The following is a 54,757-nucleotide window of genomic DNA, read 5'->3' as shown; positions in this document are numbered from 1 at the left end:
CACGGTTGCTGGTCGTACCCGGGGGTCGTGGATGGTTCCTGAGCCATGCGTTCCGTCCGTCCCGACTGCGGTCTGGCAAGGGGCCAGCATCTCACGGCGCGGGGGCGGGACTTGCCCGGGCTGCCGCGGGGGCCGACGGGGTCCGGGCGGGGCCGGACGGGTCCGGGACGGGGGCGGCGGGGGCGGGCGGGGTCAGGCGGCGTCGTCGAGGGCGCGGTCGATCAGGTGGGCGAGTGTGATGTCGAGGCTGGTCAGGCCGTCCGCGCTGTGGGTGGTGAGCAGGAAGGTGAGGGTGCGCCAGCGGATGTCGATGTCGGGGTGGTGGTCGAGTGCCTCGGCCTGTTCGGCGACGGCGCCGACGACCCTGATCGCGGTGGGGAAGCTCGCGGTCTCGGCGGTGCGGGTGATGGCCTCGCCGGTGCGGGTCCACTGCGGGAGGTCGGCGAGGGCGTTGGCGATCTGCTCCTCGCTGAGGCGGGTGCGGCTCATGGCGGTCTCCGTCCGGGCTGCGGCCGCGGGGGCGGCCGTGACTCACCGCCGAGCCTACGTCGCCCGGGAAAGGCCCAGCCAGACGGGCCGCGACGGGGGCGGGGAGGGTCGGCGGGGGAGGTCGGCGGGAGGGCCGGGGAGGTTCAGAAGAAGAGCAGTTTGGTGACGGCGGCGAGGCCGACCAGCACGATCAGGGTGCGCAGCGCGATCGGCGGCAGGCGGCGGCCGACCTTGGCGCCGAACGCGCCGCCGAGGGTGGCGCCGACGGCGACCAGCAGGGCGGCGGTCCAGTCGATGCTGGAGGCGAAGAGGAAGAAGACCGCGGCGACGCCGTTGACGAGCATGGCGAGGACGTTCTTGATGCCGTTGACGGTCTGGAGGTCGTCGGGGAGCAGCATGCCCATCAGGGCGAGCAGCAGGACGCCCTGGGCGGCGCCGAAGTAGCCGCCGTAGACGCCGGTGAGGCCGATGCAGAACAGCAGCGGCCAGCCGCCGTCGGCGGTGGCGGCGGTGCCGGCGGCGGCGCGGCGGGCGGCCATCGCGCGGGCCACCCGGGGTTGCAGGACGACCAGGACCAGGGCGGTGAGGATGAGGACCGGGACGACGGCCTCGAAGGCGCTGCCGGGGAGGGTGACCAGCAGGGCGGCGCCGGTGAGTCCGCCGAGCAGCGAGGCGGTGCCGAAGCGGAGCAGGCGGTGGCGCTGGCCGGCGAGTTCGGCGCGGTAGCCGATCGCGCCGGCCAGTGAACCGGGCACCAGGCCGAGGGAGTTGGAGACGTTGGCGGTGACGGGGGGCAGGCCGACGGCGAGCAGGACGGGGAAGGTGATCAGGGTGCCGGAGCCGACGATGGTGTTGATGGTCCCGGCGGCGACACCGGCCAGCAGGACGGCGGTCATCTCCCACAGCGTCATCGGCTTCCCCCTCGTTGGCTGCTGTCGCGCCGGTCGATCATGCCGGAGCGGCGCGCGGCTTGGCCAGGGCGGTCCGCCATCCGGAACGCGCCCGGAACGCGCCCGGGCCCCGTCCGACGCGGACGTCGGACGGGGCCCGGGCGGGGTGCGGTGCCGGTTACTCGTCGATCTTGGGGTACTCGCGGGTGGGCTCGACCCGGGGGCGGGCGGTCTTGTTCTCGGTGTCCACCGGGCGCGGGCCGGTGGCCGGGTCGACCGGGACGCGGGTGGCGGACGGCGGGACGGCCGCCGCCGCGGGGGCGCCGCCGCCGCCGGTGACGCCCTGGAAGGCGCCGCCGAGGCCCTTGAGCGCGTCGCCGACCTCGCTGGGGATGATCCAGAGCTTGTTGGCGTCGCCCTTGGCGAGCTCGGGCAGGGTCTGGAGGTACTGGTAGGCGAGCAGCTTCTGGTCGGCGTCGCCCTCGTGGATGGCCTCGAAGACGGTGCGGATCGCGGCGGCCTCACCGTCGGCCTTGAGGACGGCGGCCTGCGCCTCGCCCTCGGCCTGGAGCACGGCGGCCTGCTTCTCGCCCTCGGCGCGCAGGATCTGGGCCTGCCGGGCGCCTTCGGCGGTGAGGATCGCGGCGCGCTTGTCGCGGTCGGCGCGCATCTGCTTCTCCATCGAGTCCTGGATGGAGGTCGGCGGCTCGATCGCCTTCAGCTCGACCCGGTTGACCCGGATGCCCCAGCGGCCGGTGGCCTCGTCCAGCACGCCGCGCAGGCCGGCGTTGATGACCTCGCGGGAGGTCAGGGTGGACTCCAGGTCCATCGAGCCGATGATGTTGCGCAGGGTGGTGACGGTGAGCTGCTCGATGGCCTGGATGTAGCTGGCCACCTCGTAGGTCGCGGCCCGCGGGTCGGTCACCTGGTAGTAGATGACGGTGTCGATGTTGACGACCAGGTTGTCCGAGGTGATGACGGGCTGCGGCGGGAACGGGACGACCTGCTCGCGCAGGTCGATCCGGTTGCGGATGGTGTCGATGAACGGGACGACGATGTTCAGGCCGGCGCTGAGGGTACGGGTGTAGCGGCCGAAGCGCTCCACGATCGCCGCGCTGGCCTGCGGGATCACCTGGATCGTCTTGATCAGGGCGATGAAGGCCACCACGACCAGGACGATCAGGACGATGAGGACGGGTTCCAAGCGCTTCTCCCCTAGACGACCAGGGCGGTGGCGCCCTGGATTTCGACGACGTCGACCTGCTGCCCCGGCTCGAACACCGAGCCCGGGTGGAGCGCGCGGGCCGACCAGATCTCGCCGTTGAGCTTGATCCGTCCGCCCTCTCCCCCGTCGACTGTTTCCTGTACCACTGCGGTGGCGCCGGTCAGCGCCTCCACGCCCGTGCGGTAGCCCGGGCCCTTCTTGAGCTGGCGGTACGCGATCGGGCGGACGAACACCAGCAGCGCGGCCGAGACCGCGACGAACACCAGGAACTGCGGGACCACACCGCCGCCCAGTCCGGCCGTCAGCGCGGCGGCGCCGGCGCCGACCGCGAACATCGCCAACTCGGGCATCGCGGTGACCACCAGCGGAATGCCCAGGCCGACGGCGAGCAGCAGCCACCAGATCCAGCTGTCCACGGGCTCCATCCTAGGGAAGTCGGGTCTCTCCCCGCGTAGCTTCCCGCAGGTGGGGCAGCGGAAACCGGCCGTGTGTACGACCGGTCCCCGTCGATCGGTTCGCGTCCACCGGTCTCCGTCCCCGGTCGCCGCCCGCCGGTCGCCGCCGCGCGTCCCGGCGGCGCGGTTCAGCCGAGCGGCAGGCCCTGCGCGGTCCACCGGTCGCCGCGCTGCTCCAGGGTCAGCGGCAGGCCGAAGCAGTGCGAGAGGTTGCGGGCGGTGAGGGTGGTCCCGATCGGTCCGGCCGTCATCACCTTGCCCTGACGGATCATCAGCACGTGGGTCATGCCGGGGACGATCTCCTCGACGTGGTGGGTGACCATCACCATGGACGGCGCGTACTCGTCCCCGGCGAGCGCGGCGAGGCGGCGGATCAGGTCCTCCCGGCCGCCGAGGTCGAGGCCGGCGGCGGGCTCGTCGAGCAGCAGCAGCTCGGGGTCGGTCATCAGGGCGCGGGCGATCAGGGTGCGCTTGCGCTCGCCCTCGGAGAGGCTGCCGAACTTGCGGCCGACGAAACCGGCCATGCCGAGCCGGTCGAGCAGCAGGAGGGCGCGCTGCTCGTCGGAGTCCTCGTAGGTCTCCTTGCCGTGCACGGTCTGCCCGTACGCGGCGGTCAGCACCGTCTCCAGCACGGTCTGGCCGACCGGCAGCTTCTCGTACATCGCGGCGCTGGCCAGGCCGATCCGGGCCCGCTGCTCGAACACGTCGACCTGGTCGAGCTTCTCGCCGAGCACCACGGCCTCGCCGGAGCTGGGGAACAGGTAGGCGCCGGCGATCTGGAGCAGCGTGGTCTTGCCCGCGCCGTTCGGGCCGAGCACCACCCAGCGCTCGCCCTCCCGGACCGACCAGGACACGTGATCGACGAGCGCGCGCCCCTCCCGGACCACGGAAACGTCCACCAGCTCCAGCACGTCGCTCATGCCTACGCCTTCCCCAAATGCAAGAATCCGGCCGTCCGTGGGACCTGGGCGTGAGGTCCTCGGGGTGCGGTCCACCTGTGTCAGGCCAAACCTACGCCACCCGCCCGGCGCGCTTGTCCGTAGGCTGGTCCGATGCTCGTCACTCCTGCCGACAATCCGTACCAAGAGCCCCGTTCGGGGCGGCTCACCGCCTGGGGCAACGCGCTGCTGGCCGGCGCCTCCTCCCCCGACGACGCGGTCGCCGCCGTCCAGGGCGCGGACGACGCCCACCGGGTGACCGGCCTGCCCGGCGAGGCCCCGGACTCGCTGCACGGCCTGACCTGGGCGCTGGGGCGGCTGCGCTCGCTGGGCGCGCGGGGCCTGCGGCTGGCCCTCCCGGTGGCCGGGCACCCGCTCGGGCTGACCGGCCCGCCCGCGTTCAACGCGCTGGCGCTGGGCGCCGGCGAGGCCGTCCTGGCGGTCGGCGTCCCGTACGGGCTGGTGCCGGAGGTCGAGGTGTACGGGCCGGCCGGCGACCAGGGCGTGCGGGTGCTGTGGCAGTGCCTGCCGGTCGAGGACGCGCCGCCCGCCGACGTGCCCTCGCTGGACGAGGCCGAGCGCGAACTGGCCGACGGGCTGCGGGAGGCGACCGCCGCGCTGACCCGGCTGGACGTGGCGGGGGCCGGGCCGGAGACGCTGCGCGCCCTGGAGTCCTTCCGCCGGCAGGGCCACCGCGAGCTGCTGGCGCCCGGCTACCCGCCGCGCGCGGTGCGGGTGCTGCAGTCGGCCCGGCAGGTGTCCGCGCTGCTGCACATCGCGGCGGGCGGGCACGGGGCGGCGGTCTCCGCCTCCGAGATGGCCGCCCGGCGGGAGACCCTCGCCCCGCTGGACCGCACCGCCCGGCGGGCCCAGGTCGCGGCGCACAACGCGGCGGTGGACGAGCGGCACTGAACTCCTCGACCCCGCCTGCGGACGTCAGCCCTGGTTGCGGACGGCCCACAGGGCGGCCTGGGTGCGGTCGGCGACGTCCAGCTTCATCAGGATGTTCGACACGTGCGTCTTGACCGTCTTCTCCGACAGGTGCAGGGCGCGGGCGATCTCCCGGTTGGAGCGGCCGTCGGCGATGTGCGAGAGCACCTCGCGCTCCCGGTCGGTGAGGGTCCCGCCGCGGCCCTGCGGCGCGGCCGGGACGTCCTCGGCGAGCAGCGCGGCGGCCAGTTCGGGCTGGAGCAGGACGTGTCCGGCGTGCACCGAGCGGATCGCCCCGGCCAGCGCCTCCGGGTCGACGTCCTTGTACACGTAGCCCGCGGCGCCCGCGCGCAGCGCCGGGACCACGGTGCGGTGCTCGGTGAAGCTGGTGACGATCAGCACCCGGGCCGCGCTGCCGCGCTCGCGCAGCAGGCGCAGCGCCTCGATGCCGTCGACCTTGGGCATCTTGAGGTCCATCAGGACCACGTCGGGGGCGAGTTCGGCGGCCCGCTCGACGGCCTCGGCGCCGTCGGCGGCCTCGCCGACCACCTCGATGTCGTCCTGCACCTCCAGGAAGGTGCGCAGGCCGCGCCGGACCACCTGGTGGTCGTCCACCAGCAGCACGCGGATCGGTGACGCGGTGTCAGGCACCGGGGACCTCCAGTTCGACCAGGGTGCCCCGGCCCGGGGCGGACTCCAGGGACAGCCGGCCGCCGACCGCGGCGGCCCGGTCGCGCATCGACACCAGCCCGAGGTGCCGGCCGGCCCGGCGCACCGACTCGGGGTCGAAGCCGCGGCCGTCGTCGCGGACGGTCAGCTTGACGCCGCGGTTCGGGGTGCCGGTGAGGGTGACCGTGACGGTGCCGGCCCGGGCGTGCCGCAGCGCGTTGTGCAGCGCCTCCTGGGCGACCCGCAGGACGGCCGCCTCCTGGGCGGCGGGCAGTGCGCGGACGCCGGTGGCGGTGAAGGCGACGGCGGCGCTGTGGGCCCGGTCCAGCACCTGGACCTGCGAGGCGAGGGTGGCCACCAGGCCGTCCTCCTCCAGCGCGGCGGGGCGCAGTTCGACGACCACGGCGCGCAGTTCGTCGGCGGCCTCGGCGGCGAGCCGGGCCACCTCGGCCAGGTGATCGCGGGCCCGGGCCGGGTCCCGGTCGACCAGCTTGGCGGCGGCGCGGGCGGTCAGCCGCAGCGAGAACAGCTTCTGCGAGACGGCGTCGTGCAGGTCGTGGGCGATCCGGGCCCGCTCGCCGGACAGGGTCAGTTCGCGGCTGCGCTCGTAGAGCCGGGCGTTGCCGAGGGCGAGCGCGGCGTGCGCGACCAGGATGCGCAGCAGTTCCTCGTCGTGGTCGGTGAAGCCGCCGGGCTTGTTGGCCAGGAACAGGGCGCCGGCGATCTCGCCCTCGTCCATGATCGGCATCCCGAGGAAGTCGGTCATGTCCGGGTGGGCGTCCGGCCAGCCGCCGAACGCGGGCGCGGTGCGGACGTCCTCCAGCCGGGTGGGTTCGCGGTCGTGCAGCATCGAGGCCAGCACGCCGTGCTGGCGCGGCAGCGGGCCGATCGCCCGCCACTGCTCGTCGCTCACCCCGTCCACCACGAACTGGGCGAACCCGCCGTGGTCGTCCGGCAGCCCGAGCGCCGCGTACTCGGCCCCGAGCAGGGTGCGCGCGGAGGCGGTGATCCGCCGCAGCACCTCCCGGACCTCCAGCGGCCGGGACATCGCCAGCACCGCCGTGCTGACCGCCTCGATCGCCTGCAACGACGGGTCGCACCGGGGACTGTCCATGCCGCCCACGCTACCGCCGGGCCCGCTCCGGCCGCCTCGGGCGCGGGGCCTAGGCCGGAGGGCCCCCCTCCGGGTGCGGCGGAACGGCGAAGGGCCCCCGGAGGGGCCCTTCGCGCGCGGTGCCGGAGCGGTGCCGGCGGGGTCAGCCGTTCTGCATGACCTCGGGTTCGTGGCGCTTCTGGAAGCGCTGGATGGCGAAGCCCAGGCCCGCCGCGATCAGGACCAGGACGAACCAGTTGAGGAACATGATGCCCGCCGAGTGGTCCCAGAGGGAGTCCAGCGGGGCGGTCTCCGGGGGCTTGGCCACGACCACCGGGGAGATGTGGGCGAGGTCGAGCGTGTTGCCGCTGGCGGCGACGCCCCAGCGGGCGGGCATCAGCCAGCCGAGCTGCTCCAGGCCGGGCTTGTCGAAGAGCTGGAAGATCGCGCCGGTGAAGACCATCTGGACGATGGCGAACATGACCAGCAGGGGCATGGTCTTCTCGGCGGTCTTGACCAGCGAGGAGATCGCCAGGCCGACCATCATGGAGGTGAAGCTGAGCAGGATCACGCCGACGGACATCTCGACCGCGGGCAGGTGCTTGAGGATCAGGCCCTCGGCGGGGAGGGTGCGGACCTTGAACGCGATCGCGGAGATGATGCCGCCCTGGAGGAAGCTGATCGCGCCGAGCACGATGAACTTCGAGGCCAGGTAGGCGGAGCGGGACAGGCCGGTGGCGCGCTCCCGCTCGTAGATCGCGCGTTCCTTGATGAGTTCGCGGACCGAGTTCGCCGAGCCGGACAGGCAGGCGGAGAACGCGACGACCATCAGGATCAGCCGGGCGACGTCGTTGCGGCCGTTGCCGCACGGGGCGAGGCCGCACTTGTCGGGGATGACGGCGGAGACCGCGCCGAGGACCAGCGGCAGCAGCAGGGACAGTGCGATGAAGCCCTTGTCGGAGGCGATCACCGCCAGGTAGCGGCGGATCAGCGTCCACAGCTGGGAGCCCCAGCTCTGCGGCTTGGGCGGGCGCAGCTGGTTGACCGCGTTGGGCTGCTGCACCTGGGAGACCGCGGCGTCCACGTTGGCCGAGTACTGCTGGTGGTGGACGGAGTTGCGGTAGCGGCCGGCCCAGTCGTGGTCGGGGTAGTTCTCGAACGCCTGGAAGACGTCGGCCCAGGTCTCGTAGCCGAAGAAGTGCAGCGCCTCGCCGGGCGGGCCGAAGTAGGCCACCGAGCCGCCGGGAGCCATCACCAGCAGCCGGTCGCAGAGCGCGAGTTCGGCGACCGAGTGGGTGACGACGAGGACGGTGCGGCCGTCGTCGGCCAGGCCGCGCAGGGTCTGCATGACCTCGCGGTCCATGCCCGGGTCGAGGCCGGAGGTGGGCTCGTCCAGGAAGATCAGCGAGGGCTTGGTGAGCAGCTCCAGGGCGACCGAGACGCGCTTCTGCTGGCCGCCGGAGAGCGCGGTGATCCGGTTGTCGGCGCGCTTGTCCAGGCGCAGTTCGTACAGCACCTCGTCGACCCGGCGCGCGCGCTCGGCGGCCTCGGTGTCGCCGGGGAAGCGCAGCTGGGCCGCGTACTTGAGGGCGGTGCGGACGGTGAGTTCCTTGTGCAGGATCTCGGACTGCGGGACGAGGCCGATCCGGGAGCGCAGTTCGGCGAACTGGCGGTACAGGTTGCGGCCGTCGTAGAGCACGTCGCCGCGGTCCGCGGGGCGGTAGCCGGTGAGGGCGCGCAGCAGGGTGGACTTGCCGGAGCCGGACGGGCCGATCACCGCGACCAGGGACTTCTCCGGGACGGAGAAGCTGACGTCGTCGAGCAGGACCTTCTTGCCGCCCTTGAAGTCGACCTCGACGGTCAGGTGGTGGGCGGAGAAGGAGACGGCGCCGTTGTCGACGAACTCCTGGAGCTGGTCGCCGACCAGCACGAAGGAGGAGTGGCCGACGGTGAGCCGGTCCTGCGGGCCCATCAGCTGGCGGCGGGTGGGCTGGCCGTTGAGGAAGATCCCGTTGTGGCTGCCGAGGTCGACGATCTCCCAGCGGCCGTCCGGGAGTTGGCGCAGCTCGGCGTGGTGGCGGGAGACCTGGAGGTCGGAGACCACGATGTCGTTGTCGAGCGCGCGGCCGATCCGGATGGTGCGGCCGCCGGCCAGGCTGCGGATCATCGTCGGGTGGCCGAGCCCGCCGGCCGGGGCGCCCGGCTGCGGCTGCCCGGCCGGGACGTGCGGCTGCGCGGGCGGCGGCTCGGGGAACTGCTGCTGCACCGGGAACGGCTGCCGGGCCGGCGGCTGCGGCGGCTGGGCCTGCGGCGGCTGGGCCTGCGGCGGGACGGGCGCGGGGGCCTGCTGCTGGGGGAAGCCGGGGCGCGGGGTGGGGGCGTCCCAGCCCTGCGGGATCGGCTGCTCGACCGGCGGCGGCCGGTGGCCCGGCACGGCGGCCGGGCCGGGGCCGAACTGCGGCTGCTGGTAGGGGGCCCGGCCCGGCTGCGGGCCGGCGGCGCGGCTGGTGGCGGCCTCGTGGATGCCGCCGCCCTGCGGGCCGGGGGCGGCGACCGGCGCGGTGAAGGCGAGCCGGGGTCCGTTCTGGCCGTTGCCGAGGTGCACGACGGTGCCGGGGTGGACCGCGGCCTGGGCGACCCGGGCCCCGGCGACGAAGGTGCCGTTGGTGGAGCCGTGGTCGGCGAGCTGCCAGGTGGCGCCGTCGAAGCTCAGGGCGGCGTGCCGCCAGGAGACCCGGGCGTCGTCGAACGGGAAGTCCGAGGCCGGATCGCGGCCGATGGTGTAGGCGCGGCCGGGTTCCAGTACCCGCTGCCGGCCGTCGATTTCAAGTACGAGTTGCGGCAACTCTCCGCCCGCCCTGCTCTCCGGTCCCCCAGGATGTTGCATCTGACGGGGGAATCATTCCAGCCCGGCGGGCGTACTCGGAAGTCGGGACGGGCTTCTGTGACCGCTCGGCAACCAGGTCGGGGCGGTTCCGGGGCATCCGGCGGGCCGCCGGGACGGCCCGGGTCGGGTGCGGGAGGAGCGCCGGGACGGGTGCGGGAGGAGCGCCGGGTCGGGTGCCGGGCGGCGGGTCCGGCGGGCGTCCCACGAACCGGACGCCTGCGGTCGGGGCGCGGGCGGTCCGGGTAGCGTGGGGGGCACCATGAACGCAACTGATCCGGCCGCTCAGGCCCTTTCCGCCGCGCCGCCCGTGAGCACCGACGCCGAGCGCACGCTGCTGGTCAAGGTGTTCGGCAAGGACCGCCCCGGGATCACCGCGGGCCTGTTCGACCGGCTCGCCGGTTTCGGCGTCGAGGTGATCGACATCGAGCAGGTGGTGACCCGTGGCCGGATAACGCTGTGCGCCCTGGTCACTCCCCCGGCCGCGCCGGGCGCGGAGGGCGCGCTGCGGGTGACCGTGCACCGCTGGGCGGAGGAGCACAAGCTCCAGGCCGAGGTCATCTCCGGCACCGGCGACAACCGTTCGCGCGGCGAGGGCCGCTCGCACGTGACGGTGCTCGGCAATCCGCTGACGGCGGCGGCGGTGGCGGCGCTGTCGGCCCGGGTGTCGGAGACCGGCGGCAACATCGACCGGGTCTTCCGGCTCGCCAAGTACCCGGTGACCGCGGTGGAGTTGACCATCTCGGGGGTGCCCACCGAGGAGCTGCGCGCGGTGCTGGCGGCGGAGGCCGCGGCCCAGCGGGTGGACATCGCGGTGGTCCGGGCGGGCCTGTACCGGCGGGCCAAGCGCCTGGTGGTGATGGACGTGGACTCCACGCTGATCCAGGACGAGGTGATCGAGCTGTTCGCGGCCCACGCGGGCTGCGAGGAGCAGGTCGCCGAGGTGACCGCGCAGGCGATGCGCGGCGAGCTGGACTTCGCCGAGTCGCTGCGCGCCCGGGTGGCGCTGCTGGCCGGGCTGGACGCCGCGGTCACCGAGAAGGTCCGCGCCGAGGTCCGGCTGACCCCGGGCGCCCGGACGCTGATCCGCACCCTCAAGCGGCTCGGCTACCAGGTGGCGATCGTCTCCGGCGGGTTCACCCAGGTCACCGACCACCTGGTGGAGCGGCTGGGCCTGGACTTCGCCGCCGCCAACACCCTGGAGGTCGCGGACGGGAAGTTCACCGGCCGGGTGACCGGCGAGATCGTCGACCGGGCGGGCAAGGCCCGCTGGCTGGCCCGGTTCGCCGAGCGGGCCGGGGTGCCGCTGGAGCAGACGGTGGCGATCGGCGACGGCGCCAACGACCTGGACATGCTGAACGCGGCCGGGCTGGGCGTCGCGTTCAACGCCAAGCCGGTGGTCCGCGAGCAGGCCGACACCGCCGTGAACGTGCCGTTCCTGGACACCGTGCTGTACCTGCTCGGGGTGACCCGCGAGGAGGTCGAGGCGGCCGACGAGCTGGACGGCACGCCCACCGAGGACTGACGGCGCACCGACGGCGAGGGGCGGCACCCGCGTACGGGTACCGCCCCTCGCCGTCGGTGCGCCGTCGCCGCTCGGTCCCGCAGCGGCGTGAAGGCCGCCGCTCAGTCCTGCGGCATGAAGTACGAGTCGAGCCGGGCCACCCCGGGCTCGACCAGCTTCCACGGCCCGCCGAAGCTGAGCACGGCCACCGCGGCGGGCGGGAAGCCGTTCAGGCGCAGCCGGTTGAGCGCCTCGGTGTCGCCCTCGTCGCCGGCCAGCACCTGGGTGAGGCCGAGCACGCCGGGGTTGTGGCCGACCAGCAGCAGGTCGGCGTGCTCGTCGGGGGTCTCCTGGATGACCTCGATCAGCCGGCCGGGCTGGGCCTCGTACACCCGGTCCTCGTAGGCCGTCTTCCGGGCCCGCTTGGGCAGCTCGTGGGCGACCAGCTTCCAGGTCTCCCTGGTCCGCAGCGCGGTGGAGCACAGCACGTGGTCGGGGTTGACCCCGGAGTCGGCCAGCCAGCGGCCGGCCGCGGTGGCCTGGCCCCGGCCGCGGTCGGCGAGCGGGCGGTCGTGGTCGTTGACCTGGTTGGGCCAGTCGGCCCGGGCATGGCGGAGGACGATGATCCTACGAGGGGTGTCTGCGCTCATACCCCTAGAGCTTCGCAGAAAACCGGCCTCCGGTCGCGCCGTCCGGAAAGCTGCCACCCCTGCGGGTGGCGGCGGCCCGGAGCCGCCGGGCGGGCGGTTCAGCCCATCGCGTTGGCCACCGTCGCCACGATCGCGATCACCACCACGATGCCGGCGATCAGGCCGAGCATCTGCAGCAGCTTCTTCTGCCCGCCCTGCGGGTTCGGGTCGAGTACCGGCATGGCGCCGAGCCTAGCCGACGGCCTCGTCCTCGATGTGCCGGGCCCGGGCCGCGCGCAGCCCGACCAGCATCTGCGGCACCAGCAGCAGGGCGAGCAGGCCCAGCGGCAGGTACCACCGGCCGGTGCCCTGGTAGAGCGCGCCCATCAGGATCGGGCCCGGGATGGAGATCAGGTAGCCCAGGCTCTGCGCGAACGCCGACAGCTGGGTCACCCCGCCCGGGGTGCGGGCGCGCAGGCCGAGCATGGTCAGCGCCAGCGGGAACGCGCACATCGACAGGCCGACCAGGACCGCCCACAGCCACGGCACCGTGCCGGCCGCGAGCATCAGCCCGAGGAAGCCGGCGATCCCGCACAGCCCGAGCACCACCACGTACAGCCGCTGGTCGCCGCGCCGGGCGGCCAGGTTCGGCAGCAGGAAGGAGACCGGCACGCTGACCGCCATCACCAGGGCCAGCAGCACGCCGGACGCCGACTCCGACACCCCGGCGTCGTGGTAGATCTTCGGCAGCCAGCCCATCGCGCTGTACGCGCTGGTCGACTGCAGGCCGAAGAACGCGGCCAGCGCCCACGCGGTGCGGCTGCGCAGGATCGGCAGCTTGACGTGCGCGGCCGCCGGGGCCGCCGACGCCGTGCCGGCCTTCTCCCGGCGCAGGAACAGCACCACCAGCCAGACCGCCAGCGCGGCCACCGCGAGCAGGCCCCACACGCCCAGGCCGAGCCGCCAGCTGCCGCCCATCGCGTCGGTCAGCGGGACGGTGGTGGCCGCGGCGAGCGAGGTGCCCACCGACAGCGCCATCGAGTACAGGCCGATCATCGGCGCCACCCGGTCCGGGAAGTGGCGCTTGATCACCACCGGGATCAGCACGTTGGCCAGCGCCACCCCGGCCAGCGCCAGCGCGGTCAGCAGCAGGAAGACCACGGCGGAGCCGGTGAACGAGCGGGCCAGCACGCCCGCCGCGATCGCGGCCATGGCGGCCGTCACCACCGCGACCGGCCCCATCCGGCGGGCCAGGCCGGGCGCGCAGACGCCCAGCACCGCGAAGCACAGCGGCGGCACGGCGGCCAGCAGCCCGGCCGTCGTGGCGCTCATCCCCAGGCCGTCGCGGACCGGGTCGAGCAGCGCGCCGAGGCTGGTCACCACGGGGCGCAGGTTCACCGCGGCGGCGGCCACCGCGACGGCGAGCAGGACGGCGGCGGCGTCGCGCGCGGCCGTCCGGGCGGGCGGACCGGCAGGCGGAGCGGCGGGCGTGCCAACAGGCGGACCGGCGGGTGTGCCGACAGGCGGAGCGGCGGGCGGACGGCTCCCGGTCTCGGTGGTGGAGGGGTCTGCTGCGGTAGACATGGCGCAATCATAGAATCATGGGATGACTTACCGCACCCCGGTATCCTGATGACCTGGCCCGCCGGATGACCTGGCCCACAGAAGGAGCACGACCTTGGCGCTGTCGACCACCCGTCGCACCCCGCTCTCCGACCAGGTGATCGCCCAGCTCCGGGCCCAGATCACCTCCGGCGAGTGGCCGGTCGGCTCCCGCATCCCCACCGAGGCGGAGCTCGTCGACCAGCTCGGCGTCGCCCGCAACACCGTCCGCGAGGCCGTCCGGGCCCTGGCCCACAACGGGCTGCTCGACATCCGCCAGGGCTCCGGCACCTACGTCCTGGCCACCAGCGAGCTCGCGGGCGTGCTGCACCGCCGCTTCGCCGACGCCGACCAGGACCAGGTCGCCGAGCTGCGCGCCACCCTGGAGACCTCCGCCGCCGGCTTCGCGGCCCTCCGCCGCACCCCGCGCGACCTCGAACTCCTCGACGCCGCGCTGGCCCGCCGCGACGCCGCCTGGAACTCCGGCGTCCCCGAGGACTTCATCCAGACCGACGCCGCCTTCCACCAGGCCGTGGTCGCCGCCGCCCACAACGACGTGCTGGCCGCCGTCTACGCCGACCTCGGCGAGGTCCTGCGCGCCCACCTCCGCCACGACGTCGGCCCCGACCTGCTCCCGCACCGCTGGGTCCCGCACACCGCGATCCTCGACGCCATCCGGGCCGGCGACCCCGAGCGGGCCGCCGACGAGGCGGGCCGCGCCATCGGCTTCTGCAAGGAGAACCCCTAGCCCGGGGGCCCTCGGGAGCGCGAACGGGCGCGGCCGCGTCCCCGGGGGGAACGGCCGCGCCCGCGCGTGGAGCAGCTCGGAACGGGGTGCTCAGGCGCCGATCGCGTGCAGCCCGCCGTCGACGTGGATGATCTCGCCGGTGGTCTTCGGGAACCAGTCGCTGAGCAGGGCGACGACGCCGCGGCCGGCCGGCTCCGGGTCGGAGAGGTCCCACTTGAGCGGGGAGCGGGTGTCCCAGGTCGCGGCGAGGTCCGGGAAGCCGGGGATCGACTTCGCGGCCATCGACCCGATCGGGCCGGCCGAGATCAGGTTGCAGCGGATGTCGCGCGAGCCCAGGTAGCGGGCGAGGTACCGGTTGGTGGACTCCAGGGCGGCCTTCGCCGGGCCCATCCAGTCGTACTGCGGCCAGGCGAACTGCGCGTCGAAGGTCAGGCCGACCACCGAGCCGCCGTCCTGCATGAGCGGGAGCAGCGCCGTGGTGAGCGACTTGAGCGAGTACGCGGAGACCTGCATCGCGGTGGCGACCGACTCCCACGGGGTGTCGAGGAAGTTGCCGCCGAGGGCGTCCTGCGGCGCGAAGCCGATCGAGTGGACGATGCCGTCGAGGGTGGGCAGGTGCTCGCGGACCTGGTCGGCGATGCCGGCCAGCTGCTCCGCGCTGGAGACGTCGAGCTCCAGGACCTTGACCGGCGCGGGCAGCTTCTTGGCGATGCGCTCGGTGAGGCTGGGCCGGGGGAAGGCGGTGAGGATGATCTCGGCGCCCTGCTCCTGGGCGAGCCGCGCGGTGTGGAAGGCGATGGAGGACTCCATCAGCACGCCGGTGATCAGGATGCGCTTGCCTTCGAGAATTCCAGTCATGGTCAGTGGCCCATGCCCAATCCGCCGTCGACGGGAACGACGGCTCCGGTGATGTACGCGGCCTCGTCGGAGGCCAGGAACCGCACGGCCGAGGCGATCTCGGCGGGGGCGGCGTAGCGGCCCAGGGGGACGTCGGAGACGATCTCCTTGCGGCGCTCCTCGCTGAGCACGGCGGTCATGTCGGTGTCGACGAAGCCGGGCGCCACCACGTTGACGGTGATGCTGCGGGAGCCGAGCTCGCGGGCGAGGGAGCGGGCGAAGCCGACCAGGCCGGCCTTGGAGGCGGCGTAGTTGACCTGCCCGGCGGAGCCGCTGAGGCCGACCACCGAGGAGATCAGCACGACCCGGCCCTTGCGGGCGCGCAGCATCTTGGCGGCGGCGCGCTTGACCACCCGGAAGGTGCCGGTGAGGTTGGTGTCCAGGACGGAGGTGAAGTCCTCCTCGGACATGCGCAGCAGCAGGGTGTCCTTGGTGATGCCGGCGTTGGCGACCAGGACCTCGACCGGGCCGTGCGCGGCCTCGATCTCGGTGAAGGCGGCGTCGACCTGCTCGGCGTCGGTGATGTCGGCGCGGACGGCGAGGACGTCGTACTTGGCGAGCTCCGCCGGGACCTCGCCGTTGCGGCTGGTGATGGCGACCTTGTCGCCCGCCTCGGCGAAGCTCTGGGCGATCGCCAGACCGATGCCCCGGTTGCCTCCGGTGACCAGTACCGAGCGGCTCAAGGGTCCACCTCTCTCTCGATGTGCGTCGGCAGTGCACGCGCGACCGCGCGCAGTTCACCAGCGACGCTATCGGTAGGGTGCGATCCCGGGCGAAGCCGCCTCCGACAGGGGCGTCCGGCGAGAACTGTCGTATCCCCACAACGGGGCGGCGGGGGTCGCCGGGAACGCCGCACGGGCGGCGGGCGTTGCCCCGAAGGTGTTCCGGAGAGTCCGGGGCGCCGATTCCGGGCGAGCCGAACGGAGCGGACGCGAGATGAGTGGTGCACACCCTGGCCGGACGGGCCGCCGCAGGCTGGCGGCGCTGGCGGCGCTGGCCCTGGCGGGTGCGGCGGCGTGGGCGTTGCGCGAGGTCCCGGCCCAGTTCGGGCGCCGGCCGAGCACGGCGGACCCGCGGCTGCGGGCCTCCCCGCAGTACCGCGACGGGGTGTTCCACAACGCGCCCTCCCAGGTGTCGGCCGGGGCGCCGGGCCGGCCGGACGCGGCGACGCTGCGCCGGATGCTGTTCGAGAAGGAGGGCCGGGTGCCGGCCGCGCCGGTGCCGCTGGCGGTGCCGGAGGTCTCCGGCGGGTCGGCCGGGGGCGTCGCGGTGACGTGGTTCGGGCACGCCTCGGCGCTGCTGGAGCTGGACGGCTGCCGGGTGCTGGTGGACCCGGTCTGGTCGGACCGGTGCTCGCCCTCGCAGCTGACCGGCCCGAAGCGGCTGCACCCGGTGCCGGTGGAGCTGGCCGAGCTGCCGCAGGTGGACGCGGTGCTGATCTCGCACGACCACTACGACCACCTGGACATGGCGACGGTGCGCCGCCTGGTGGAGCTGCAGTCGGCGCCGTTCGCGGTGCCGCTGGGCATCGGCGGCCACCTGCGCCGCTGGGGCGTGCCGGAGCACCGGATCATCGAGCTGGACTGGGACGAGACCTGCACGCTCGGCGAGTTGACGCTGACGCTGACGGCCGCGCACCACTTCTCCGGCCGCAGCCTGGCCCGGAACACCACGCTGTGGGGCTCCTGGGTGGCGGCCGGCCCGCGGCACAAGGTGTTCTTCACCGGGGACTCCGGCTACTTCGAGGGCTTCGCCCGGATCGGCGAGCAGCACGGCCCGTTCGACGCGGCGCTGATGGCGGTCGGCGCCTACGACCCGGCCTGGGCGGACATCCACCTGAACCCGGAGGAGGCGGTGCGGGCGCACCTGGAGCTGCGCGGCGGGCTGCTGCTGCCGATCCACTGGTGCACCTTCAACCTGGCGCCGCACCCCTGGGCGGAGCCGGTGGAGCGGCTGCTGGCGGAGGCCAAGGCGCAGGGCGTCCCGCTGGCGGTGCCGCGCCCGGGGCAGCGGGTGGAGGTGGCCAACCCGCCGGAGCTGGACGGCTGGTGGGAGGCGCTGGCGTAGCCCGGACCTGACGGGGCATCAGGGTGGCGCGGCGGATATTTGCTGGCCGTACGCCCTGCGGCCGGGGATGATGCGAGCGGGTGCGCCCTCGGCCGGGGGCGGCCCGCCGCGCCCGACCCTCGACCCAGGGAGCCCGATGCCGCCCTCCGCGCTCGATCCTCAGTTCCTCTCCTACCCGTTGCGCCCGCTGGCCGACGCTGCCCTGTCCCGGGCCCGGCGGCTGGGGGTGACGCACGCCGACTTCCGCCTGGAGCGGGTGCGTTCGGCGTCCTGGCGGCTGCGGGACGCCCGCCCGGCCGGCTCGTCGGACACGGTGCAGTTGGGCTTCGCCGTCCGCGTCCTGCTGGACGGCGCCTGGGGCTTCGCGGCGGGCGTCGACCTGACGCCGGAGGCGGCCGCGGCGGTGGCCGAGCAGGCGGTGGCGGTGGCCCGGCTGTCGGGCGGGATCAGCCGCGCGGCGGGCTCCGGCGAGCGGGTGGAGCTGGCCCCGGAGCCGGTGTACCCGGACGTCGAGTGGGTCTCCGCGTACGAGGTGAACCCGTTCGAGGTGCCGGACGCGGAGAAGACCGCCCTGCTGGCCGAGTGGTCGTCCCGGCTGCTGGCCGCCGGCGGCGTGTCGCACGTGTCGGCCGCGGTGCTGACGGTGCAGGAGAACAAGTTCTACGCGGACACCGCGGGCACCGTGACGACCCAGCAGCGGGTGCGCCTGCACCCCTGGCTGGAGGCCACCAGCGTGGACGAGCGGACCGGCGCGTTCGACTCGATGCGCACCGTCGCCCCGCCGGCCGGGCGCGGCTGGGAGTACCTGCGCGGCACCGGCTGGGACTGGGACGCCGAACTGGCCGAGCTGCCCGAGCTGCTGGCCGAGAAGATGCGCGCGCCGAGCGTCGCCGCCGGCCGCTACGACCTGGTGATCGACCCGTCCAACCTGTGGCTGACCATCCACGAGTCGATCGGCCACGCCACCGAGCTGGACCGCGCGCTGGGCTACGAGGCCGCCTACGCGGGCACCTCCTTCGCCACCTTCGACCAGCTCGGCAGCCTGAAGTACGGCTCCGAGCTGATGCACGTCACGGGCGACCGGACGGCCGAGCACGGCCTGGCCACCGTCGGCTACGACGACGAGGGCGTCGCCACCCAGTCCTGGGACCTGATCCGCGACGGCGTCCTGGTCGGCTACCAGCTCGACCGCCCGATGGCGGGGCTCAAGGGCTTCGCGCGCTCCAACGGCTGCGCCTACGCCGACTCCCCGGCGCACGTGCCGGTGCAGCGGATGGCCAACGTCTCGCTCCAGCCGGCCGCCGGCGGGCCGGACACCGCGGGCCTGGTCTCCCAGGTGGAGAACGGGCTGTACATCGTCGGGGACCGCTCGTGGTCGATCGACATGCAGCGGTACAACTTCCAGTTCACCGGCCAGCGCGCCTACGCCATCCGCGACGGCGAACTCGCGGGCCAGGTCAAGGACTTCGCCTACCAGGCCACCACCACCGACTTCTGGGGCTCGATGAGCGCCGTCGGCGGCCCGCAGACGTACGTGCTCGGCGGGGCCTTCAACTGCGGCAAGGCCCAGCCGGGCCAGGTCGCCGCGGTCAGCCACGGCTGCCCGTCCGCGCTGTTCCGCCAGGTCAACGTGCTCAACACCCAGCAGGAGGCGGGTCACTGATGTCCCTCACGCACCCCCACGAGCTGGTGGAACGCGCCCTCGAACTCTCCCGCGCGGACGGCTGCGTGGTGATCGCCGACGAGGAGTCCACCGCCAACCTGCGCTGGGCCGGCAACGGCCTGACCACCAACGGCGTCACCCGCGGCCGCCGCCTCACCGTGGTCTCCACCGTGGCCGGCGCCACCGGCACCGCCTCCGGCGTGGTCGCCCAGGAGGCCGTCACGCTCGACGAGGTCGAGCGGCTGGTGCGCGCCGCCGAGGCCGCCGCCCGGGCCGCCGGGCCCGCCGAGGACGCCCAGCCGCTGATCGAGGGCCGCGCGGCCGACCCGCGCTTCACCGAGGCCCCGGAGACCACCGACATCGGCGTGTTCGCCGCCTTCGCCCCGGCCCTCGGCGAGGCGTTCGCCCGGGCCCGCGCGGGCGGCGAGCTGCTGTACGGCTTCGCCCGGCACGAGCGCACCACCTCCTACCTGGGCAGCTCCACCGGCCTGCGGCTGCGCCACGACCAGCCCACCGGCACCGTCGAGCTGAACGCCAAGACCGCCGACCTGTCCGGCTCCGCCTGGGCCGGCGCCGCGACGCGGGACTTCACCGACGTCGACGTCACCGCCCTGCACACCGACCTGACCCGCCGCCTCGGCTGGGGCCGCAAGCGGATCGACCTGCCCGCCGGCCGGTACGAGACGCTGCTGCCGCCCTCGGCCGTCGCCGACCTGATGGTCTACCTCTCCTGGTCCTCCGGCGCGCGGGACGCGGCCGAGGGCCGCTCGGTCTTCTCCCGGGCCGGCGGGGGCACCAGGATCGGCGAGCGGCTCAGCCCGCTGCCGCTCACGCTGCGCTCCGACCCGGCGGAGCCCGGCCTGCAGGCCGCGCCGTTCGTGCTCGCGCACTCCTCGGGCGAGAACGACTCGGTCTTCGACAACGGCTTCCCGCTGGCCGCCACCGACTGGCTGCGCGAGGGCCGCCTCGCCAACCTGCTGTCCACCCGGCACTCCGCCGCCCTGGCCGGACTGCCGCTCACCCCGCCGGTCGACAACCTGGTCCTGGAGACCGCCGCCCCCGGCGCGCCGACCCTGGACGAGATGGTCGCCCGCACCGAGCGCGGCCTGCTGCTCACCTGCCTCTGGTACATCCGCGAGGTCGACCCGGCCACCCTGCTGCTCACCGGCCTCACCCGGGACGGCGTCTACCTGGTCGAGAACGGCGAGGTGGTCGGCGCCGTGAACAACTTCCGCTTCAACGAGTCCCCGGTCGACCTGCTCGGCCGGATCACCGAAGTGGGCCGCACCGAACGCTGCCTGCCCCGCGAGTGGGGCGACTGGTTCACCCGGGCCGCGATGCCGCCGGTCCGGGTGCGCGACTTCAACATGAGCTCGGTCAGCCAGGCGTCCTGAGCCTGCCGACCCGCACCCCAGGGGGACCCCGATGGACGAGAAACGCACCGTGAAGGCGTCGAGGACGCTCTCCCGCATCCTGCGCCACGACCCGGGCGCCGTCGGGGTCACCCTGGACGCGGCGGGCTGGGTCGAGGTCGACACCCTGCTCGCCGCGCTCGGCCGGCACGGCCGCCCGCTGAGCCGCGCCGAGCTGGACCACGTCGTCACCACCAACGACAAGCGCCGCTTCGCCTACTCCGCGGACGGCCGCTCGATCCGGGCCAGCCAGGGCCACACCGTCGAGGTCGACCTCGGCCTGCCCGCCGCCGTCCCGCCGGACGTGCTGTTCCACGGCACCGCCGAGCGCACCCTGCGGTCGATCCTGGCCGAGGGCCTGCGCCCGATGTCCCGGCGGGACGTCCACCTCTCCGCCGACGCCGGGACGGCCGTCAAGGTCGGCTCCCGGCACGGCCGCCCCGTCGTCCTGGAGGTCGACGCGGCGGCGATGGCCCGGGACGGCCACGGGTTCCGGGTGTCCGCGAACGGCGTCTGGCTCACCGACGCGGTCCCCGTCGCGTACCTGCGCCGCACGCCCTGAGCCCACGCCGCCCGCCGCGCCGGACCCGGGTGGGTCCGGTCGGCGTCAGCGGGGTTACCGTGGAGGACCGTAGGGGTGGCCGAACCGACCCGAGAATGGATGGGACCATGCCCAAGAGCGCGGACGACGGCCAGGTCTTCCGGATCACCGGGGCCCGCAGCAGCCTGACCGAGGACGTCCGGGGGCGCCAGCGCCGCTACGTCATCTCGATGCTGATCCGCACCGCGTGCGTCCTGCTCGCGGTCATCCTCTGGGACGTCCAGCGCTGGCTCGCCTTCGGCGCGCTGGCCGGCGGCATCCTGCTGCCCTACTTCGCCGTCCTGATCGCCAACGCGGGCCGCGAGCGCGCCCCCGGCCTGCCCTCGACCTTCGCCTTCTCCCCCGACACCCCGCTGATGCTCGGCCCCGGCGGGACGGGCGGCGGCGGTGCGAGCGCCGAGAATCGGCCACAGGACTGAGAATCCCTCAATCCCACTGTCCGATATGGTCGTTCATATGCCGCTATGACCGTCGGAAAGCTCAGACGATCCTCAAATTAATCACCGGACAGGGACACCTACGCCCCTCCCGCCGTGCCATACTTCCTTAGCGCTCCGCATCCCCCGTCGGAGCGACAGACCGACGCCGGGCAGCTCCCCCCGTGGCTGCCCGGCGTCGTCATGCCCGGACGTAGGATCGACCCCATGGACACCCCCGCGCACCCCCTCTTCGGCACTCCCCCCGGCGGCCCCGAGACCCCGGCGGGCCCCCCGAAGTGCTCCGCCAAGGGCTGCCGCGACCTCGCCACCTGGTCCCTCCGGTGGAACAACCCCAAGCTCCACACCCCCGACCGCCGCAAGACCTGGCTCGCCTGCGACACCCACCGCGACTCGCTCAGCCGGTTCCTGGCCGTCCGCGGCTTCCTCAAGGACACCGAGCCCTTCTCCGGCTGAGCGGCCGGGAACCCGCTCAGCCGCCGATCGCCGACATCGGCCGCTCCGGCTGGTGGAACTCCGGCTGGTCGATGCCCGCGCCGGCCTTCTTGCCCCACATCGCCGCCCGCCACAGCTCCGCCAGCTCCGCGTCGTCCGCGCCGTCGCGCATCGCGCCGCGCAGGTCGGTCTCCCCGGTCGCGAAGAGGCAGTTGCGGACCTGGCCGTCGGCGGTGAGCCGGGTGCGGTCGCAGGCCCGGCAGAACGGCCGGGTCACGGAGGCGATGACGCCGACCGTCGCGGGGCCGCCGTCCACCAGCCAGCGCTCGGCGGGGGCCGCGCCGCGGGCGGCGGCGGGCTCGGGGGTGAGCGCGAAGCGGGCCCGGAGCAGGTCGAGGATCTCCTCGGCGGTGACCATCCGGGTCCGGTCCCAGCCGTGCTGGGCGTCCAGCGGCATCTGTTCGATGAAGCGCAGCTGGTAGCCGTGCTCGACCGCCCAGGCGAGCAGGTCGGCGGCCTCGTGGTCGTTGACGCCGCGCATCAGGACGGTGTTGAGCTTGACCGGCCGCAGCCCGGCGGCCTCCGCGGCGGCGAGGCCGTCCAGGACGTCCTGGTGGCGCTTGCGGCGGGTGAGCCGGGCGAAGGTCCCGGGGTCGAGGGTGTCGAGCGAGACGTTGACCCGGTCGATCCCGGCGTCCCGCAGCGCGCCGGCCACCCGGGCCAGGCCGATGCCGTTGGTGGTGAGCGAGAGGTCCGGCCGGGGTTCGAGCGCGGCGCAGGCCGCGACGATCGGCACCAGCCCGGGCCGCAGCAGCGGCTCCCCGCCGGTGAAGCGGACCTCCCGGACGCCCAGCGAGCCGACCGCGAGGGCGACCAGCCGGACGATCTCCCCGTCCGTCAGCAGGTCGGGCTTGCCGAGCCAGCTGAGCCCCTCCTCGGGCATGCAGTAGGTGCAGCGCAGGTTGCACCGGTCGGTGAGCGAGACCCGCAGGTCGACGGCCCGCCGGCCGTAGGTGTCGAGGAGCATCCCGGCCCGCCTCTCTGCGAAGAGCCCACTGGCCCGACCGCCGTTCGGCGGCCGGGCCAGCTTAGCCGGGCTCCCGGGCGCCGCCCGGAAGGAGTCGGCTCAGTGCGCGCCGAGGCCGGTGAGCGAACGGACCTCCAGTTCAGCGTACTTCGCCGGGTCGGCCTTCTCCCGGGAGAGGTAGGTGCCGATCACGCCGGCCAGGAAGCCGACCGGGATGGAGACCAGGCCGGGGTTCTCCAGCGGGAACCAGGAGAAGTCGCTGTGCGGGAAGAGCGAGGTCTTGGGGTTGCCGGAGACCACCGGGGAGAAGACCACCAGGGCGACCGAGGTGATCAGGCCCGCGTAGGTGGAGGCGACCGCGCCGGTGGTGTTGAACCGCTTCCAGAACAGCGAGTACAGCAGGGTGGGCAGGTTGGCGGAGGCGGCGACCGCGAAGGCCAGCGCGACCAGCGCGGCGGCGTTCAGCTTGTCGGCGAAGATCGACAGCAGGATGGCGACCGCGCCGATCGCCACCGCGGCGAACTTGGCGCTGGCCACCTCCTCCTTCTCGGTGGCCTTGCCGCGCCGGATCACGTTGGCGTAGAGGTCGTGGGCGAAGGAGGACGAGGAGGCCAGGGTGAGTCCGGCGACCACGGCCAGGATGGTGGCGAAGGCGACCGCGGAGATCACCGCGAGCAGCACCGCGCCGCCGGTGGTGCCGGCGCCGCCGCCGAGGTGCTCGGCGAGCAGCGGGGCGGCGGTGTTGCCGGACTTGTCGGCGGCCAGCGCCGTGCGGCCGACCAGCGCGGCGGCGCCGAAGCCGAGGGCGAGCGTCATCAGGTAGAAGACGCCGATGATGCCGATCGACCAGAGCACCGACTTCCGGGCGGTGCGCGCGGTCGGGACGGTGTAGAAGCGGACCAGGATGTGCGGCAGCGCGGCGGTGCCGAGCACCAGGGCGATGCCGAGGCTGAGGAAGTTGAGCTTGGTGGTGCCGTTGGCGCCGTAGCGCAGGCCGGGTTGCAGGAACTTGTCGCCACTGCCGCTGGCCCTGGCGGCCGAGCCGAGCAGTTCGGACAGGTTGAAGTGGAACTTGGCGAGCACCAGGACGGTCATCAGCCCGGCGCCGAGGATCAGCAGCACGGCCTTGATGATCTGCACCCAGGTGGTGCCCTTCATGCCGCCGATGACGACGTACAGCACCATCAGGGCGCCGACCGCGACGATGGTCCAGCGCTTGGCGGAGTCGCTCTGGGCGCCGAGCAGCAGCGCGACCAGCGAACCGGCGCCGACCATCTGGGCCAGCAGGTAGAAGATCGACACCACGATGGTGGAGATGCCGGCGGCGGTGCGCACCGGCCGCTGGCGCATCCGGAAGGCCAGCACGTCGGCCATGGTGTAGCGGCCGGAGTTGCGCAGCGGTTCGGCGACCAGCAGCAGCGCGACCAGCCAGGCGACCAGGAAGCCGATCGAGTAGAGGAAGCCGTCGTAGCCGGCCAGCGCGATGGAGCCGGTGATGCCCAGGAAGGACGCGGCGGACATGTAGTCGCCGGAGATCGCCAGGCCGTTCTGGAAGCCGGTGAAGCCGCGGCCGCCGGCGTAGAAGTCGGAGGCGTCCCGGGTGCTGCGGCCGGCCCACAGGGTGATGCCGAGGGTGGTGAGGACGAACAGCCCGAACAGGGACATGATCAGGGTGCGGTGGTCGCTCGCGGAGGTGGCCAGCTGCGTCATTCGGCGGCCTCCTCGGCCACGGCGGTGTGGTCGGCGGACTGGGCGGGCAGCGTGGCGTCGGCGCGGCCGCGGATCACCGCGGCCCGCGGGTCCAGTTGCCGGTCGGCGAACCGGGCGTACCAGGCGGCGATGGCGAAGGTGCTGACGAACTGCAGGATGCCGAGCACCAGCGCGAGGTTGATGTTGCCGGCGACCTTGGTGCTCATGAAGCCGGGGGCGTAGCAGCTGAGCAGGACGTACAGCAGGTACCAGAGGACGAATCCGGCCGTGACCGGGAATGCGAAGTTCCGGAAGGAGCTCCGCAGTTGCCGGAACTCCGGTGACTCCTCGATACGTTGGAACGACTCGGGGAGGGAATCGGGCGGGGGTGCCACGCGGGGTCTCCTGACGTCTTCGGTGCGACGGACGATCAGATGGACGTGAGTGACGTCACATTGAGTGCGCTGCATGCTAGATCCAGGAGCGGGTGTCGAGAAGCTTCCCCACGCGATGTGGCCGAAAACTGACCGGAACACGCCACCGGGGCGGCCGTTTTGCGGCCACCCCGGTGTGATGATCGTTCAATTACCCCTGCTCGGGGGCGAGTTCAGAACGCGATCCGGACCTTCAGCGCCGTCCGCTCGTCCATCGCCCGGTACCCCTCGGGCACCCCGTCCAGGCCCACCGTGCGGTCGAACACCGCACCCGGGTCGATCGCGCCGGAGAGCACGTCGGGCAGCAGCTCGGGGATGTACGCCCGGGCCGGGGCCACCCCGCCGACCAGCCGCACGTTCCGGTTGAACATCTGGCCGATGTCCACGCCCGCGCTGCCGCCGTGCGGCACGCCCACGTAGCCGACCGCGCCGCCGTCCCGGGCGATCGAGAGCGCGGTGCGCATCGACTCCTCGGTGCCCACCGCCTCCAGCACCGCGTGCGCGCCCTGCCCGCCGGTCAGCTCGCGCACCGCCTCCACCGCCGCCTCGCCGCGCTCGGCCACCACGTCGGTGGCGCCGAACGAGCGGGCTATCGCGGTGCGGCCCTCGTGCCGGCCGAGCGCGATGATCCGGCCCGCGCCGAGCCGGTGCGCGGCCAGCACGCCGCACAGCCCGACCGCGCCGTCGCCGACCACCGCGACCGTCGCCCCGGGCCGCACGCCGGCCGAGACCGCCGCGTGGTGCCCGGTGGACATCACGTCCGACAGCGCCAGCAGCCCGGGCAGCAGCTTCTCGTCCCCGGCCGCCTCCTTGGGCAGCTTCACCAGCGTGCCGTCCGCGAACGGCACCCGGACGGCCTCGCCCTGCCCGCCGTCCGACCCCGGGGTGCCCCAGAACCCGCCGTGCGGGCAGGAGGTCTGCAGGCCCTCGCGGCAGTACTCGCACACGCCGTCCGACCAGACGAACGGGGCCACCACCAGGTCGCCGGCCGCGAAGCCGCGCACCTCGGCGCCGACCTCCTCGACGAAGCCCAGGAACTCGTGCCCGATCCGCTGCCCGGGCTGCCGCTTGGCCACGCCCCGGTAGGCCCACAGGTCGCTGCCGCAGATGCAGGCGTTCAGCACCCGCACCACGGCGTCCCCCGGCCGCTCGATCCGGGGGTCGGGCACCTCCTCGATCCGGATGTCCTGGGGGCCGTGGATCACGGTGGCGCGCATGGGGGAAGTCCTTCGGTGTACGGGTGCCGCGGGTGTCTGCACCCGCGTTTCCACTGTAAGCCGGGGCCGTCCCGGGCTATTCCGTCCGGGGCCGCCCGCCGTTCCCCGTAAAGTGGTGCCCCATGTACGCGCCATTCCCCACCTCGCCGTTCCCGGCACCGCGCACCGGCCCCGGCGGGGGCGCCGGGCGCGGTTTCGCGGTGGTCGACGTGGAGACCACCGGCCTCGGCCGCTCCGACCGGGTCATCTCGGCGGGCGTCTACCAGCTCGACCCGGACGGCGAGATCACCGACCACTGGTACACCCTGGTCAACCCCGAGCGAGACCCGGGACCGGTCTGGATCCACGGCCTGACCAGCGAGACCCTGGCCGGTGCGCCGACCTTCCCGGAGATCGCCGCGGAGTTCGCCGAGCGGCTGCGCGAGCGGGTGCTGGTCGCCCACAACGCGCTGTTCGACTGGAACATGATCTCCCGCGAGTTCTCCCGGGCCGGCCTGCGCGCCCCGGTCGAGCAGCGGCTGTGCACCATGGTGCTGGCCCGCGACCTGCGGCTGCCGCTGCCCAACGGCAAGCTCTCCTCGCTGGCCGCCCACTTCGGGGTGCACCAGCGCCGGGCCCACCACGCGCTGGACGACGCCCGGGTGCTGGCCGAGGTGTTCCGCCCCTCGCTGGAGCTGGCCCGCAGCGGCGGCGTCCCGCTGCCGCTGACCGCCTGCGTCGCGGTCACCGACCTCGGCGAGGACGCGTCGGCGTCCGCGACGGCCGCCGGCCCGGCCCGCGGCTCCTGGGGCTCGTCCTACCGCCCCGGCCGCAAGCGCCCGCCCTGCCCGTACCCGAACCCGGGCCGCTGGGCGGACGGCTCCCCGCTGGTGCAGGGCATGCGGGTGGCGATCACCGGCGACACCGCCACCGACCGCGAGCTGCTGGAGGACCGGGCCACCGAGGCCGGCCTGCACATCGCCTCCTCGGTGAGCCGGCTCACCAGCCTGCTGGTCACCAACGAGCCGACCTCGTGGAGCGGCAAGGCCCGCAAGGCCCGCGAGTACGGCACCCCGGTGGTCGGCGAGGACGCGTTCCTGCAGCTGCTGCGCGAGGTCGCGCCGCACCCCGGTGCCTGATCCGGCGGTAAGGGGGGTTAGCGTGCCGGGTGTGTACCGATTCCTGCTGTCCCTGCGCTGGGCGGTCATCGTCCTGGTGGCCGCGGTGCTGGTCCCGACCATGATCAAGCTGGGCTTCTGGCAGTACCACCGGCACGAGGCCCGGGTGGCCCGCAACGACCTGGTGGCGCGGAACCTGGGCAGCGAGCCGGTCGCCTTCGACTCGCTCTCCACCCCCGGCTGGTCCGTCCCGACCGGCCAGGTGTGGCGCACCGTGACCGCGAGCGGCCACTACGACACCGGGCACGAGGTGGTCATCCGCGGCCGCACCGAGCCCGGCGGCTCCACCATCGGCTACTTCGTGGTCACCCCGCTGGTGCTCGCCGACGGCAAGGGCTCGGTGCTGGTCAACCGCGGCTGGGTGGAGTCCGCTGCGGACGCCGCCAGCCTCCCGGACGTCCCCGCCCCGCCGTCCGGCGAGGTCACCGTCACCGGCCGGCTGCGCGCCGACGAGACGTACGCCTCGCTGGGCGTGAAGAACCGCGGCGGCCTGCCGGAGCGGATGTTCAAGGTGATCAACACCGCCGAGCAGGCCGCGTACGCGGGCACCACCGTGCTCGGCGGCTACCTGGAGCTGTCCTCCTCGCAGCCCGCGGCCGGCCCCTCCCCCGAACCGCTCGCCGAGCCCGGCCACTCCGACATCGGCCCGCACATGGCGTACGCCGTCCAGTGGTGGCTGTTCACCGCGCTGATCCCGGTCGGCCTGGTGGTGATGGCCCGCCGCGAGGCCGGGCAGGGCGCGGCCGGGCGGGCCGCGCCCGCCGACGGGCTGGTCGGCGCCACCGGCTGAACGGCGCCACCGGCCGAACGGCGCTACCGGCCGAACGGCGGCGGGTCGAGCGGCTGCTCGGCCCAGATGGTCTTGCCGTTGCGGGTGTAGCGGCTGCCCCAGCGCTCGGTCAGTTGGGCGACCAGGTACAGGCCGCGGCCGCCCTCGTCGGTCAGCCGGGCCCGGCGCATCCGCGGCTGGGTGGCGCTCGGGTCGGAGACCTCGCAGGTCAGCACCGAGGAGCGGATCAGCCGGACCATCACCGGACCGCCCGCGTAGCGGATCGCGTTGGTGACCAGTTCGCTCAGCACCAGCTCGGTGGTGAACGCCAGTGCGTCCAGCCCCCACCCCTCCAGCGTCCGGGTGGCGGCCTCGCGCACCCCGGCGACCGCGGACGGGTCGGCCCCGATGGTCCACGCGGCGGTGTCCGAGGGCGGCACCGGGTGCAGCCGGGCCAGCAGCAGCGTGACGTCGTCGCTCAGCCCGGCGGTGGACATCTCCGCGACGATCGCCCGCCCGGCCGCCGCCAGGTCCCCGCCCAGGTCGGCCTCGCCGAGCCGGGCGGCCAACTGGTCCATGCCCTCGTCCAGGTCGCCGCCGGCGCCGCCCTCGATCAGCCCGTCGGTGTACAGCGCCAGCACGCTGCCCGCGCGCAGCGCGCACTCGACCGTCTCGAACGGCAGCCCGCCGACGCCGAGCGGCGGCCCGGGGTTGACCGGCAGGTACTCGACCCGCCCGTCGGGGTGCACCAGCGCGGGCGGCGGGTGCCCGGCGCTGGCGGCCTGGCAGATGCCGGAGACCGGGTCGTAGACGGCGTACACGCAGGTCGCCCCGGACGGGTCGGCGACGCCGCGCTCGCGCTCCTCCTCGCTGCCCTCGACGACCAGCTGGGAGACCAGGTCGTCCAGGTGCACCAGCAGCTCGTCGGGCTCCAGGTCGAGGTCGGCCAGGGTGCGCACGGCGGTGCGCAGCCGCCCCATGGTGGCGCTGGCCTGGAGGCCGTGGCCGACCACGTCGCCGGCCACCAGGGCAACCCGGGCGCCGGAGAGCGGGATGACGTCGAACCAGTCGCCGCCGACGCCGGTGGCGGTGTCGGTGGGCCGGTAGACGCTGGCGGTGGTGGCGGCGGGCACCGCGGTCTCGGCGGGCGGCAGCAGCGAGCGCTGGAGGCCGACGGCGGCCCGGTGCTCGCGGGTGTAGCGGCGGGCGTTGTCCAGGGCGAGCGCGGCCCGCGCGGCGATCTCCCGCAGCAGTTCCAGGTCCTCGGCCTCGTACGGCCCCTGGTCGGGGTCGCGGCGGACGGTGACCCGGCCGAGCGGGCCGCCGCGGGCGTGCAGCGGGGCGCTCATCGCGGGCGGTCCGTCGGCCGCGGCGGCGGGGCGGCCGAGTTCCGCGCGGTCGAGCGGGCCGAGCGGGCCGAGCGGGCGGTCGTCCGGCCCGGGCGGCCCGGCGGTGGCGGTGCGGCGGACGGCGAGCAGCCCGTCGGCGCCGGCCACCGGTTCGTCGCCGGTGAAGACGGCCTCGGCGATGTCCACCTCGGCGCGGTCGCCGAGGCCGGGCACCAGGACGCCGGCCAGGTCCTCGGCGGTGCCGGCCACCGAGAGCGAACCGCCGACGGCGGCGGTGGCCCGGTGCAGCACGTCGGCGCGCCGCCGGTAGCGGTGCAGTTCGGTGACGTCGCCGAACAGCGCGGTCACGCCGATCAGCGACCCGTCGGGGGCCTGGAGCCGGAAGGCCTGGATCTCCATCATCACCCCGGGCCCGGGGTCGTCCAGGGTGCGGATCGGCAGCGCGGCCCGGACCAGCGGCTCGCCGGTGGTGATCACGTTCCGCAGGATCGCCTCGGTGGCCTCCGCGTCCTGCGGCTGGAGGAAGTCGCCCAGCCGGTGGCCGGACAGGTCGGTGGGCAGTCCGGTGTAGGGCAGCAGGTGGGTGTTGGTGCGCAGCAGCCGCAGGTCGGTGTCGAAGAAGGCCAGGCCGAGCCGGTCCTGCAGGAACAGCTCCCGGGTGAACGCCTCGTCCTGGCGCCACCGGGTGACGGTGTCGGCGGGGGTGGCCAGCACCAGGGCCCGGACCTCGCCGTGCTCGCCGGCCAGCGGCAGCACCTGGTAGGCGACCTCCAGCGGCACGCCGCCGCCGGTGCGCAGCCGCACCTCGCCGGTCCGCCGGCCGAGCGCGGCGGCGTCGGCCGCGCCGTCGGCCAGCAGGTCGGCGGCGGGGCGGCCGGTGACCTGGGCGGCGGGCAGGCCGAGCAGGTGCTCGGCCGCGGCGGTCCAGCCCACGACGCGTCCGTCGCCGTCGACCAGGGCCGCCGCGACGCCGTCGATGTTCGGCAACCGCCGACTGTCCATGCGCTGCACCTCGGGTGGGTGGTCCGGTTCCCCCATCTTCGGACGGTTCCGGGCAGCGCGCCATCGACGCCCGGTGGGCGTCCCCCCATTGACGCCCCGTATTGGTCTAGTCCAAATTGGCCGTGCACACGCCCTGCACGCTCTCTCCCCCACACTGGAGCGACCGCCATGACGTACCGCTCGCACCGCCGCGCCGCCGCGGCCGGCGCCCTCGCCCTGGGCGCCACCGCCCTGGCCCTGCTGCCCGCCCGGGCCGGCGCGGCCACCGAACTCCTCGCCAACGGCGGCTTCGAGTCCGGCACGCTCTCCCCCTGGAGCTGCGCCGGCACCGCCGCCCCCACCACCGCCGCCCCGCACTCCGGCACCACCGCGCTGAGCGCCACCCCCGGCGCGGCCGACCTCGCCCCGTGCACCCAGGGCGTCGACGTCCAGCCGAACACCGGCTACAGCCTGACCGCCTGGGTGAAGGGCTCCTACGTCACCCTCGCCGCCACCGGCACCGGCGTGTCCACCTCCACCTGGGCGAACGCCCCCGGCTGGACCCAGCTCACCCGCACCTTCACCACCGGCCCGGGGACCACCCGGGTGACCGTCACCCTCAGCGGCTGGTACGGCAGCCCCTACCAGGCCGACGACGTCTCCCTGACCACCCTCGGCGCCGTCCCGTCCACCTCGCCCTCCCCGTCCGCCTCGGCCTCCCCTTCCCCCTCCCCCACGCCCTCGCCGTCCGCCTCCACCTCCGCCTCCGCCTCCCCCTCGCCGTCCGCCTCCCCCTCCAGCTCCGCCCCGCCCGGCGCGAACACCGTCCGGGTCTCCACCGCCAAGGAGCTCCAGGCCGCGCTGAGCGCCGCCGTCCCCGGCCGCACCATCCAGCTCGCCGACGGCAGCTACCCCGGCAACTTCAAGATCACCACGGCGGGCACCGCCGCCGCCCGGATCACCCTGACCGGCTCGCCGAACGCCGTCCTGAGCACCACCACCGGCGGCGGCTACGGCCTCTCGCTGACCAACGCCCCCTACTGGACCGTCCAGGGCGTCACCGTCACCGGCGCCCAGAAGGGCATCATGGTCGACGCCTCGGACTACGTGGTGCTCGACGGCGTGACGGTCCACCACACCACCATGGAGGGCGTGCACTTCCGCAACTCCTCCAGCCACGGCGTGCTGCGCAACTCCACCGTCCACGACACCGGCACCTCGCACGACGGCAAGGGCGAGGGCGTGTACGTCGGCACCGCCAACACGCTCTCCGACAAGAGCGACTACGTGCAGATCCTCAACAACACCATCGGCCCCGGCATCGGCGGCGAGAACATCGACCTCAAGGAGGGCACCACCGGCGGCCTGGTCTCCGGCAACCGCTTCGACGGCAACGGGCTGACCAACGTCAACTACGACGACTCCTGGGTCGACGTGAAGGGCAACGGCTACGTCATCGAGAACAACACCGGCGTGCGCACCATGAACGACGGCTACCAGACCCACACCCAGCAGCCGGGCTGGGGCTGCGGCACCGTCTTCCGCAACAACAGGTCCGACCTGACCGGCGCGAACGGCTCCAACCCCGCCAAGTACGCGATCGACGTCACCAACTACGACGCCGCCGCCTGCCCGGTCACCGTCACCGCCGACAACACCGTCACCGGAGGCACCGCCCTCGCCAACCCCGGCGTCCCGGTGGGCTGACCCTCCGTCCGGAATCCGTGCCGACCGGTCAGAATGGTCGGCATGGATCTCGGACTCAAGGACAAGGTGTACGTGGTCACCGGCGCGACCCGGGGACTCGGCCACGCCACCGCCCGGCAACTCGTCGCCGAAGGCGCCAAGGTGGTCGTCACCGGCCGCACCGAAGCGGCCGCCACCGCCGCCGCGGGCGCCCTCGGCGAGAACGCCCACGGCGTCGGCGCGGACAACGCCGACCCGGACACCCCGCAGCGCCTGGTCGACGCCGCCCGGGACCGCTTCGGCGGCTTCGACGGCATCCTGATCAGCGTCGGCGGCCCCGCCGCGGGGCCGGTCGCCACCGCCACCGACGACGCCTGGCGCGCCGCGTTCGACTCGGTCTTCCTCGGTGCCCTCCGGCTGGCCCGCACCGCCGCCGAACGCCTGCCCGCCGGGGGCGTGATCGCCTTCGTGCTGTCCACATCGGTCCGCCAGCCGATCGCCGGCCTCGGCATCTCCAACGGCCTGCGCCCCGGCCTGGCCATGGCCGCCAAGACGCTCGCCGACGAACTCGGCCCGCGCGGCATCCGGGTCCTCGGCCTGCTGCCCGGCCGCATCGACACCGACCGCGTCCGCGAACTCGACGCCCTCGCCCCCGACCCGGCCACCGCCCGCGAGACGGCCGCCGCCGGCATCCCGCTGCGCCGCTACGGCACCCCCGAGGAGTTCGGCCGCACCGCGGCCTTCCTGCTCTCCCCCGCCGCCTCCTACCTCACCGGCCTGATGCTCCCGGTCGACGGCGGCGCCACCCGCGGCCTGTGACCGGAAGCGCGGGGAACTGCGCGGCCGACCGAGCACGCACCGCCGGATCGCGACGCGGAACGAGAGCCTGCACCGTCCCGCGACCCCGCCGACCTGCGACTCCCGCAGCGCGCAGGTCCCCGCGCCCCTGTCGGTGCACGCCTTGCTAGCGCACCCGCGGGGCCTTCTTCCGGCTCCGCTCCTTGCGCGCCTTCCCCCCGCGCAGCCGCAGCTGGGCGGGCAGCTCCGCCAGGCCCAGCGAGTGCCGGGCGTGCTCGACCGGGCCGGTGCGGTAGGCCGCGACCAGGGCGGCGGTGTCCGCGCCGGGGGCGATCCGCACCGCGGTGTGCACCTGGGGGCGGCGGGCCGCGCCGGTGACCTTGGTGGTGACCCGTTCGACGTCCGGGAGGGCGACCGTCTCGGTCTCGATCGCCTCCTCGACGGCCCGGCTGCGCACCCGCAGGGCGAAGTGCGACCCGCCGGACGCGGTGGGCGAGGGCAGGTCGACCCCGGCCGGGCCGCCGCGGCGCAGTTGGGAGAAGAGCCACCACAGGCAGCCGACGATGACCAGCGCGGGGACGGCGATGGCCACCGGCCACCACCAGTCGCGGTCGGACCAGCGGGTGCGGCTGGCCGTGCTGAGCACGGGTTGGTCGGGCGAGGTGAGCGGCCACCAGCCGGGCGGGGTGATCCCGAGGTGCCGGTAGGCGTCGAGCCCGCCGAGCAGCACCAGCGCCCCGCCGGCCAGCAGGACCAGCCCGACCAGGGCCAGCAGGGTGCGGTTGACGGTGCGTCGGCTCATCGGGGCGGCTCCAGCTCGGCGAGTTCCCGGCGGTGGTGGCGTTCGGACACCGACCGGGTGCGGACGTCCAGCCGGTGCGGGGCGGCCAGCGGGATCCGGGCCAGTTCGGCCCGCAGTTCGCGCTCCGCCCCGGCCGGGTCGGTGTCCCCGGTCAGGGTGACCTTGGTGCGCCGGCGTCCGACCTTCACCTGCCAGGAGTGCACGTCGGAACGCTGCCGGGCGCGCCCGGCGATCAGCGCGCCGACCGTGCTGCGGTGGATCGCGGACCCGCGCGGCTCCAGCGCGAGCCAGCCGCGCAGGCCCCGGGCGAACGCCAGCCAGAGCAGCAGCAGTCCGAGCACGACCGCGCCGCCCGCGATGCCCAGCACCCACGGGTCGTCCAGGTGCCGGGTCGCCAACTGCTCGGCCAGCTCCCGCCGCCAGGGCCTGGCCCGCCCGCCGGCCCGCACCGCGATCACGTCGTACAGCAGCGTCCCGGCCGCCACCAGCAGCACCGCCACCACCAGCGCGGTCGGCACGCCGCGCTCGGAGCGCAGCCACCGTCCGGCCCGGCGCCGACGGCGCGGCGGCGCCGTAGCGGACCGCGGTTCCGGCTGCGGTTCGCGGTGGGGCCCGGTCTCCGGTCCGGTCTGCGGATCGGTCATCCGGCCACCGCCGGGTGCAGCCGGTCCACGATCACGTCCGCCCCGGTGACCGGCGTGCCGGTCAGCTCGGCGACGGTGCGGCAGGCCGCGTCCCGCGCCGTCCGGGCCAGCGTGCCGACGTCGGACGGGAACGGCAGCTCCAGGTGGAGCGTCAGCCGGACCCGGCCGTGCGAGAGGAGGGCCGAGACCTTCGGGTGCGGGACCGGACCCGGCCGGTCCCGCCAGGCCGGGGCGAGCGCGTCGGCAACGGCCCGGGCCGCGATCCGCCGGTACACCCGGTCCGCGACCCGCTCTCCGCCGCGCTGCGCGACCACCCCCGGGTGGGCCATCAGCGCCGCCGGTCCCGGCCGCGCAGGAGGTCGCCGAGGTCACCGAGCTCGACGTCCCCCTCGATCAGCCGCCCGACCACGAAGCCCAGGGCTCCGAGGACCGCCACCAGCAGGAACGCGCCGAACCCGCCGAAGTAACCGGCGAAGCCGAGGGCCATGCCTGTGAGCAGGCCCATCAACGCCAGGTTCATCCGCTACTCCTTCGCGATCCTGCTCGGTATTCGGAACGGTCAACACTCACTGCACGCGGGGGCGCTTGCCGGAGGACGACGAGTCGTCGTCGTCCTCCTCGTCGTCGTCGGGGTCGTCGGGCAGGTGGACGTCGTTCACGGCGATGTTCACCTCGACCACCTCCAGGCCGGTCATCCGCTCGACCGCCTCGATGATGTCCCGGCGGACCTCGGAGGCCAGCTTGGGGATCACCACCCCGTACTCGACCACCAGCGCGATGTCGATGGCGGCCTGCTTCTCGCCGACCTCCGCCTTGATCCCGCGGCTCACGCCGGACTTCGAACCGGAACCCGGCACCCGGTCCCGCATCGCGCCGAACGTCCGGGAGAACCCGGTCCCCAGCGCGTGGATGCCGGCGACCTCCCGGGCGGCCATGCCGGCGATCTTCTCCACCACGCCGACGGCGAGGGAGGTACTGCCGCGCTCGCCGCTCGGGCGGTTCTCCGGCGCGTCCTTCTGCAGGTCCGCAGGGCTGGGGGTGTGGGGCTGCGTCATCTCGGGTCTCCTGACGTTTCGACACCAGCTATACCGCACATCACCTCAAGCCTGGCATTTCGCCGCGCGCCACGCACCGCGGATACCTACAGATGGGGGCACGGGGAGCCGCGCCGCCCCGTGCCCCCCGTGCCCCCGTTCCGGCCGTCCGCTCCGGGTCAGCGCCCGGCGAGGTCCCGGAGCCGGCGCGCCTGCGCCTCGCGCTCGGCGGCGCGCTGCTGGTCGTAGGTGCGGTCGATGGCGCCGCGCAGCAGCGCCTTGGTCTCGATCACGGCGCTGCGCGGGGCGGCCAGCAGGGCGGCGATCAGGTCGGCGGCGGCGGCCTCGAGGTCGCCGAGGGGGACGGCCAGGTTGGCCAGGCCGACGGCGACCGCCTCGTCCGCGCTGATCCGGCGGCCGGTGGCGCAGATCTCCAACGCGCGGGCGTAGCCGACGAGTTCGGTGAGCGGCTTGGTGCCGGTGAGGTCGGGGACCAGGCCGAGGGAGGTCTCCTTCATGGCGAACTGGACGTCCTCGGCGACCACCCGCAGGTCGCAGGCGAGGGCGAGCTGGAAGCCCGCGCCGATCGCGTGGCCCTGGACGGCGGCGACGGTGACCAGGTCGGCGCGGCGCCACCAGGTGAAGGCTTCCTGGTAGAAGGCGATGGTGGCGTCCAGCTCGGTGTCGGAGGAGGCGGCGAGGCCGAGGAAGGAGGGCTCGCCGGGGATGCCCTCGGGGGTGAACATGGCGCGGTCGAGGCCGGCCGAGAAGGAGCTGCCCTCGCCGCGGAGCAGCACGGCCCGGACGTTCCCGGGCAGGGCGCGGCCGACGCCCGCGAGGGCGCGCCACATCGCGGGGGTCTGGGCGTTGCGGCGGGCGGGGTCACAGAGGGTGACGGTGGCGAGTTCGCCGTCCAGGTCCAGGCGGACGCCCGCCTTCTCCCACGCGGTGCGGTCGGCGTCGGGGATGTCGGTGCTCATGGCGGTTACCTTCCAGCGGCAGGGCAGGGGCGCCCGCCGACCCCGACGGGCTACTGGAGGGTAACAAAGCGGCCGATCCCCGTACAGGAACGGCCGCGAAGGGGTCCGGAAACGGCGGTCGGCGGCTCGGGATGACCCGGCCGCCGATCCGTTGTGGAGCGTCGTGCATGGCGAGCAGCGTGATGGTGAGCCGTGGGCGGCCGGAGCTGCTCGGGTGCCGCCCGCCCGAGGTGACGGACCGTCAGGAACCGGCAGCGGCAGCGGCCTTGCCCTTGCCGCGGGTGGCGCCGCCACGGCCCCGGAGGTTGACCCCGGACTCGCTGAGCATGCGGTGGACGAAGCCGTAGGACCGGCCTGTCTCCTCCGCGAGAGCGCGGATGCTCGCCCCGGAGTCGTACTTCTTCTTGAGATCGGCCGCGAGCTTCTCACGCGCGGCACCTGTTACCCGGCTGCCCTTTTTCAGAGTCTCGGCCACCCGTGCCTCCTCGTAGAGGTGATCGGTCAGATTCCCATGATCACCCATTGCCCGGTTCCTGGCCACCCATTCGACAAGGTCCGTCACGGGAAAGCGGGGTCGAGCGGTGGTGCGCGCTCCGCACCAGGGCGCTCACGGAGGGTGTGCACGCCCCCGCGCCGTTCGCTCCGCCGAGCGAATCCGCTGATCAGCCCGGACCGTCAGCGGGCAAACCGCGCGCTCCGACACGGAAAACGGCGGCGGTCCTCCCGGTGTTCCCGGACGGGACGGGGATGAGTTCTCCTCGTACCGGCGACGGACCCCGCGTCTACGCGCGAGGTCCGTGCGGGGCCCGGAGACGGGGCGGCCGGAACGGGGCCGGACCGGCCGGCAGTGCGGGCCGACGGGCGGTGCGGGCCGACGGGCGGGTCAGGCCAGCGAGACCAGGTCGTGGTAGGCCGGGCTCCACAGGTCCTCGACGCCGTCCGGCAGCAGGATGATCCGCTCCGGCTGGAGCGCCTCCACCGCGCCCTCGTCGTGGGTGACCAGGACGACCGCGCCGGTGAAGGTGCGCAGCGCGCCGAGGATCTCCTCGCGGCTGGCCGGGTCGAGGTTGTTGGTCGGCTCGTCGAGCAGCAGCACGTTGGCGCTGGAGACCACCAGCGAGGCCAGCGCGAGCCGGGTCTTCTCGCCGCCGGAGAGCACGCCGGCCGGCTTGTCCACGTCGTCCCCGGAGAACAGGAAGGAGCCGAGGATCTTGCGGATCTGCACCAGGTCGGTGTCCGGCGCGGAGGAGCGCATGTTCTCCAGCACGCTGCGCTCGGGGTCGAGCGTCTCGTGCTCCTGCGCGTAGTAGCCGATCTTCAGGCCGTGGCCCGGGATCACCTCGCCGGTGTCCGGCTGCTCCACGCCGGCCAGCATCCGCAGCAGGGTGGTCTTGCCCGCGCCGTTGAGGCCGAGGATGACGACCCGGGAGCCGCGGTCGATCGCCAGGCCCACGTCGGTGAAGATCTCCAGCGAGCCGTAGGACTTCGACAGGCCCTCGGCCGTCAGCGGGGTCTTGCCGCACGGGGCCGGGTCGGGGAAGCGCAGCTTGGCGACCTTGTCGGAGGCCCGGACCTGCTCCAGGCCGGAGAGCAGCTTCTCGGCGCGGCGGGCCATGTTCTGCGCGGCGACCGTCTTGGTGGCCTTGGCGCGCATCTTGTCGGCCTGCGAGTTGAGCGTCGCGGCCTTCTTCTCCGCGTTGGCCCGCTCGCGCTTGCGGCGCTTCTCGTCGTCCTCGCGCTGCTGCTGGTACTGCTTCCAGCCCATGTTGTAGATGTCGATCGCGGAGCGGTTGGCGTCCAGGTAGAAGACCTTGTTGACGACCGTCTCGACCAGGTCGACGTCGTGCGAGATGACGATGAAGCCGCCCTTGTAGGTCTTCAGGAAGTCCCGCAGCCAGGCGATGGAGTCCGCGTCGAGGTGGTTGGTGGGCTCGTCGAGCAGCAGGATGTCCGCGTCCGAGAAGAGGATCCGGGCCAGCTCGACCCGGCGGCGCTGGCCGCCGGAGAGGGTGTGCAGCTCCTGGCCCAGGATGCGGTCCGGCAGGCCGAGCGCGGCGGCGATGGTGGCGGCCTCGGCCTCGGCGGCGTAGCCGCCCTTGGTGAGGAACTCGGTCTCCAGCCGGGCGTACTTCTTCATCGCGTTGTCGCGGGTGGCGCCCTTGCCGTTGGCCATCCGCTCCTCGTTCTCGCGCATCTTCCTGAGCACGCTGTCGAGGCCGCGGGCGGACAGGATGCGGTCCCGGGCGAGGACGTCGAGGTCCCCGGTGCGCGGGTCCTGCGGGAGGTAGCCGACCTCGCCGGAGGAGGTGACCGTGCCGCCGGCCGGGATGCCCTCGCCGGCCAGCACCTTCGTCAGGGTGGTCTTGCCCGCGCCGTTGCGGCCGACCAGGCCGATCCGGTCGCCCGGGGCGATCCGGAAGCTGGCGGACTCGATCAGGATGCGGGCACCGGCACGAAGCTCCAGGGCGTTCGCGGAAATCATGGCTGGGGTCTCTCCTCGACGTGGCTATGGCACTCAGCCATTGGGCCCAAGTCTACGGGAGGGCGGGAAGGCCTTTTCCGGGCCCGGCCGGCGGGCGGTGCCGGCCGGGCCCCCGGGAGGTCACTTCGCGCAGGACGGGCGGGCCGCGGCGAACGGGGCCCCGGCGGTGCCGCAGGCGGCCTCGCGCAGGCCCAGGGCGGTGTCGTAGACCCAGCTGCCGATCACCGGGCCGTCCTCGACCGAGACCCGGTGGCCGTCCAGCCGGCGCAGCACCACGTCGGGGCCGGTGCTGAGGAAGTTGCCGTGGTCGGTGAGCGAGAACACCATGACGCCGCCGGGCTGCTGGCGGGCCGCGGCGGCGGTGGCGGCCGGGCACAGCCGGGGCACCAGCACCGCGTCGTCGGTCTGCGCGGTGCGCACCGGGTCGAAGGTGCAGCCCGCCGGGGGGCGGGAGTTGAAGCGCAGGTCGCCGTCGCGCTCGCGGAAGCCCATCAGCAGGCCGGGGGTGACCACCGTCACGAACGCGTCGTTGACCTTGTCGTCGGACGGGTGCAGGGCGTCGGCGGCGCGCTGGAGCATGAGCTGCGCGCGCTCGTCCTCGGTGCGGGTGTCCGCGCCCGGCTCGCCGTCGGCGCGCAGCCAGTCGGCCAGGCCGGGGAAGCCGCGGTGCCAGCGCACCGAGTGGTCGGTGGTGTCGACCGCGGTGACCATGCCGTCGTCCCAGACCACCACGGCGTCCTGGCCGACCCGGACCAGGTGCAGCGCGGTGGCGCCCTCGCGGCGGTAGGACCACAGCCGCTCGCCGGTGGTCGGCGAGTAGGCCTCCACGCCGGGGCCGACCTGGAGGTCCGCCTGCGCCGCGCCGGTCGACTGCGCGCTCACCGGGCTGGCGTCCGCCGCGCCGGGGACCACCCGGTCGCCGAACGGCTCGGGCCGGTTGGCGTGGGCCGCCGCACCGGCCGCGAGGACCAGCAGAGCGGCGGCGGCGGGCAGGACCGATCTCGGCGACAGGCTTCGCAGCGGGTTGAAGGACACCCGCGGAGTTTATCCGGCGGGTGCTGGCGGGGGCCCGGGGTTTACCGGCCGCCCGCTCGGGCGTGTCACCGGTCCCTACCTTTATCCGGGTCCGACACGACCCCGCCCGACCTGCGGGGCAGAGGACCGGGCGCATGCCTGCGGCCGGTTAGGGTACGCCTGCGGTGGGCCCACGGACTGTTACAGAGGTGAGACGGAATGCAGTTTGACGACGATGCTCAGCTCGACAGCTCACAGGTGCAGGACCGGCGCGGCATCCCCGGCGGCGGACTGGCGGTCGGCGGCGGGGTGGTCGGCCTGCTCGGGCTCGTCGTGGCGCTGCTGTTCGGGGTGGACCCGGGCATGTTCGGCGGCTCCTCCCAGCCGGCCGCGCCGCCGGTCGGCCAGGCCACCAGCTCCGCCCAGCTGGCCTCGGCCTGCAAGACCGGCGCGGACGCCAACAAGCGGCAGGACTGCCGGATCCTGGCCGTGGTCAACAGCGTCCAGACCTACTGGCAGGCCGACTTCACGTCCGAGGGCCGGAGCTACCGCCAGGCGCCCACCGTGCTGTTCACCGACCGGGTCGCCACCGCCTGCGGCACGGCGACCTCCGCGGTCGGGCCGTTCTACTGCCCCGGCGACGGCAAGGCCTACTTCGACCTGGGCTTCTTCGACGACATGACCCGGCAGCTGGGCGCCAAGGGCGGGCCGTTCGCCGAGGCGTACGTGGTGGCGCACGAGTACGGGCACCACGTGCAGGACCTGCTGGGCACCACGGCCAAGGTCGGCGACGACCGGCAGGGCGCGGACAGCGGCTCGGTCAAGCTGGAGCTGCAGGCCGACTGCTACGCGGGGGTGTGGACGCACCACGCCACCACCACCCCGCAGCCCTCCACCGGGCGGCCGCTGATCACCCAGCTGACCGACCAGGACATCGCGCTGGCCCTGGACGCCGCCGGCTCGGTGGGCGACGACCGGATCCAGCAGCGGGCCACCGGACGCAGCAACCCGGAGACCTGGACGCACGGCTCCTCGGCGCAGCGCCAGCAGTGGTTCACGACCGGCTACCGCAGCGGCGACCCGGCCAGTTGCAACACCTTCGGCTGACCGGCCCCCCGCTTGACCCGTTGGGGTGACTTGGGGCATTTATGACGGTCCGTCAGGCTAGGCTCCTGAGGCCGGAATCGACCCTGGACCCACGGAGATCCCATGCGTCTCGGCCGCCTGACCCTGGCCGCCGCCGCGCTGCTGCTGGTGACCACCGCGAGCGTGCCCTCGGGCACGCCGCTGAGCCAGACCGAGCGCCACGCGGCGCTCTCCTCTGACGCCATCCAGCCGCGCGGCGCGGCGCCCCGTCCGGTGGTGCAGCGGGCGGTGCACGAGGTGCCGTTCGGCGCCTTCGTCGGCTCCTGGGACAGCTACATCCCGAACATCGCCCGGATGGCCTCCTGGCTGAACAACGCCAACCTACAGGTCGGCCACACCTACCTGGCGGGCAACGGGTGGCAGGACATCGAGGGCGAGCCGCTGGTGCTCGGCCTCTGGTCGCAGTGGCGGCAGTCCGACCCGGGGCGGCGGCTGGTGCTCGGCGTGCCGATGCTCGTCCCCAACGAGGGCAACGTGCCGGACGCCGAGGTGTCCCGGCTGCTGGCCCGCGGCAACCAGGGCGAGTTCGACCAGCACTTCCTGCGGCTGGCCCGGAAGCTGGTGGCCTTCGGCGGCGGCGACACCGTCATCACCCTGGGCTGGGAGATGAACGGCGTCACCTACACCTCGCGCTGCAAGCCCGACCCGACGGCCTGGAAGGCGTACTGGCGGCGGATCGTCGGCGTGATGCGCTCGGTGCCCGGCCAGCGCTTCTCCTTCGACTTCACCCCCACCCGCGGGCTGGACGCCATCCCCTGGACGCGCTGCTACCCGGGCGACGACGTGGTCGACATCATCGGCATGGACAGCTACGACCAGCCCGCGGGCGGCACCTTCGACGAGTACGTCTCCGAGCCGTACGGGCTGCAGGACCAGGTGGAGTTCGCCGCCAAGCGCGGCAAGCCGGTGTCCTACCCGGAGTGGGGGCTGTTCCGCAACGGCGACAACCCGGAGTTCGTCCGGCGGATGGTGGAGTGGATGCGCACCCACGACACCGCCTACCAGACGGTCACCGACTACTGCCCGCACGGCTTCTGGCAGTGCAAGGACAACCCGAAGTCGGCGGCGGTGTACCGGCAGCTGATGTCGGGCTCCTCCGGGGCGCTCGGGCCGGTGAAGAACTCACCGCAGGCGCCGCCGCGCTAGCGCCTCCTTCAGCTTCGGCATCCGGGTGCGCAGCAGGTGCACGGCGGCGATCCGGGCCCGGACCCGCAGGGCGCGGGCGGCGGCGGCGGGGGCGAGCCGGCCGGGGCCGAGCACCAGGCGCTGGTTGGACAGCCGGTCCGGGCGCCAGCGCTGCTTGTACGGCTCCTGGCCGCGCAGCAGGCTGAGCTGCGGGATGCCGGCCGCGCGGACCTCGTCCAGGGCGGCGCCGAACAGCAGGCCGGCGATGTCCAGCTTCTCCCGGAGCCCGGGGTGCGCGCCGTACATGTAGAGGCCGCCGAACGGGGCGCAGAGGATCACCAGGTTCACCGCCACCACCTCGCCGTCCAGCTCGAACCGGTGTATCGCGGCCCGGCCGGTCGCCACCAGGCCGGTGGTCGACTCGGTCAGGTGCTCGGCGAAGCGCGCGGTGCGGTGCTCCGGGGTGACCCCGCGGTCCTGCCACTGGAGCATGTGCAGGCGCAGCAACTCGCCGACCGTGTAAGGGACTTCCTCGGGGGTCGCGGAGTGCACCCGCACCCCCGAGTTGGCGATCTTGCGGAGCTTGACCCGGCTGCGCTGGGCGGTCTTGCCGGGCAGCCGCTTGAGCAGCTCGTCCATCGGCACGGCCGGCAGGTACTGGCAGAGCGAGTCGGCGAACCGGTGCCGACGGCCCCGCCAGTGCGCGTACACCCGCTGCACGGCCGCCGACGGGTGCACCTCGCGCAGCTCCAGGCTGTGCCAGGGGCGGCGCAGCGGCAGGGCGGCGGCCAGTTCGGCGGCGGCCCGGTCGGCGCAGTCGTCGTCGAGCAGCACGTCGGTGAAGTCGACCAGGCCCGCGCCCAGGTTGGTCAGCCCGCCGAACGGGCCGCGGCGGCGCAGCGCGGCGGCCCCGACCAGCCGGCCGTCGCGGCGGACCAGCACCAGCACCAGCGCGCCGGGGCGGCCGTACCGGCGCCACCAGGAGCGCAGCCAGGGCGCGGCCTGGAAGGAGGTGGCGGTGGCGCAGCGGCGGTGCAGGTCGTCCCAGTCGTCGGCGAGCCGGTCCAGGGCGTCGTCGGCGCGCAGCACCTCGGCCGTCCAGCGCTCCCGGTCGGCGGCGTCGCGGGCCGGCTGGGCGGGCACCCGGGGGCCGCGCCGCTGGTGGAGCTTCACCGGACGGCCGCCGGTTCGCGGGTCTGCGCGGCCGGCGCGGCCTCGGCCTGGGCGGGCAGCGCGCTCGCGTCGGCCCCGGCGGCTTCCGCGGCGGGGCCCGGCTTGCGGCGGGTGAGCATCACCAGGGCGCCGACCAGCACGCCGGCGGCGGCGCCGACCGCGGTGTCCAGGCTCGCGGACGGGGAGGCCGGGGCGTCGGGCTCGGCGGCGGGGGCCAGCGGGACCAGCCGGACGCCGGTCTCCTTGCTGCTGGTGTTGCCGAACGCGATCAGCGACCTGGCGACCGCGTCGGCGTTCTTCACCGCCTCCTCGCCGCGGGCGGCGGTCCCGGTGATCTCGATCATCGGGGCGTCCGGGGAGGTGGTGCCGCGGACCAGCCCGGCCAGCGTGGTCACCGTGTGGCCGGTCTCGGCGGCGGCCCCGATCAGCACCTGCGGCTGGCCGGTCAGCCGGCCGTACGCCTGGGCGAAGTTGACGGCGGTGGCGTTCTCGCCGGGGTTGTTCGGCACGACCACCACGTAGGAGCTGGCCGAGTAGCTGGGGTGCGAGACGACGGCGTAGCCGGCCCCGGCCGCCGCACCGAGCGGGACGGCGAGGGCCAGCGGCCACCATCGGCGGGCCAGCGCACGGGCGCCGCGGCGTGGTTCGGGCATCGGTGACTCCAGGAGGGTCGAAGGGGTGAACGGTTCAGTGCGCGGCCGCGCGGCGCCCGGCGGAGCGCCCGGGGCGGGCGGCGGGGCGGGGGCGGGCGCCGGGGTCAGCCACCGGGCTGCCGCCGCCGGCCGGAGGGGGCCGCGGCCGCCCGCCGGGAGCGGCCGCGGGGCGGGGGGTCGGCGGGCGCCCGCCCGGTGCGGGGGGCGGCCGGGGCGGGCACCACGGGGGCGGCGGCCGGCCGGGGGCCGACCGACTCGCGGTAGAGGGCGGCCAGTTCGGTCGCGATCCGGGCGATGTCGTAGTGCGCGACGGCGGGCGGGACCGGGAACGGGCCCGGCCGGGTGGTCGCCAGCAGGGCCAGCTCCCGGGCGTACGGCTCGGGTTCGGAGGGCAGCAGGCGGGCGTGCGGGGCCGCGGCGGCGGGCAGTTCGGCCAGCGCCGGACAGGCCGAGTGCAGCAGCGGGAGCCCGGCGGCCAGCCCTTCCAGGGCGGCCAGTCCGAAGGTCTCCTCGCGGGACGGGGAGACCAGGACGTCGACGGCGGTGAGCAGTTCGGGCACGTCGTCGCGCTCGCCGGTGAGCACCAGGCGGTCGCGGACGCCGAGCCGGGCCGCGCGGTCGAGCAGCGCGGCGCGCTCGGGGCCCTCGCCGATCAGCAGCAGCCGGGCGTCGGGCAGCCGGGCCAGCGCCTCCAACGGGACGTGGAAGCGCTTGCCGGGCACCAGCCGGCCCACCGCGCCGATCACGAACGCGCCGATCGGCAGGCCGAGTTGGGCCCGCAGCCGGCCGCGGTGGGCGGCCCGGGCGGTGGGGGTGAAGCGGTACCGGGCGGCGTCCACCCCGTTGGGCAGCAGCCGGACCCGCTCGGCCGGCACGCCCCACTCGCCGAGCACCCCGGCGACCTGGCCGGAGACCGCCAGGGTGGTGCTGCCGAGCCGTTCGGCGCCCAGGTAGAGCGCCTTGACGCCGCGCGAGGTGGGCCGGCCCTCGATCACGCCGGACTGCAGCGAGTGCTCGGTGGCGATCACCGCGCGGACGCCGGCCAGCCGGGCGGCGAGGCGGCCGTACAGCATGGCCCGGTACAGGTGGGTGTGCACCAGGTCGTAGCGGCCGGAGCGGATCAGCCGGGTGAGCCGGGGCAGCACCGCGAGGTCGCGGTTGCCGCGCATGTCGAGGTGGTGGACGGTGAAGCCGTCGGCGCGCAGCTCCCGGGCGACCGCGCCGGGTCCGGTCAGCGCGGCCACCTCGTGCTCCTGGTCGGCCGGCAGGTGCCGCAGCAGCAGGGCGAGCTGGCGTTCGGCGCCGCCCGCGTGCAGGCCGGTGACCACGTGCAGGACTCTCATCGGGGCTCCCCCGCGACGGCCTTCGGCGCGGACTTCGGCGGGGCCCAGCGCAGCCCGGTGACGGCGTCCCGCCAGCGGTGCCGGCTGTGCTTGGCGCGCAGCCGCCAGGCCCCGTCCCGGTCGCCGACGTAGCAGCGCGGCAGGGCGTGCCGGCCGGTCAGCCAGGAGTGGTCGATGGCGCAGGCGTAGTCGTACCCGGCGTCCCGGACCGCCCGGGTGGCGGGCAGGTCGACCGCGCCGTACGGGTAGCAGAAGCCGGTGACCGGGCCGCCGACCAGGTCCTCCAGGGAGCGCCGGCTGTCCGCGGTCTGCCGCTCCAGGGCGGCCGGGGACAGGCCGGGCAGCGCCTGGTGGCCGAGCCCGTGCGAGCCGATCTCCCAGCCGGACCGGGCCAGTTCGGCGACCTGCTCGACCGTCAGCAGCTTCTTGCGCGGCCCCTCGGCGTCCCAGCCGTTCTCGCTGCCGAGCAGGTCGGGGACGACGTACGCGGTGGCGGTGAAGCCGTACTCGCGCAGCACCGGGACGGCGTGCCGGGCGAAGTCGGCGTAGCCGTCGTCGAAGGTCAGGCCGACCAGCCGGGCCTCCCGGCCGCGGGCCTGCGCGGCCAGCAGTTCGCGGACGCTGACGCCGCGCCGGCCGGTGCGGTGCAGCCAGTCCATCTGTTCGGCGAACCGCTCGGGGGAGACGGTGAGCAGGTACGGGTCCTCGTCCTCCTCTGCCACCGAGTGGTACATCAGGATCCAGGGCGCGAGCCTGGGCGCGAGTGCCTGGGCCGGCAGGCGGGGATCAGCGGCCATGCGGCTTCCCTTCGTCAGCGGTGGACGGGGTGGGCTGCGGCCGGCGGGCCCGGGCCAGCAGTCCGAGCACCGGGCCGCGCACCTCGGCGGCGCCGAACAGCGCTCCGAGGGCGGCGAAGGACAGCAGGACGGTGGTGCCGCCGAGCAGCGCGGCGGGCAGCGGTCCGGCGGCGGTGCGGGCGGCCAGCGCGCCGAGCCCGGCGGCGGCGACGGCGGCGGCCAGCAGCCGGGCCTGGCCGCCGAGCACCAGGGGCAGCCGGAGCGCGACGCCGCGCAGCATCAGGCCGCGCATCAGCAGCGCCGCGGTGGTGGTGATGCCCGCGGCGTTGCCCGCGGCCAGGCCGAGCGCCCCGAAGTGCGGGGTGGCGCCGACGCCGACCGCGACGGTGACGGCCAGGCCGAGCAGCATCGCGCCGACCGGGTACCAGTCCAGCCAGGTGATCCGGTCGCCCTCGGCGCGCGGGACGTCGGCGCGGCGCACCACCGGGCGGACGCAGAAGTACGGCCGGACCATCACGCCGATCATCGCCTGCGCGGGCAGCCCGAAGGAGTAGACCCGGATCACGGCGGCGGTGGCGGAGGTGTCGGCCGGGCCGAACGCGCCGCGCTGGAACAGCAGGGCGACCAGCGCGGGGGCGCAGGCCATCAGGAAGGCGGTGCCCAGCAGGACCAGCGCGGCGGCCTGCCCGAGGTCCTTCTCGACCCGGTCGCGGGCCGCCGTGAAGTCCCCGGCGGCCATCGCCCGGGCCACCACCGGGAAGGTCACGGTGACGATCAGGATCGCCGAGGTCATCGCCAACTGGCTGACCTTCGCCGCGTAGTTGAGGTGCGAGATGGTGCCGGGCGGCAGGGCGGAGCCGAGGTAGCGCTCGATGAAGACCTGGGCCTGCCGGGTCAGCGTGAACGCGGCCACCGGCAGCAGCGCCAGCGGGATCAGCACCAGCCGGCGGGCCGCGCCCCGGCGCAGCCCGCGCCGCCGTCCGCCGGAGCGCAGCCGGCGGGCGAACGGCAGCAGCAGCACGCCGGCCATCAGCGCGCTGCCGACCGCGACGCCGATCGCCGCGGAGCGCACCCCGAGCAGCCGGTGGCCGCTGAGCAGCAGCGCCAGGATGCCCAGGTTGTACATCACGTAGATGACGGCGGGCGCGGTGAAGGAGTGCAGGGCGCGCAGCGCGGAGGCCAGGTACCCGGCGACGCCGAACGGCAGGATGGTGAGCGCGGTGATCCGGGTGCAGGTGACGGCGAGCTGCGGGTCGGCCAGGCCGGGGGCGAGCAGGTCGACCAGTTGCGGCGCGCCGAGCGCGACCCCGCCGGAGAGGGTGCAGAGCGCGAGCAGCAGCCAGGGCAGCGTGGAGCGGGTCAACTGCCGTACCGGGTCCGGTCCGTGGGGGCGCTCCTCGCGCAGCACCAGGGCCAGGCTGAAGGCCGGCACCATCAGGAACGCCATCGCGTCCTCGATCAGCAGCGGCGCGGCGGTCTCCGGCACCGTCCAGGCGACCAGGAAGGCGTCGGTGCCCTGGTTGGCGCCGAAGTAGCGGGCCAGCAGCAGGTCGCGGAGCAGGCCGAGGCCGGAGCCGGCCGCGCTGAGCAGCGCGGTGACGCCGAACGCCTTGGCCAGGAAGCCGCGCCGGGCGGGCTCGGCGGCCGGGCCGGGGCGCGGGGCGGGGACGGCGGTGGGGGCGGGTGCGGGGGCCGCGGCCACCGGCTGCTCGGTCGTCATGCGCCGGCCGCCTCACGGGAGTCGGGTCCGGGGAAGGCGGTGCGGGCGGCCAGGCCCAGGACCACGGAGGTCAGCACCGTGGTGGTGCCGCCGATGTCGGCGTAGAGGAAGTCCCAGAGCACCCAGCAGAGCAGGGCGAGGGCGGCCAGGCCGGGGCCGGCGGCGCGGCGCAGGCAGCCGAGCAGCAGGGCGAGGAAGAGCGCCAGGTAGGCGACCGCGCCGAGCAGGCCCTGCTCGCTGAGCACCAGGAAGTACATGTTGTGCGGGGAGAGCAGCGGTTCGCGCCGGAAGCCGATGGTGGAGTCGGCGGCGTCGCTGCCGGAGGAGAGCCGCAGCGGGGCGTGGCTGTCGCGCAGCTGCTGGAACGCCTTGGGGCCGGCGCCGGTCACCGGGTGGTCCTGCCAGATCCGGCCGGCGGTGGCCCACAGGTCGTAGCGGTCGGAGACCGACTGGTCGGGGGCGGCGGAGACCGAGCCGATCGAGCTGAGCCGCTCGGTGACGCCGGAGGCGCCGAGGCCGAGCCCGCCGACCAGCACCACCGCGGCGGCGGCGCCGACCAGCACGCCCCGGACGGCGAGCCGGGCGTCGGCGCGCAGCAGCAGCACGCTCGCGGCGACGGCGGTGGCGATCCAGCTGCCCCGGCTGAACGAGACCGCCAGCGGGAAGGCCAGGAACGCGGCGCTGCCCCACATCGCGCGGCGCAGCCAGCGGTTGCCGCCGGGGCGGCGCTCGGCGAGGGCCAGGCCGAGGGCGGCCAGCAGCCCGTACGAGACGACGGTGGACATCGCCATGACGTCCAGCGCGCCGAAGGTGCCGACGGCCCGGATCGGCTCGCCGGTGTAGGAGGCGCCGGTGCGGGTCAGGTACTGGTTGGCGCCGACCGCGCCCTCGATCAGGGCGGCCAGCACGAAGGAGCCGAGCACCAGGCGCCGGTCCAGGGTGTCGCGGACGGCGAGCAGCACCGCGGCCGGGACCAGCACGAAGATCTGCACCAGCCGGACGAAGCCGGTCAGGCTGGCGGCCGGGTCGATGGAGTGCGCGGTGGCGACGGCGGCGGCCAGCACCACGGCGCCCAGCAGCGCGCAGACGGCCGGGTCGAGGCGGGGCAGCCGGCCGCGCAGCAGGTCGAGGGCGATCAGGCCGACCAGGGCCAGCGAGGCGAGGTCGGCGGGGGTGACGTGGACGGCCGCGGCGACGTCCTTCTCCCCGGTCGGCACGCACACCAGCAGCACGGTGGCCGCCGCGAGCCAGCTCGGCCGGGCCGGGACTATCCGGGCCGACCACGCTGCCGGGCGGGGCGGTCGGAGGGCGATGGCCATGGGTTCAGCTCCCGTCCGGGCGGACTGCCAGGGCGGCGGTGCGGAGCAGGATCTTGGCGTCCCCCCACAGGCTCCAGCCCTCGATGTAGCGGTTGTCGAAGCGCGCGCGGTCCTCGATCGAGGTGTCCCCGCGCAGTCCGTTGACCTGGGCCAGGCCGGTCAGCCCGACCGGGACCCGGTGCCGGTCGGCGTACTCGGGGTACGCCTGGCCGAACCGCATGACGAAGTAGGGGCGTTCGGGGCGCGGGCCGACCAGGCTCATGTCGCCGCGCAGCACGTTCCACAGCTGGGGCAGCTCGTCCAGCGAGGTCCTGCGCAGGAACTTGCCGATGGCGCCCATCCGGTGGTCCTGGGCGATGTTCCAGCGGGTGGCCGACTCGTGCTCGTTGGAGGGGCGCAGGGTGCGGAACTTGAGGACGGTGAAGACCCGGCCGTCCAGGCCGGTGCGCTGCTGGCGGAAGAGCACGCCCGGGCCGGTGTCCCAGCGCACCGCGAGGGCGCAGGCGGCCAGCAGCGGGGAGATCAGCAGCAGGCCGAGGCCGGCCGAGACGATGTCGAAGCCGCGCTTGACGACCCAGCCGCCGCGCCGCATCGCGGGGGCCTCCAGGCGCAGGCAGGGGAAGCCCCAGAGGTGGTCGCCCGCGCCGCGGACCGCGTCGAACTCGCGCAGGCCGGGCACCAGCCAGACCTGGCAGCCGAGCCGGGCGGCGTGCCGCAGCGCGGCCAGCGTCTCGGCCTCGTCGGCGGCGCCGGCGGTGGCCAGCACGTGGTGGATGCGGTAGCGGCGCAGCACCCGGCCGAGCACCTCGCGCCCGCCGAGCACCGGCAGCGGGGCGCCGGCCGGCAGCAGCACCGGGTCGGGGTCGAGGTAGCCGACCGGGCGCAGGCCGTACTCGGGGTGGTCGGTGAGCACCGCGGCGATCCGCTGGCCGAGTTCGCCCGCGCCGAGGATCAGCACCGGGCTGGGGCGGCGGCGGCGGGTCCGGCGGGTGAGGTGGTGGACGAAGGCCCGGCCGAGGGCGGCGAGCGGGAGCAGCAGGAGCAGCAGGGCGAGCAGCCGCAGCGGGCTGACCGGCCCGAGGTCGGCCCAGCGGCCGGCCAGGCAGGTGTCGGCGGTGATCGCGAAGGCGGTGGCGACGGCGGCGCGGGCGGCCAGGCCCGGGAGTTCGTCGAGGGCGGAGAGGCTGAGCCGGGTGCGGTAGAGGCCGCCGGCCAGGTTGAGCGGGAGCAGCGCGGGCAGCAGCAGGGCGGCGGTGGCGACCGGGCGGGTGCCGGCGGGGGTGGTCGCGGCCGCGGCCAGGCCGACCGCCAGGGTGTCGGCGGCGGCCAGGGCCAGCGGGAGGGCGACCCGGGAGTGCAGCCGGCCGCGGTGCCGGCCGACCCCGGCCGAGGTCCGGGGGGCCGCGGCCCGGGACTTGGGCCGGCCCTTCGTCCGGATCCGCGGCCGGTCGAGCACGCCGGCGCCGGGTGCGGTGCCGGGCCCGGCACCGGGCCCGGTGCCCGCCCGACCGCCGGGGCGGCCGGGACCCGTCAGCGTTCTGCCCGGTCGCGGCACGCTCTCGTGGTCAATGGTCATCAGCGCACGAACTCCCCTGCTGTGTACCCGCCGCGGCCGGGCAGTCGGACCGGACGCGCGCCGGCTCGGCGCCTCGACCCGGTGGACGCGGTCCAGGTAAGCACCTGCTGCCGTGAGAGGCGGTCGGCCATTCCGCTACCGAAAATGGAGACGAAGCAGGCAAAATCAGACATTACCGAACGCCGACCGGCACGCAGGAGGCTGACATGCCATTTCATTCCACCCGCCCAATAATCAGACTTTCAGGGAAGAAGGCCGCACCTGCGCGGGCGGGCGTTCACGGCCTGACAAACGATCAGAACCGCTGCGGGACACGGCCGGTGCGGCCCGCCGGGACCACCCCGGTCCGAACGATCGTCCGGTACACCGCCGCCACCTGCTGAATCACTCCCCGGATATCGTGATGATCTGCCACGTATGACCGGGCCAGCAGACCGCGCCGTTCGCACTCGATCCGATCGCCCAGGAATTCGACCAGCCGTTCGGCCATCGCGCCGGGATTCTCCGGCGGCACCACCGCCCGCTCCCGCTCCCCCGGCGGCAGGCACTCCCGGGCCCCCGGCACGTCGGTCAGCAGCACCGGCCGCCCGCAGGCCATCGCCTCCAGCGGCGCCAGCGCCATCCCCTCCCAGCGCGAGGGCAGCACCACCAGGTCGGCCGCCGCCAGCCACAGCCGCGGATCGGCCACGTCGCCCACCATCCGCACCCGGGACGGGTCCGGCAGCCCGCGCACCCGCTCGGCCAGCGCCTCGGCGTCCGAGCCGCCGCCGACCAGCACCAGCCGGGCCGCCGGGCGGGCCAGCTGCACCCCGGTCCAGGCGTCCAGCAGCACGTCCTGGCCCTTCTGCCGGCACAGCCGCCCCACGCACACCGCCAGCGGGTCGGCCCGGTCCAGGCCCAGGGTCATCCGGGCGGCCCGCCGGGACGCCGGGTCGGCGGGCGCGAAGTGCTCCAGGTCGACGCCGTTGGGCACCACCCGCCAGTCGGCGACCAGCCCGGCCGCCTCGCCGTCCGCCCGCTCCCGCTCGCTGACGCACAGCACGGTGCGGGCCCAGCGGGTGGCGTGCCGCTCCCAGCGCAGGCTGGCCCCGGCCATCGCCCCCTCCACCGCCGCGAACGACCAGGCGTGCGGCTGGAACACGGTGGCCGGGGTGCCGCGGGCCGCCAGCCGCCCGGCCAGCCCGGCCTTCGCGCTGTGCAGGTGCAGCACGTCCGGCCCGACCCGGCGGACCAGCCGGCGCAACCGCCACACCTCCCCGGCGGTGGACGGGCCGGGCGAGCGTTCGGCGGGCCAGTCCAGCACCCGGGCGCCGGCCGCGGCGGCCTCGCGGGCGAGCCGGCCGCCGGGCGGGCAGGCCACCAGCACCCGGCACCCGGCCGCGCGCTGCCCGCGCACCAGGTCCACCACCACCCGGGCCACCCCGCCGTCGACCGGCTGGGACACATGAAGGATCGTCATCTGCACGGCCCGGAGCCTAAGTTGACGGCGACCGCCGACCGGACCGGCTTCACCCGTCCCGGGGAAGCAGAACACCCGTACGGATGACGCGCCGTACGGGTGTCCGAGTGCTGCCGGGGCTCGGGGCGGCTCAGCCGAGTTCGGCCGCCAGGTTGGCCAGCACCTGGTCGTGGATCCGGTTGAGGCCCTTCGGCGCGAAGGTGCGCTCGAAGAAGCCGCCGATCCCGGTGGCGCCGGTCCAGCTCGCCTCCACGGTGACCCGGCTGCCGCTCCCGCCGTCCGCCGCCACCGTCCAGGTGATCACCATCGAGGAGTTGGCGTCGGTCTCCACCAGCTTCTCCGGGCCGGGCGCCGACACCGTGAACAGGCAGTCCCGGACCCGCTTCTCGGTCGCCCGGAGCTTCCAGTGCACCTGCGTCCCGGCGCCCCGGCCGCCGGCCCGCACCTCGTACTCGCTGTACTGCGCGGGCAGCAGCTTCGGCCGGGTCACCTCGTAGTCGGCCAGCGCCTCGTACACCCGCGCCGGGTCGGCCCCGTACGTCCGCTCGGTGGTGGCGTGCACCTTGCCCATCGCTTCACATCTCCTCGGTCGGCTGCTCGACGGTCGCGCCCAGCCAACCACCGCCGCGACCGGCCGCCAAACCCGGGGCGGTCCCCGCGTTAGGGTGGGCGGATGCTCGACGAGGTGAAGGCGCTGCGCTATGTCGACCCGCTGCGGGCGGGCGGGTCGGTGCCCGGGGTGGTGGAGGCCGACGACCTGGGGACGTACGTGGTGAAGTTCACCGGGGCGGCGCAGGGCGTGAAGGCCCTGGTGGCCGAGGTGGTCGTGGGCGAGCTGGCCCGGCGGCTGGGGCTGCGGGTGCCGCCGCTGGTGCTGGTGGACTTCGACCCGGCGGTCGCCGCCGACGAGCCGGACCAGGAGATCCAGGACCTGCTGCGGGCCAGCGCCGGACGGAACCTGGGCATGGACCTGCTGCCGGGCGCGCGGGACTTCCGGCCGGGGATGATCGAGGTGTCCCCCGCCGAGGCGGGCCGGGTGGTCTGGCTGGACGCGCTGACCGGGAACGTCGACCGCAGCGTGCACAACCCCAACCTGATGGTGTGGCACGGGCGGCTGTGGCTGATCGACAACGGCGCGGGCCTGGTCTTCCACCACCGATGGGCGTCCGCGCCCGCCGCGGTGCACCGGCGCTACGACCTGAGCGGCCACGCGCTGGGCGGCTACGGCCCGGACCTGGCCGCCGCCGACGCCGCGCTCGCCCCGCTGGTGACGCCGGAACTGCTGCGCGAGGTCGCCGCGCTGGTGCCGGACGCCTGGCTGGCCGGCGAGCCGGGCTTCGACTCGCCGGCCGCGGTGCGGGAGGCGTACGTGGCGCACCTGGCCGCCCGGGTGGCGCACTCGGCCGCCTGGCTGCCGGAGGGCTTCGCGACGCCCGAGCAGATCCGGGCCGCCGAGGAGCGGGCCGCCGCCGCGCGGCTGGCGGCCCGTCCGGCCTGGCTCAAGCAGGTGCCGAACCGGGCCGGCCTGGCCCCGGTGGAGTCGGACTGGTCCCGGCACGTCGGCGACGGCGGGTGACCCGCCGCCCGGCGGTCGGCGTGCCTGCGTCGCGTCAGAGGCGCCACCGGTCGGCGGCCTTGGCGGCGGAGACCACGCCCGCGCCGTAGAAGCCGTTGTCGTGTCCGGAGCCCTCGCAGGTGGCCCGGTAGAGCCCGGTGCCGCCCGGGTCGAGGACCCCGCCGGTCGGGCAGGCGTGCGGGTCGGCCTGGTCGACCAGCAGGGCGCGCAGCTGCTCGGGGCCGGCCCACGGGTGGGTGGAGGCGAGCAGCGCGGCCACCCCGGCCACGTGCGGGGAGGCCATCGAGGTGCCCGACATGTAGCCGTACGTGCCGCCGGGGAGGGTGGAGAGCACCCCGCCCTTGGCGTCCGGGGTGTCCGGCACCTGGTAGCGGCTGTCGCCGCCGGGGGCCGCCACGGTGACCTTGTGCAGGCCGTAGCTGGAGTAGTACGACTTGTCGCCCTTGACGCCGATCGCGGAGACCGCGACCACGCCGGGCAGTTCGGCGGGCAGGTCCAGGCAGTCGGCGCCGATCGGCCGGGTGGCCGGGACGGTGTCGTCGGGGCTGGAGACGTCGACCGTCTTGTGCGCCAGGTCGATGTTCTCGTTGCCCGCGGCGGCGACGTTGAGCACGCCGTTGCGGCGCGAGTAGTCGACGGCCCGGCGGACCGCCTCGCTGACCGCGGCCTGGTCGGGGTCGGCGGCGCAGTTGAACATCCACGGGTCCACGTAGTAGCTGTTGTTGGTGACCTGGAAGTGGTGCTCGGCGGCCCAGACGAAGCCGCAGATCGCGTACTCGGGGTAGATGAACCCGCCGTCGTCGACCACCTTGACGGCGGCCAGCCGGACGCCGGGGGCGATGCCCTCGACGCCCTTGCCGTTCTTGGCGGCGGCGATGGTGCCGGCCACGTGGGTGCCGTGGCTGCTGGTGGTGGGCTGCCAGGACTGCCAGCTGGTGTCGGGGCTGCCGCTGAGGCAGGACGCGGAGAGCTCCGGGTCGACGTTGGCGGCGAGGTCCTCGTGGGTGGCGTCGATGCCGGAGTCGAGCACGCCGACCACCACCGAGCGGCTGCCGAGGGTCTGCCGGTGCGCCCGGTCGACGCCGATCTGCCGCATGTCCCACTGGTTGGCCCAGAGCGGTTCGCTGCCGTCGGCGGGCGCGGTGGCGGGGACGGCGGCCTCCTGGACGACGCCCTCCACGTCGGCGGCCTCGATGCCCGCGGTGCGGCTGGCGCCGACCGAGTCGACGGTCTTCGACG

The 54,757-nt window shown here is 74.7% G+C and carries 54 protein-coding genes and 1 pseudogene (2 of these 55 only partly in view); 17 read left to right on the top strand and 38 right to left on the bottom strand.

Going from position 1 to position 54,757, the window contains the following annotated elements; translation table 11 throughout:
• From ACIQVD_RS26520 to ACIQVD_RS26495, 6 genes are all read right to left on the bottom strand, one after another.
• Positions 1–47, bottom strand: the beginning of a protein-coding gene (locus ACIQVD_RS26520) for a PQQ-binding-like beta-propeller repeat protein (RefSeq protein ID WP_402291922.1). 1,915 nt of this gene lie to the left of the window's left edge; 47 of the gene's 1,962 nt are visible here — the first part of the coding sequence; the start codon lies at positions 45–47; the stop codon falls past the left edge of the window.
• Between the two features lie 145 nt (positions 48–192).
• Positions 193–489 (bottom strand): 4a-hydroxytetrahydrobiopterin dehydratase, encoded by a 297-nt coding sequence (locus ACIQVD_RS26515; RefSeq protein WP_400690224.1) that lies wholly within the window; start codon positions 487–489, stop codon positions 193–195.
• 143 nt (positions 490–632) lie between these two features.
• The gene (locus ACIQVD_RS26510) at positions 633–1,400 is read right to left on the bottom strand and encodes a sulfite exporter TauE/SafE family protein (protein ID WP_402291921.1); all 768 of its coding nucleotides are present in this window, start codon (positions 1,398–1,400) and stop codon (positions 633–635) included.
• Positions 1,401–1,557: 157 nt separating this feature from the next.
• Positions 1,558–2,583 carry an SPFH domain-containing protein gene (locus tag ACIQVD_RS26505; protein ID WP_400690219.1) on the bottom strand — a complete coding sequence of 342 codons (1,026 nt, stop codon included), beginning with the start codon at positions 2,581–2,583 and terminating at the stop codon, positions 1,558–1,560.
• Positions 2,584–2,594: 11 nt separating this feature from the next.
• The gene (locus tag ACIQVD_RS26500) at positions 2,595–3,029 is read right to left on the bottom strand and encodes an NfeD family protein (protein ID WP_402291920.1); all 435 of its coding nucleotides are present in this window, start codon (positions 3,027–3,029) and stop codon (positions 2,595–2,597) included.
• Positions 3,030–3,187: 158 nt separating this feature from the next.
• A complete protein-coding gene (locus ACIQVD_RS26495) occupies positions 3,188–3,979 on the bottom strand; it encodes an ABC transporter ATP-binding protein (RefSeq protein ID WP_100840126.1) in 792 nt (263 codons plus the stop codon).
• 132 nt (positions 3,980–4,111) lie between these two features.
• On the opposite strand from ACIQVD_RS26495, the gene ACIQVD_RS26490 reads away from it, so the two are divergent.
• Complete coding sequence (locus ACIQVD_RS26490) at positions 4,112–4,909, top strand: hypothetical protein (protein WP_400690215.1); 798 nt, start codon at positions 4,112–4,114, stop codon at positions 4,907–4,909.
• A 24-nt stretch (positions 4,910–4,933) separates the two neighbouring features.
• On the opposite strand, the gene ACIQVD_RS26485 is transcribed toward ACIQVD_RS26490, so the two are convergent.
• From ACIQVD_RS26485 to ACIQVD_RS26475, 3 genes are all read right to left on the bottom strand, one after another.
• Positions 4,934–5,578 (bottom strand): response regulator, encoded by a 645-nt coding sequence (locus tag ACIQVD_RS26485; RefSeq protein WP_400690213.1) that lies wholly within the window; start codon positions 5,576–5,578, stop codon positions 4,934–4,936.
• The gene (locus ACIQVD_RS26480; protein ID WP_402291919.1) at positions 5,571–6,710 is read right to left on the bottom strand and encodes a GAF domain-containing sensor histidine kinase; all 1,140 of its coding nucleotides are present in this window, start codon (positions 6,708–6,710) and stop codon (positions 5,571–5,573) included. Before ACIQVD_RS26480 ends, ACIQVD_RS26485 begins: the two co-directional genes overlap by 8 nt.
• A 142-nt stretch (positions 6,711–6,852) precedes the next feature.
• Positions 6,853–9,534, bottom strand: a complete 2,682-nt coding sequence (locus ACIQVD_RS26475) for an FHA domain-containing protein (RefSeq protein WP_402291918.1) — start codon at positions 9,532–9,534, stop codon at positions 6,853–6,855.
• Positions 9,535–9,835: 301 nt separating this feature from the next.
• Here ACIQVD_RS26475 and serB point away from each other — a divergent pair, with 301 nt between their 5' ends.
• Positions 9,836–11,098, top strand: coding sequence for a phosphoserine phosphatase SerB (gene serB / locus ACIQVD_RS26470; protein ID WP_400690205.1), 1,263 nt, complete (start codon positions 9,836–9,838; stop codon positions 11,096–11,098).
• Positions 11,099–11,199: 101 nt separating this feature from the next.
• Here the strand turns inward: serB and ACIQVD_RS26465 are convergent, their stop codons facing one another.
• The 3 genes from ACIQVD_RS26465 to ACIQVD_RS26455 form a co-directional block, all read right to left on the bottom strand.
• The gene (locus ACIQVD_RS26465) at positions 11,200–11,727 is read right to left on the bottom strand and encodes a histidine phosphatase family protein (protein WP_100840131.1); all 528 of its coding nucleotides are present in this window, start codon (positions 11,725–11,727) and stop codon (positions 11,200–11,202) included.
• Positions 11,728–11,825: 98 nt separating this feature from the next.
• Positions 11,826–11,948 carry an SGM_5486 family transporter-associated protein gene (locus ACIQVD_RS26460; RefSeq protein WP_255410667.1) on the bottom strand — a complete coding sequence of 41 codons (123 nt, stop codon included), beginning with the start codon at positions 11,946–11,948 and terminating at the stop codon, positions 11,826–11,828.
• A gap of 10 nt (positions 11,949–11,958) precedes the next feature.
• Complete coding sequence (locus ACIQVD_RS26455) at positions 11,959–13,290, bottom strand: CynX/NimT family MFS transporter (RefSeq protein ID WP_402291917.1); 1,332 nt, start codon at positions 13,288–13,290, stop codon at positions 11,959–11,961.
• A 94-nt stretch (positions 13,291–13,384) separates the two neighbouring features.
• Here ACIQVD_RS26455 and ACIQVD_RS26450 point away from each other — a divergent pair, with 94 nt between their 5' ends.
• Positions 13,385–14,056 carry a FadR/GntR family transcriptional regulator gene (locus ACIQVD_RS26450; RefSeq protein WP_100840133.1) on the top strand — a complete coding sequence of 224 codons (672 nt, stop codon included), beginning with the start codon at positions 13,385–13,387 and terminating at the stop codon, positions 14,054–14,056.
• A 90-nt stretch (positions 14,057–14,146) separates the two neighbouring features.
• On the opposite strand, the gene fabI is transcribed toward ACIQVD_RS26450, so the two are convergent.
• On the bottom strand, positions 14,147–14,914 hold the full coding sequence (fabI, locus tag ACIQVD_RS26445) for an enoyl-ACP reductase FabI (protein ID WP_400690197.1): 768 nt from the start codon (positions 14,912–14,914) through the stop codon (positions 14,147–14,149).
• Between the two features lie 2 nt (positions 14,915–14,916).
• Positions 14,917–15,636 carry a 3-oxoacyl-[acyl-carrier-protein] reductase gene (fabG, locus tag ACIQVD_RS26440; RefSeq protein WP_100840135.1) on the bottom strand — a complete coding sequence of 240 codons (720 nt, stop codon included), beginning with the start codon at positions 15,634–15,636 and terminating at the stop codon, positions 14,917–14,919.
• A gap of 253 nt (positions 15,637–15,889) precedes the next feature.
• Between fabG and ACIQVD_RS26435 the strand changes: the two genes are divergently transcribed.
• The 6 genes from ACIQVD_RS26435 to ACIQVD_RS26410 all read left to right on the top strand — a co-directional run bounded on the left by ACIQVD_RS26435 (position 15,890) and on the right by ACIQVD_RS26410 (position 21,589).
• On the top strand, positions 15,890–17,020 hold the full coding sequence (locus tag ACIQVD_RS26435; protein WP_400690194.1) for an MBL fold metallo-hydrolase: 1,131 nt from the start codon (positions 15,890–15,892) through the stop codon (positions 17,018–17,020).
• A 136-nt stretch (positions 17,021–17,156) separates the two neighbouring features.
• Positions 17,157–18,683, top strand: coding sequence for a TldD/PmbA family protein (locus tag ACIQVD_RS26430; protein ID WP_400690191.1), 1,527 nt, complete (start codon positions 17,157–17,159; stop codon positions 18,681–18,683).
• Positions 18,683–20,077, top strand: a complete 1,395-nt coding sequence (locus ACIQVD_RS26425; RefSeq protein ID WP_402291916.1) for a metallopeptidase TldD-related protein — start codon at positions 18,683–18,685, stop codon at positions 20,075–20,077. The genes ACIQVD_RS26430 and ACIQVD_RS26425 overlap by 1 nt, the downstream gene beginning before the upstream one ends.
• A gap of 31 nt (positions 20,078–20,108) precedes the next feature.
• The gene (locus tag ACIQVD_RS26420) at positions 20,109–20,657 is read left to right on the top strand and encodes an RNA 2'-phosphotransferase (protein WP_402291915.1); all 549 of its coding nucleotides are present in this window, start codon (positions 20,109–20,111) and stop codon (positions 20,655–20,657) included.
• Between the two features lie 107 nt (positions 20,658–20,764).
• Positions 20,765–21,115, top strand: a complete 351-nt coding sequence (locus tag ACIQVD_RS26415; RefSeq protein ID WP_400690183.1) for a DUF3099 domain-containing protein — start codon at positions 20,765–20,767, stop codon at positions 21,113–21,115.
• Positions 21,116–21,340: 225 nt separating this feature from the next.
• Positions 21,341–21,589, top strand: coding sequence for a hypothetical protein (locus ACIQVD_RS26410; RefSeq protein WP_402291914.1), 249 nt, complete (start codon positions 21,341–21,343; stop codon positions 21,587–21,589).
• A gap of 16 nt (positions 21,590–21,605) precedes the next feature.
• On the opposite strand, the gene moaA is transcribed toward ACIQVD_RS26410, so the two are convergent.
• The 4 genes from moaA to ACIQVD_RS26390 form a co-directional block, all read right to left on the bottom strand.
• Positions 21,606–22,595: a GTP 3',8-cyclase MoaA gene (moaA, locus tag ACIQVD_RS26405; RefSeq protein ID WP_400690177.1), complete on the bottom strand. Its 990-nt coding sequence runs from the start codon at positions 22,593–22,595 to the stop codon at positions 21,606–21,608.
• 99 nt (positions 22,596–22,694) lie between these two features.
• Positions 22,695–24,305: a cation acetate symporter gene (locus ACIQVD_RS26400; protein ID WP_402291913.1), complete on the bottom strand. Its 1,611-nt coding sequence runs from the start codon at positions 24,303–24,305 to the stop codon at positions 22,695–22,697.
• Positions 24,302–24,679, bottom strand: coding sequence for a DUF485 domain-containing protein (locus ACIQVD_RS26395; RefSeq protein ID WP_400690171.1), 378 nt, complete (start codon positions 24,677–24,679; stop codon positions 24,302–24,304). The genes ACIQVD_RS26400 and ACIQVD_RS26395 overlap by 4 nt, the downstream gene beginning before the upstream one ends.
• A gap of 212 nt (positions 24,680–24,891) precedes the next feature.
• Positions 24,892–25,935, bottom strand: coding sequence for a zinc-dependent alcohol dehydrogenase family protein (locus ACIQVD_RS26390; protein WP_402291912.1), 1,044 nt, complete (start codon positions 25,933–25,935; stop codon positions 24,892–24,894).
• A 122-nt stretch (positions 25,936–26,057) separates the two neighbouring features.
• Here ACIQVD_RS26390 and ACIQVD_RS26385 point away from each other — a divergent pair, with 122 nt between their 5' ends.
• A complete protein-coding gene (locus tag ACIQVD_RS26385; RefSeq protein ID WP_400690168.1) occupies positions 26,058–27,053 on the top strand; it encodes a DEDDh family exonuclease in 996 nt (331 codons plus the stop codon).
• A 31-nt stretch (positions 27,054–27,084) separates the two neighbouring features.
• On the top strand, positions 27,085–27,882 hold the full coding sequence (locus ACIQVD_RS26380) for an SURF1 family protein (protein ID WP_400690166.1): 798 nt from the start codon (positions 27,085–27,087) through the stop codon (positions 27,880–27,882).
• A gap of 23 nt (positions 27,883–27,905) precedes the next feature.
• Here ACIQVD_RS26380 and ACIQVD_RS26375 read toward each other — a convergent pair whose 3' ends face one another.
• Positions 27,906–30,212: a SpoIIE family protein phosphatase gene (locus tag ACIQVD_RS26375; RefSeq protein ID WP_402291910.1), complete on the bottom strand. Its 2,307-nt coding sequence runs from the start codon at positions 30,210–30,212 to the stop codon at positions 27,906–27,908.
• Positions 30,213–30,380: 168 nt separating this feature from the next.
• On the opposite strand from ACIQVD_RS26375, the pseudogene ACIQVD_RS26370 reads away from it, so the two are divergent.
• From ACIQVD_RS26370 to ACIQVD_RS26360, 3 genes and pseudogenes are all read left to right on the top strand, one after another.
• A pseudogene (locus tag ACIQVD_RS26370) lies at positions 30,381–30,806 on the top strand (carbohydrate binding domain-containing protein); the annotation flags it as partial.
• A 48-nt stretch (positions 30,807–30,854) separates the two neighbouring features.
• Positions 30,855–31,898 (top strand): right-handed parallel beta-helix repeat-containing protein, encoded by a 1,044-nt coding sequence (locus ACIQVD_RS26365; protein WP_402291926.1) that lies wholly within the window; start codon positions 30,855–30,857, stop codon positions 31,896–31,898.
• Positions 31,899–31,940: 42 nt separating this feature from the next.
• Complete coding sequence (locus ACIQVD_RS26360; protein WP_400690162.1) at positions 31,941–32,696, top strand: SDR family oxidoreductase; 756 nt, start codon at positions 31,941–31,943, stop codon at positions 32,694–32,696.
• A gap of 145 nt (positions 32,697–32,841) precedes the next feature.
• On the opposite strand, the gene ACIQVD_RS26355 is transcribed toward ACIQVD_RS26360, so the two are convergent.
• The 9 genes from ACIQVD_RS26355 to ACIQVD_RS26315 form a co-directional block, all read right to left on the bottom strand.
• A complete protein-coding gene (locus ACIQVD_RS26355; protein ID WP_400690160.1) occupies positions 32,842–33,477 on the bottom strand; it encodes an alkaline shock response membrane anchor protein AmaP in 636 nt (211 codons plus the stop codon).
• On the bottom strand, positions 33,474–34,121 hold the full coding sequence (locus ACIQVD_RS26350; protein ID WP_402291909.1) for a DUF6286 domain-containing protein: 648 nt from the start codon (positions 34,119–34,121) through the stop codon (positions 33,474–33,476). Before ACIQVD_RS26350 ends, ACIQVD_RS26355 begins: the two co-directional genes overlap by 4 nt.
• On the bottom strand, positions 34,118–34,450 hold the full coding sequence (locus ACIQVD_RS26345; protein ID WP_400690156.1) for a hypothetical protein: 333 nt from the start codon (positions 34,448–34,450) through the stop codon (positions 34,118–34,120). Before ACIQVD_RS26345 ends, ACIQVD_RS26350 begins: the two co-directional genes overlap by 4 nt.
• Positions 34,450–34,641: a hypothetical protein gene (locus ACIQVD_RS26340; RefSeq protein ID WP_199528035.1), complete on the bottom strand. Its 192-nt coding sequence runs from the start codon at positions 34,639–34,641 to the stop codon at positions 34,450–34,452. The genes ACIQVD_RS26345 and ACIQVD_RS26340 overlap by 1 nt, the downstream gene beginning before the upstream one ends.
• A gap of 46 nt (positions 34,642–34,687) precedes the next feature.
• Positions 34,688–35,176 (bottom strand): Asp23/Gls24 family envelope stress response protein, encoded by a 489-nt coding sequence (locus tag ACIQVD_RS26335; RefSeq protein WP_400690154.1) that lies wholly within the window; start codon positions 35,174–35,176, stop codon positions 34,688–34,690.
• Between the two features lie 158 nt (positions 35,177–35,334).
• Complete coding sequence (locus tag ACIQVD_RS26330) at positions 35,335–36,135, bottom strand: enoyl-CoA hydratase/isomerase family protein (protein ID WP_400690152.1); 801 nt, start codon at positions 36,133–36,135, stop codon at positions 35,335–35,337.
• A 241-nt stretch (positions 36,136–36,376) separates the two neighbouring features.
• Positions 36,377–36,610 carry a helix-turn-helix domain-containing protein gene (locus ACIQVD_RS26325; RefSeq protein ID WP_014138756.1) on the bottom strand — a complete coding sequence of 78 codons (234 nt, stop codon included), beginning with the start codon at positions 36,608–36,610 and terminating at the stop codon, positions 36,377–36,379.
• A 408-nt stretch (positions 36,611–37,018) separates the two neighbouring features.
• A complete protein-coding gene (locus tag ACIQVD_RS26320) occupies positions 37,019–38,617 on the bottom strand; it encodes an ABC-F family ATP-binding cassette domain-containing protein (RefSeq protein WP_400690149.1) in 1,599 nt (532 codons plus the stop codon).
• A 120-nt stretch (positions 38,618–38,737) separates the two neighbouring features.
• A complete protein-coding gene (locus ACIQVD_RS26315; RefSeq protein WP_400690147.1) occupies positions 38,738–39,652 on the bottom strand; it encodes a hypothetical protein in 915 nt (304 codons plus the stop codon).
• A gap of 198 nt (positions 39,653–39,850) precedes the next feature.
• Between ACIQVD_RS26315 and ACIQVD_RS26310 the strand changes: the two genes are divergently transcribed.
• Positions 39,851–40,738, top strand: a complete 888-nt coding sequence (locus tag ACIQVD_RS26310) for a neutral zinc metallopeptidase (RefSeq protein WP_402291908.1) — start codon at positions 39,851–39,853, stop codon at positions 40,736–40,738.
• 102 nt (positions 40,739–40,840) lie between these two features.
• The gene (locus ACIQVD_RS26305) at positions 40,841–41,923 is read left to right on the top strand and encodes a glycoside hydrolase family 26 protein (protein ID WP_400690142.1); all 1,083 of its coding nucleotides are present in this window, start codon (positions 40,841–40,843) and stop codon (positions 41,921–41,923) included.
• On the opposite strand, the gene ACIQVD_RS26300 is transcribed toward ACIQVD_RS26305, so the two are convergent.
• The 9 genes from ACIQVD_RS26300 to ACIQVD_RS26260 form a co-directional block, all read right to left on the bottom strand.
• Positions 41,900–43,075, bottom strand: a complete 1,176-nt coding sequence (locus ACIQVD_RS26300) for a GNAT family N-acetyltransferase (RefSeq protein WP_402291907.1) — start codon at positions 43,073–43,075, stop codon at positions 41,900–41,902. The genes ACIQVD_RS26305 and ACIQVD_RS26300 overlap by 24 nt on opposite strands.
• Positions 43,072–43,728 (bottom strand): Wzz/FepE/Etk N-terminal domain-containing protein, encoded by a 657-nt coding sequence (locus ACIQVD_RS26295; RefSeq protein ID WP_400690137.1) that lies wholly within the window; start codon positions 43,726–43,728, stop codon positions 43,072–43,074. The genes ACIQVD_RS26300 and ACIQVD_RS26295 overlap by 4 nt, the downstream gene beginning before the upstream one ends.
• Before the next feature lie 104 nt (positions 43,729–43,832).
• Positions 43,833–45,071, bottom strand: coding sequence for a glycosyltransferase (locus ACIQVD_RS26290; RefSeq protein WP_402291906.1), 1,239 nt, complete (start codon positions 45,069–45,071; stop codon positions 43,833–43,835).
• Complete coding sequence (locus ACIQVD_RS26285) at positions 45,068–45,868, bottom strand: polysaccharide deacetylase family protein (protein ID WP_400690131.1); 801 nt, start codon at positions 45,866–45,868, stop codon at positions 45,068–45,070. Before ACIQVD_RS26285 ends, ACIQVD_RS26290 begins: the two co-directional genes overlap by 4 nt.
• Positions 45,858–47,588 carry a lipid II flippase MurJ gene (locus ACIQVD_RS26280; protein WP_400690128.1) on the bottom strand — a complete coding sequence of 577 codons (1,731 nt, stop codon included), beginning with the start codon at positions 47,586–47,588 and terminating at the stop codon, positions 45,858–45,860. The genes ACIQVD_RS26285 and ACIQVD_RS26280 overlap by 11 nt, the downstream gene beginning before the upstream one ends.
• Positions 47,585–48,907, bottom strand: coding sequence for an O-antigen ligase family protein (locus ACIQVD_RS26275; RefSeq protein WP_400690125.1), 1,323 nt, complete (start codon positions 48,905–48,907; stop codon positions 47,585–47,587). Before ACIQVD_RS26275 ends, ACIQVD_RS26280 begins: the two co-directional genes overlap by 4 nt.
• Before the next feature lie 4 nt (positions 48,908–48,911).
• The gene (locus tag ACIQVD_RS26270) at positions 48,912–50,483 is read right to left on the bottom strand and encodes a sugar transferase (protein WP_400690123.1); all 1,572 of its coding nucleotides are present in this window, start codon (positions 50,481–50,483) and stop codon (positions 48,912–48,914) included.
• Positions 50,484–50,778: 295 nt separating this feature from the next.
• Entirely contained in the window at positions 50,779–51,942 is a 1,164-nt protein-coding gene (locus ACIQVD_RS26265) for a glycosyltransferase (RefSeq protein ID WP_402291905.1), read from the bottom strand.
• 130 nt (positions 51,943–52,072) lie between these two features.
• Complete coding sequence (locus tag ACIQVD_RS26260) at positions 52,073–52,513, bottom strand: SRPBCC family protein (protein ID WP_400690117.1); 441 nt, start codon at positions 52,511–52,513, stop codon at positions 52,073–52,075.
• Between the two features lie 102 nt (positions 52,514–52,615).
• Here ACIQVD_RS26260 and ACIQVD_RS26255 point away from each other — a divergent pair, with 102 nt between their 5' ends.
• Positions 52,616–53,518 (top strand): HipA family kinase, encoded by a 903-nt coding sequence (locus ACIQVD_RS26255; RefSeq protein WP_402291904.1) that lies wholly within the window; start codon positions 52,616–52,618, stop codon positions 53,516–53,518.
• 34 nt (positions 53,519–53,552) lie between these two features.
• Here ACIQVD_RS26255 and ACIQVD_RS26250 read toward each other — a convergent pair whose 3' ends face one another.
• Positions 53,553–54,757 carry the 3' portion of a S8 family peptidase gene (locus tag ACIQVD_RS26250; RefSeq protein ID WP_402291903.1) on the bottom strand. It continues 277 nt past the right edge of the window, so only the last 1,205 of its 1,482 coding nucleotides appear in the window; the start codon falls outside the window, past its right edge; it ends in the stop codon at positions 53,553–53,555.

It is taken from the genome of Kitasatospora sp. NPDC090308 (assembly GCF_044769485.1).
Lineage (GTDB): Bacteria > Actinomycetota > Actinomycetes > Streptomycetales > Streptomycetaceae > Kitasatospora > Kitasatospora fiedleri.
The sequence above is the reverse complement of the archived record's forward strand: the minus strand, read 5'-3'. Positions and strand labels throughout refer to the sequence as shown.

Coding starts and splice junctions, on each gene's coding strand:
- moaA (WP_400690177.1), bottom strand. CDS start 22,595: ATGCTCCTCGACACCTACGGCCGGCGGGCCGTCGACCTGCGGGTCTCG.
- ACIQVD_RS26260 (WP_400690117.1), bottom strand. CDS start 52,513: ATGGGCAAGGTGCACGCCACCACCGAGCGGACGTACGGGGCCGACCCG.
- ACIQVD_RS26340 (WP_199528035.1), bottom strand. CDS start 34,641: ATGAACCTGGCGTTGATGGGCCTGCTCACAGGCATGGCCCTCGGCTTC.
- ACIQVD_RS26390 (WP_402291912.1), bottom strand. CDS start 25,935: ATGCGCGCCACCGTGATCCACGGCCCCCAGGACATCCGGATCGAGGAG.
- ACIQVD_RS26295 (WP_400690137.1), bottom strand. CDS start 43,728: ATGCCCGAACCACGCCGCGGCGCCCGTGCGCTGGCCCGCCGATGGTGG.
- ACIQVD_RS26400 (WP_402291913.1), bottom strand. CDS start 24,305: ATGACGCAGCTGGCCACCTCCGCGAGCGACCACCGCACCCTGATCATG.
- ACIQVD_RS26275 (WP_400690125.1), bottom strand. CDS start 48,907: ATGGCCATCGCCCTCCGACCGCCCCGCCCGGCAGCGTGGTCGGCCCGG.
- ACIQVD_RS26435 (WP_400690194.1), top strand. CDS start 15,890: ATGAGTGGTGCACACCCTGGCCGGACGGGCCGCCGCAGGCTGGCGGCG.
- ACIQVD_RS26385 (WP_400690168.1), top strand. CDS start 26,058: ATGTACGCGCCATTCCCCACCTCGCCGTTCCCGGCACCGCGCACCGGC.
- ACIQVD_RS26360 (WP_400690162.1), top strand. CDS start 31,941: ATGGATCTCGGACTCAAGGACAAGGTGTACGTGGTCACCGGCGCGACC.
- ACIQVD_RS26430 (WP_400690191.1), top strand. CDS start 17,157: ATGCCGCCCTCCGCGCTCGATCCTCAGTTCCTCTCCTACCCGTTGCGC.
- ACIQVD_RS26350 (WP_402291909.1), bottom strand. CDS start 34,121: ATGACCGATCCGCAGACCGGACCGGAGACCGGGCCCCACCGCGAACCG.
- serB (WP_400690205.1), top strand. CDS start 9,836: ATGAACGCAACTGATCCGGCCGCTCAGGCCCTTTCCGCCGCGCCGCCC.
- ACIQVD_RS26270 (WP_400690123.1), bottom strand. CDS start 50,483: ATGACCATTGACCACGAGAGCGTGCCGCGACCGGGCAGAACGCTGACG.
- ACIQVD_RS26375 (WP_402291910.1), bottom strand. CDS start 30,212: ATGGACAGTCGGCGGTTGCCGAACATCGACGGCGTCGCGGCGGCCCTG.
- ACIQVD_RS26420 (WP_402291915.1), top strand. CDS start 20,109: ATGGACGAGAAACGCACCGTGAAGGCGTCGAGGACGCTCTCCCGCATC.
- fabI (WP_400690197.1), bottom strand. CDS start 14,914: ATGACTGGAATTCTCGAAGGCAAGCGCATCCTGATCACCGGCGTGCTG.
- ACIQVD_RS26460 (WP_255410667.1), bottom strand. CDS start 11,948: ATGCCGGTACTCGACCCGAACCCGCAGGGCGGGCAGAAGAAGCTGCTG.
- ACIQVD_RS26320 (WP_400690149.1), bottom strand. CDS start 38,617: ATGATTTCCGCGAACGCCCTGGAGCTTCGTGCCGGTGCCCGCATCCTG.
- ACIQVD_RS26345 (WP_400690156.1), bottom strand. CDS start 34,450: ATGGCCCACCCGGGGGTGGTCGCGCAGCGCGGCGGAGAGCGGGTCGCG.
- ACIQVD_RS26330 (WP_400690152.1), bottom strand. CDS start 36,135: ATGAGCACCGACATCCCCGACGCCGACCGCACCGCGTGGGAGAAGGCG.
- ACIQVD_RS26495 (WP_100840126.1), bottom strand. CDS start 3,979: ATGAGCGACGTGCTGGAGCTGGTGGACGTTTCCGTGGTCCGGGAGGGG.
- ACIQVD_RS26510 (WP_402291921.1), bottom strand. CDS start 1,400: ATGACGCTGTGGGAGATGACCGCCGTCCTGCTGGCCGGTGTCGCCGCC.
- ACIQVD_RS26490 (WP_400690215.1), top strand. CDS start 4,112: ATGCTCGTCACTCCTGCCGACAATCCGTACCAAGAGCCCCGTTCGGGG.
- ACIQVD_RS26410 (WP_402291914.1), top strand. CDS start 21,341: ATGGACACCCCCGCGCACCCCCTCTTCGGCACTCCCCCCGGCGGCCCC.
- ACIQVD_RS26455 (WP_402291917.1), bottom strand. CDS start 13,290: ATGTCTACCGCAGCAGACCCCTCCACCACCGAGACCGGGAGCCGTCCG.
- ACIQVD_RS26255 (WP_402291904.1), top strand. CDS start 52,616: ATGCTCGACGAGGTGAAGGCGCTGCGCTATGTCGACCCGCTGCGGGCG.
- ACIQVD_RS26335 (WP_400690154.1), bottom strand. CDS start 35,176: ATGACGCAGCCCCACACCCCCAGCCCTGCGGACCTGCAGAAGGACGCG.
- ACIQVD_RS26285 (WP_400690131.1), bottom strand. CDS start 45,868: ATGGCCGCTGATCCCCGCCTGCCGGCCCAGGCACTCGCGCCCAGGCTC.
- ACIQVD_RS26290 (WP_402291906.1), bottom strand. CDS start 45,071: ATGAGAGTCCTGCACGTGGTCACCGGCCTGCACGCGGGCGGCGCCGAA.
- ACIQVD_RS26355 (WP_400690160.1), bottom strand. CDS start 33,477: ATGAGCCGACGCACCGTCAACCGCACCCTGCTGGCCCTGGTCGGGCTG.
- ACIQVD_RS26465 (WP_100840131.1), bottom strand. CDS start 11,727: ATGAGCGCAGACACCCCTCGTAGGATCATCGTCCTCCGCCATGCCCGG.
- ACIQVD_RS26310 (WP_402291908.1), top strand. CDS start 39,851: ATGCAGTTTGACGACGATGCTCAGCTCGACAGCTCACAGGTGCAGGAC.
- ACIQVD_RS26415 (WP_400690183.1), top strand. CDS start 20,765: ATGCCCAAGAGCGCGGACGACGGCCAGGTCTTCCGGATCACCGGGGCC.
- ACIQVD_RS26265 (WP_402291905.1), bottom strand. CDS start 51,942: ATGACGATCCTTCATGTGTCCCAGCCGGTCGACGGCGGGGTGGCCCGG.
- ACIQVD_RS26480 (WP_402291919.1), bottom strand. CDS start 6,710: ATGGACAGTCCCCGGTGCGACCCGTCGTTGCAGGCGATCGAGGCGGTC.
- ACIQVD_RS26280 (WP_400690128.1), bottom strand. CDS start 47,588: ATGACGACCGAGCAGCCGGTGGCCGCGGCCCCCGCACCCGCCCCCACC.
- ACIQVD_RS26500 (WP_402291920.1), bottom strand. CDS start 3,029: ATGGAGCCCGTGGACAGCTGGATCTGGTGGCTGCTGCTCGCCGTCGGC.
- ACIQVD_RS26305 (WP_400690142.1), top strand. CDS start 40,841: ATGCGTCTCGGCCGCCTGACCCTGGCCGCCGCCGCGCTGCTGCTGGTG.
- ACIQVD_RS26515 (WP_400690224.1), bottom strand. CDS start 489: ATGAGCCGCACCCGCCTCAGCGAGGAGCAGATCGCCAACGCCCTCGCC.
- ACIQVD_RS26425 (WP_402291916.1), top strand. CDS start 18,683: ATGTCCCTCACGCACCCCCACGAGCTGGTGGAACGCGCCCTCGAACTC.